Source organism: Hyphomonas sp. L-53-1-40, assembly GCF_000682775.1.
Lineage (GTDB): Bacteria > Pseudomonadota > Alphaproteobacteria > Caulobacterales > Hyphomonadaceae > Hyphomonas.
On the sequence record NZ_AWFI01000003.1, the window covers coordinates 1 to 57,671 of the forward strand.

The 57,671-nt window shown below is 59.7% G+C and carries 52 protein-coding genes and 1 pseudogene (1 of these 53 running past the window's edge); 24 read left to right on the forward strand and 29 right to left on the reverse strand.

Annotated features, from left to right (window positions below; all coding sequences use genetic code 11):
• Positions 1–54: 54 nt before the first annotated feature.
• The 8 genes from fusA to rplJ form a co-directional block, all read right to left on the reverse strand.
• Positions 55–2,202 carry an elongation factor G gene (gene fusA / locus L53_RS04540; RefSeq protein ID WP_034812521.1) on the reverse strand — a complete coding sequence of 716 codons (2,148 nt, stop codon included), beginning with the start codon at positions 2,200–2,202 and terminating at the stop codon, positions 55–57.
• A gap of 90 nt (positions 2,203–2,292) precedes the next feature.
• Positions 2,293–2,763, reverse strand: coding sequence for a 30S ribosomal protein S7 (gene rpsG, locus L53_RS04545; protein WP_034812523.1), 471 nt, complete (start codon positions 2,761–2,763; stop codon positions 2,293–2,295).
• Between the two features lie 12 nt (positions 2,764–2,775).
• Positions 2,776–3,147 carry a 30S ribosomal protein S12 gene (gene rpsL / locus L53_RS04550; protein ID WP_027837380.1) on the reverse strand — a complete coding sequence of 124 codons (372 nt, stop codon included), beginning with the start codon at positions 3,145–3,147 and terminating at the stop codon, positions 2,776–2,778.
• A 256-nt stretch (positions 3,148–3,403) separates the two neighbouring features.
• A complete protein-coding gene (locus L53_RS04555; RefSeq protein WP_034812526.1) occupies positions 3,404–3,661 on the reverse strand; it encodes a hypothetical protein in 258 nt (85 codons plus the stop codon).
• Between the two features lie 110 nt (positions 3,662–3,771).
• On the reverse strand, positions 3,772–7,992 hold the full coding sequence (gene rpoC / locus L53_RS04560) for a DNA-directed RNA polymerase subunit beta' (protein ID WP_034812527.1): 4,221 nt from the start codon (positions 7,990–7,992) through the stop codon (positions 3,772–3,774).
• A gap of 94 nt (positions 7,993–8,086) precedes the next feature.
• Positions 8,087–12,220, reverse strand: a complete 4,134-nt coding sequence (rpoB, locus tag L53_RS04565) for a DNA-directed RNA polymerase subunit beta (RefSeq protein ID WP_034812529.1) — start codon at positions 12,218–12,220, stop codon at positions 8,087–8,089.
• A 153-nt stretch (positions 12,221–12,373) separates the two neighbouring features.
• Positions 12,374–12,754, reverse strand: a complete 381-nt coding sequence (gene rplL / locus L53_RS04570) for a 50S ribosomal protein L7/L12 (RefSeq protein WP_034812531.1) — start codon at positions 12,752–12,754, stop codon at positions 12,374–12,376.
• Between the two features lie 58 nt (positions 12,755–12,812).
• Positions 12,813–13,328, reverse strand: a complete 516-nt coding sequence (gene rplJ / locus L53_RS04575) for a 50S ribosomal protein L10 (protein WP_034812533.1) — start codon at positions 13,326–13,328, stop codon at positions 12,813–12,815.
• A gap of 561 nt (positions 13,329–13,889) precedes the next feature.
• Between rplJ and L53_RS04580 the strand changes: the two genes are divergently transcribed.
• The 3 genes from L53_RS04580 to L53_RS04590 all read left to right on the forward strand — a co-directional run bounded on the left by L53_RS04580 (position 13,890) and on the right by L53_RS04590 (position 17,294).
• Positions 13,890–14,582: a hypothetical protein gene (locus L53_RS04580; RefSeq protein ID WP_034812536.1), complete on the forward strand. Its 693-nt coding sequence runs from the start codon at positions 13,890–13,892 to the stop codon at positions 14,580–14,582.
• Between the two features lie 133 nt (positions 14,583–14,715).
• Positions 14,716–15,138 (forward strand): hypothetical protein, encoded by a 423-nt coding sequence (locus L53_RS04585; protein WP_034812538.1) that lies wholly within the window; start codon positions 14,716–14,718, stop codon positions 15,136–15,138.
• Between the two features lie 68 nt (positions 15,139–15,206).
• Positions 15,207–17,294, forward strand: coding sequence for a TonB-dependent siderophore receptor (locus L53_RS04590; RefSeq protein ID WP_034812540.1), 2,088 nt, complete (start codon positions 15,207–15,209; stop codon positions 17,292–17,294).
• Between the two features lie 389 nt (positions 17,295–17,683).
• On the opposite strand, the gene rplA is transcribed toward L53_RS04590, so the two are convergent.
• The 6 genes from rplA to L53_RS04620 form a co-directional block, all read right to left on the reverse strand.
• Positions 17,684–18,385, reverse strand: coding sequence for a 50S ribosomal protein L1 (gene rplA, locus L53_RS04595; RefSeq protein ID WP_034812544.1), 702 nt, complete (start codon positions 18,383–18,385; stop codon positions 17,684–17,686).
• A gap of 5 nt (positions 18,386–18,390) precedes the next feature.
• Complete coding sequence (gene rplK / locus L53_RS04600) at positions 18,391–18,837, reverse strand: 50S ribosomal protein L11 (RefSeq protein WP_034812546.1); 447 nt, start codon at positions 18,835–18,837, stop codon at positions 18,391–18,393.
• A 232-nt stretch (positions 18,838–19,069) separates the two neighbouring features.
• Positions 19,070–19,279: a cold-shock protein gene (locus L53_RS04605; protein WP_034812549.1), complete on the reverse strand. Its 210-nt coding sequence runs from the start codon at positions 19,277–19,279 to the stop codon at positions 19,070–19,072.
• Positions 19,280–19,535: 256 nt separating this feature from the next.
• Positions 19,536–20,387, reverse strand: coding sequence for a M48 family metallopeptidase (locus L53_RS04610; RefSeq protein ID WP_051607589.1), 852 nt, complete (start codon positions 20,385–20,387; stop codon positions 19,536–19,538).
• Between the two features lie 124 nt (positions 20,388–20,511).
• On the reverse strand, positions 20,512–22,239 hold the full coding sequence (locus tag L53_RS16230) for a hypothetical protein (RefSeq protein ID WP_051607590.1): 1,728 nt from the start codon (positions 22,237–22,239) through the stop codon (positions 20,512–20,514).
• Complete coding sequence (locus tag L53_RS04620) at positions 22,236–23,690, reverse strand: OmpA family protein (protein ID WP_034812551.1); 1,455 nt, start codon at positions 23,688–23,690, stop codon at positions 22,236–22,238. The genes L53_RS16230 and L53_RS04620 overlap by 4 nt, the downstream gene beginning before the upstream one ends.
• Positions 23,691–23,800: 110 nt before the next feature.
• On the opposite strand from L53_RS04620, the gene L53_RS04625 reads away from it, so the two are divergent.
• Together L53_RS04625 and L53_RS04630 are read left to right on the forward strand one after the other, a co-directional pair.
• Positions 23,801–24,613 (forward strand): RNA methyltransferase, encoded by an 813-nt coding sequence (locus L53_RS04625; protein WP_034812554.1) that lies wholly within the window; start codon positions 23,801–23,803, stop codon positions 24,611–24,613.
• Positions 24,610–25,503 carry a class I SAM-dependent methyltransferase gene (locus L53_RS04630; RefSeq protein ID WP_034812557.1) on the forward strand — a complete coding sequence of 298 codons (894 nt, stop codon included), beginning with the start codon at positions 24,610–24,612 and terminating at the stop codon, positions 25,501–25,503. Before L53_RS04625 ends, L53_RS04630 begins: the two co-directional genes overlap by 4 nt.
• A gap of 124 nt (positions 25,504–25,627) precedes the next feature.
• Here L53_RS04630 and L53_RS04635 read toward each other — a convergent pair whose 3' ends face one another.
• The 4 genes from L53_RS04635 to L53_RS17525 all read right to left on the reverse strand — a co-directional run bounded on the left by L53_RS04635 (position 25,628) and on the right by L53_RS17525 (position 31,917).
• Positions 25,628–28,837, reverse strand: a complete 3,210-nt coding sequence (locus L53_RS04635; RefSeq protein WP_198019741.1) for a TonB-dependent receptor domain-containing protein — start codon at positions 28,835–28,837, stop codon at positions 25,628–25,630.
• A 337-nt stretch (positions 28,838–29,174) separates the two neighbouring features.
• Positions 29,175–30,293 carry a DUF3667 domain-containing protein gene (locus tag L53_RS04640; protein WP_034812559.1) on the reverse strand — a complete coding sequence of 373 codons (1,119 nt, stop codon included), beginning with the start codon at positions 30,291–30,293 and terminating at the stop codon, positions 29,175–29,177.
• Positions 30,294–30,317: 24 nt separating this feature from the next.
• Complete coding sequence (locus L53_RS17520; RefSeq protein ID WP_255341998.1) at positions 30,318–30,842, reverse strand: hypothetical protein; 525 nt, start codon at positions 30,840–30,842, stop codon at positions 30,318–30,320.
• Positions 30,799–31,917 carry a peptide ABC transporter substrate-binding protein gene (locus tag L53_RS17525; protein WP_255341999.1) on the reverse strand — a complete coding sequence of 373 codons (1,119 nt, stop codon included), beginning with the start codon at positions 31,915–31,917 and terminating at the stop codon, positions 30,799–30,801. The genes L53_RS17520 and L53_RS17525 overlap by 44 nt, the downstream gene beginning before the upstream one ends.
• Positions 31,918–32,030: 113 nt before the next feature.
• Between L53_RS17525 and L53_RS04650 the strand changes: the two genes are divergently transcribed.
• Positions 32,031–32,528, forward strand: a complete 498-nt coding sequence (locus L53_RS04650; RefSeq protein WP_156947823.1) for a hypothetical protein — start codon at positions 32,031–32,033, stop codon at positions 32,526–32,528.
• A gap of 316 nt (positions 32,529–32,844) precedes the next feature.
• The gene (locus tag L53_RS04655; RefSeq protein ID WP_051607592.1) at positions 32,845–33,687 is read left to right on the forward strand and encodes a mechanosensitive ion channel family protein; all 843 of its coding nucleotides are present in this window, start codon (positions 32,845–32,847) and stop codon (positions 33,685–33,687) included.
• A gap of 3 nt (positions 33,688–33,690) precedes the next feature.
• Here the strand turns inward: L53_RS04655 and L53_RS04660 are convergent, their stop codons facing one another.
• The 3 genes from L53_RS04660 to L53_RS04675 form a co-directional block, all read right to left on the reverse strand.
• Positions 33,691–34,362, reverse strand: coding sequence for an SDR family oxidoreductase (locus tag L53_RS04660; protein WP_034812565.1), 672 nt, complete (start codon positions 34,360–34,362; stop codon positions 33,691–33,693).
• Positions 34,363–34,418: 56 nt separating this feature from the next.
• Complete coding sequence (locus L53_RS04665; protein ID WP_034812568.1) at positions 34,419–34,700, reverse strand: hypothetical protein; 282 nt, start codon at positions 34,698–34,700, stop codon at positions 34,419–34,421.
• Between the two features lie 272 nt (positions 34,701–34,972).
• Positions 34,973–35,395 carry a hypothetical protein gene (locus L53_RS04675; protein WP_034812575.1) on the reverse strand — a complete coding sequence of 141 codons (423 nt, stop codon included), beginning with the start codon at positions 35,393–35,395 and terminating at the stop codon, positions 34,973–34,975.
• 194 nt (positions 35,396–35,589) lie between these two features.
• Between L53_RS04675 and L53_RS04680 the strand changes: the two genes are divergently transcribed.
• The 5 genes and pseudogenes from L53_RS04680 to L53_RS04700 all read left to right on the forward strand — a co-directional run bounded on the left by L53_RS04680 (position 35,590) and on the right by L53_RS04700 (position 39,744).
• Positions 35,590–36,564: a Gfo/Idh/MocA family protein gene (locus L53_RS04680; RefSeq protein WP_034812578.1), complete on the forward strand. Its 975-nt coding sequence runs from the start codon at positions 35,590–35,592 to the stop codon at positions 36,562–36,564.
• Positions 36,565–36,638: 74 nt separating this feature from the next.
• Positions 36,639–36,845 carry a ParD-like family protein gene (locus L53_RS04685; protein ID WP_034812582.1) on the forward strand — a complete coding sequence of 69 codons (207 nt, stop codon included), beginning with the start codon at positions 36,639–36,641 and terminating at the stop codon, positions 36,843–36,845.
• 1 nt (position 36,846) lies between these two features.
• The gene (gene map, locus L53_RS04690; RefSeq protein WP_034812585.1) at positions 36,847–37,626 is read left to right on the forward strand and encodes a type I methionyl aminopeptidase; all 780 of its coding nucleotides are present in this window, start codon (positions 36,847–36,849) and stop codon (positions 37,624–37,626) included.
• 81 nt (positions 37,627–37,707) lie between these two features.
• On the forward strand, positions 37,708–38,214 hold the full coding sequence (locus tag L53_RS04695; protein ID WP_034812587.1) for an HdeD family acid-resistance protein: 507 nt from the start codon (positions 37,708–37,710) through the stop codon (positions 38,212–38,214).
• A gap of 178 nt (positions 38,215–38,392) precedes the next feature.
• A pseudogene (locus tag L53_RS04700) lies at positions 38,393–39,744 on the forward strand (tryptophanase).
• Here L53_RS04700 and L53_RS04705 read toward each other — a convergent pair.
• Entirely contained in the window at positions 39,741–41,411 is a 1,671-nt protein-coding gene (locus L53_RS04705; RefSeq protein ID WP_034812590.1) for a DUF4332 domain-containing protein, read from the reverse strand. The pseudogene L53_RS04700 and the gene L53_RS04705 sit on opposite strands and share 4 nt — an antisense overlap.
• Before the next feature lie 106 nt (positions 41,412–41,517).
• Positions 41,518–42,858, reverse strand: coding sequence for an acyl-CoA dehydrogenase family protein (locus L53_RS04710; RefSeq protein WP_034812591.1), 1,341 nt, complete (start codon positions 42,856–42,858; stop codon positions 41,518–41,520).
• A 204-nt stretch (positions 42,859–43,062) separates the two neighbouring features.
• Between L53_RS04710 and L53_RS04715 the strand changes: the two genes are divergently transcribed.
• The 3 genes from L53_RS04715 (at position 43,063) to L53_RS04725 (ending at position 44,563) form a co-directional block, all read left to right on the forward strand.
• Positions 43,063–43,413 carry a UrcA family protein gene (locus L53_RS04715; protein WP_034812594.1) on the forward strand — a complete coding sequence of 117 codons (351 nt, stop codon included), beginning with the start codon at positions 43,063–43,065 and terminating at the stop codon, positions 43,411–43,413.
• 118 nt (positions 43,414–43,531) lie between these two features.
• Complete coding sequence (locus L53_RS04720) at positions 43,532–43,825, forward strand: hypothetical protein (RefSeq protein ID WP_034812597.1); 294 nt, start codon at positions 43,532–43,534, stop codon at positions 43,823–43,825.
• Between the two features lie 126 nt (positions 43,826–43,951).
• Positions 43,952–44,563, forward strand: coding sequence for an exopolysaccharide biosynthesis protein (locus L53_RS04725; protein ID WP_034812599.1), 612 nt, complete (start codon positions 43,952–43,954; stop codon positions 44,561–44,563).
• Between the two features lie 11 nt (positions 44,564–44,574).
• On the opposite strand, the gene L53_RS04730 is transcribed toward L53_RS04725, so the two are convergent.
• Positions 44,575–44,973, reverse strand: coding sequence for a VOC family protein (locus L53_RS04730; RefSeq protein ID WP_034812601.1), 399 nt, complete (start codon positions 44,971–44,973; stop codon positions 44,575–44,577).
• A gap of 27 nt (positions 44,974–45,000) precedes the next feature.
• A complete protein-coding gene (locus tag L53_RS04735; RefSeq protein WP_034812679.1) occupies positions 45,001–45,387 on the reverse strand; it encodes a DUF302 domain-containing protein in 387 nt (128 codons plus the stop codon).
• 123 nt (positions 45,388–45,510) lie between these two features.
• Here L53_RS04735 and L53_RS04740 point away from each other — a divergent pair, with 123 nt between their 5' ends.
• A complete protein-coding gene (locus L53_RS04740; protein WP_034812681.1) occupies positions 45,511–45,936 on the forward strand; it encodes an NUDIX domain-containing protein in 426 nt (141 codons plus the stop codon).
• A 71-nt stretch (positions 45,937–46,007) separates the two neighbouring features.
• The gene (locus tag L53_RS04745) at positions 46,008–46,628 is read left to right on the forward strand and encodes an ElyC/SanA/YdcF family protein (RefSeq protein WP_198019742.1); all 621 of its coding nucleotides are present in this window, start codon (positions 46,008–46,010) and stop codon (positions 46,626–46,628) included.
• Here L53_RS04745 and L53_RS04750 read toward each other — a convergent pair.
• Complete coding sequence (locus L53_RS04750) at positions 46,625–47,605, reverse strand: M48 family metallopeptidase (protein ID WP_034812608.1); 981 nt, start codon at positions 47,603–47,605, stop codon at positions 46,625–46,627. The genes L53_RS04745 and L53_RS04750 overlap by 4 nt on opposite strands.
• A 109-nt stretch (positions 47,606–47,714) precedes the next feature.
• Here L53_RS04750 and L53_RS04755 point away from each other — a divergent pair, with 109 nt between their 5' ends.
• From L53_RS04755 to L53_RS04785, 7 genes are all read left to right on the forward strand, one after another.
• Positions 47,715–48,449: an MBL fold metallo-hydrolase gene (locus tag L53_RS04755; RefSeq protein WP_034812611.1), complete on the forward strand. Its 735-nt coding sequence runs from the start codon at positions 47,715–47,717 to the stop codon at positions 48,447–48,449.
• A 100-nt stretch (positions 48,450–48,549) separates the two neighbouring features.
• The gene (locus L53_RS04760; RefSeq protein WP_034812615.1) at positions 48,550–48,888 is read left to right on the forward strand and encodes a glycine zipper domain-containing protein; all 339 of its coding nucleotides are present in this window, start codon (positions 48,550–48,552) and stop codon (positions 48,886–48,888) included.
• A gap of 170 nt (positions 48,889–49,058) precedes the next feature.
• Positions 49,059–49,520: a nuclear transport factor 2 family protein gene (locus L53_RS16950; protein WP_156947824.1), complete on the forward strand. Its 462-nt coding sequence runs from the start codon at positions 49,059–49,061 to the stop codon at positions 49,518–49,520.
• A 126-nt stretch (positions 49,521–49,646) separates the two neighbouring features.
• Positions 49,647–52,919 (forward strand): carbamoyl-phosphate synthase large subunit, encoded by a 3,273-nt coding sequence (carB, locus tag L53_RS04770; protein ID WP_034812618.1) that lies wholly within the window; start codon positions 49,647–49,649, stop codon positions 52,917–52,919.
• Between the two features lie 67 nt (positions 52,920–52,986).
• Positions 52,987–53,460, forward strand: a complete 474-nt coding sequence (greA, locus tag L53_RS04775; protein WP_034812620.1) for a transcription elongation factor GreA — start codon at positions 52,987–52,989, stop codon at positions 53,458–53,460.
• A complete protein-coding gene (locus tag L53_RS04780; protein WP_051607593.1) occupies positions 53,461–54,540 on the forward strand; it encodes a mitochondrial fission ELM1 family protein in 1,080 nt (359 codons plus the stop codon). It abuts the gene before it with no gap.
• Between the two features lie 33 nt (positions 54,541–54,573).
• Positions 54,574–55,449, forward strand: a complete 876-nt coding sequence (locus tag L53_RS04785; RefSeq protein ID WP_034812622.1) for a DMT family transporter — start codon at positions 54,574–54,576, stop codon at positions 55,447–55,449.
• On the opposite strand, the gene L53_RS04790 is transcribed toward L53_RS04785, so the two are convergent.
• From L53_RS04790 to L53_RS04800, 3 genes are all read right to left on the reverse strand, one after another.
• Positions 55,395–55,946, reverse strand: coding sequence for a chloramphenicol phosphotransferase CPT family protein (locus L53_RS04790; protein ID WP_034812685.1), 552 nt, complete (start codon positions 55,944–55,946; stop codon positions 55,395–55,397). The genes L53_RS04785 and L53_RS04790 overlap by 55 nt on opposite strands.
• 4 nt (positions 55,947–55,950) lie before the next feature.
• Complete coding sequence (gene mnmA, locus L53_RS04795) at positions 55,951–57,135, reverse strand: tRNA 2-thiouridine(34) synthase MnmA (RefSeq protein ID WP_034812624.1); 1,185 nt, start codon at positions 57,133–57,135, stop codon at positions 55,951–55,953.
• An 83-nt stretch (positions 57,136–57,218) separates the two neighbouring features.
• A protein-coding gene (locus L53_RS04800; protein ID WP_051607595.1) for a protein-glutamate O-methyltransferase CheR crosses the window boundary here: on the reverse strand, positions 57,219–57,671 show its 3' portion. It continues 390 nt past the right edge of the window; only the last 453 of its 843 coding nucleotides appear in the window; its start codon lies off the right edge, out of view; the stop codon is at positions 57,219–57,221.

Genomic DNA, 57,671 nt, shown 5'->3' on the forward strand with positions numbered 1-57,671 from the left:
CCCATCGGGCCTCTCCTTTATTCAAATACCGAGCCGGGAACCGGCCTCAATTGTTTACGAACCAGCGACGTCCGAGATGATCTTCTGCGCTTCAGCACGCGGCACTTCATCATAGTGATTGAAGAGCATCGTGAACTGGGCGCGGCCCTGCGACATGCCGCGAAGGTCGGACACATAACCGAACATGTTGACCAGAGGGACAAAGGCCTTGACCACAACGGCGTTGCCGCGCGGCTCGGAACCCTGGATCTGGCCACGGCGAGAGTTCAGGTCGCCGATCACATCGCCCATATAGTCTTCCGGAGTGACAACTTCCACTGCCATGACCGGTTCCATCAGGCGCGGATCACCCTGCCCCTTCAGTTCGCGGAACGCAGCGCGGGCTGCGATCTCGAATGCGAGGACCGAGGAGTCGACATCGTGGAACGCGCCATCTGTCAGCGTGGCTTTGAAATCCGTCACCGGATAGCCAGCCAGCAGGCCGTTTTCCTTGGCACTTTCCAGGCCTTTTTCGACGCCCGGAATGTATTCCTTCGGAACAGCACCACCGACAATCTTGCTTTCGAAGATGAAGCCCGAACCCGATTCCAGCGGTTCAAAGTCCAGCTTGACGCGCGCGAACTGACCGGTACCGCCGGACTGTTTCTTGTGCGTGTAGTCGATCTGGGCAGCGCGGCCGATCTTCTCACGGTAAGCCACCTGTGGCTGACCGATATTGGCTTCAACCTTGAATTCGCGCTTCAGACGGTCGATCAGGATGTCGAGGTGAAGCTCGCCCATGCCTTTCATGATCGTCTGGCCGGATTCGAAATCGGTCTCGACACGGAAGGACGGATCTTCTGCAGCAAGGCGCTGCAGGCCAACCGACATCTTTTCCTGGTCAGCCTTGGTTTTCGGCTCAACCGCAATCTCGATCACCGGATCCGGGAAGGTCATGGTTTCCAGAACGACTGGCTTGTTAGGATCACACACCGTGTCACCCGTGGTCGTTTCCTTCAGGCCGGCAAGCGCAACAATGTCACCAGCATAGGCTTCGGTGATCTCGTCCTGCTTGTTGGAGTGCATCATGACCATACGGCCGACGCGCTCTTTCTTGCCCTTGGTCGAGTTCATGAAGCTGTCGCCCTTGGACAGCGTACCGGAATAGATACGCGTGAAGGTCAGCGTGCCCATGTAAGGGTCGTTCATGATCTTGAAGGCAAGACCCGAGAATGGCTGCGAATCATCTGCGCGGCGCTCGATATTGCGGACTTCGTCTTCGTCGCCCGGGGCAAAGCCCATATAGGCTGGCACGTCGAGCGGGCCCGGCAGATAGTCGATGACAGCGTTCAGCATCGGCTGCACGCCTTTGTTCTTGAACGCGGAACCCGCCATGACCGGCACGAACGACATGGACAGCGTGCCCTTGCGGATCAGCGACCGCAGGGTGGCTTCGTCAGGCTCGTTGCCTTCCAGATAGGCTTCCATGGCCGCGTCGTCCATTTCGACGGCGATCTCGATGAGCTCAGCGCGCATCTGTTCGGCTTTTTCCTTCAGGCTGTCGCGAATTTCGCGCACGACCCAGCTTGCGCCGAGGTCTTCACCTTCCCAGACCCATTCCTTCATGGTGACCAGGTCGACATGGCCTTCCAGCTCGGTCTCAGCGCCGATTGGCAGCTGGATCGGAGCCGGGATCGCACCAGTGCGATCCTTGATCATGTGAACACAGTTGAAGAAGTCTGCGCCGATCTTGTCCATCTTGTTGACGAACACGATCCGCGGAACCTTGTAGCGGTCAGCCTGACGCCAGACCGTTTCGGTCTGCGGCTCAACACCGGCGTTTGCGTCGAGCACGCAAACTGCGCCGTCGAGCACGGCCAGGGAGCGTTCAACTTCGATCGTGAAGTCAACGTGTCCGGGCGTATCGATGATGTTGAAGCGGAACTTGGCTTCGTCAGCCGTGTCGCCATAAATGCCGGTTGGGTTTACGCCGTCCTCGGTGCGGAACCAGAACGTCGTGGTCGCAGCCGACGTGATCGTGATGCCACGCTCCTGCTCCTGCTCCATCCAGTCCATCGTGGCAGCGCCATCGTGGACTTCACCGATCTTGTGAGATTTGCCGGTGTAATAGAGGATGCGTTCAGTCGTGGTCGTTTTACCAGCATCGATGTGAGCCATGATGCCGAAGTTACGATAACGATCCAGCGTATATTCGCGGGCCATGAGATATACCTTCGTGTCTGGTTTCCGGGAGGAAGTTCGGAGCGATTTTCGGGCGCGTTACCCGCAATCGCTCCGCAGTTCCAGTGCTGATTACCAGCGGTAGTGTGAAAACGCCTTGTTGGCGTCTGCCATGCGGTGGGTGTCTTCCCGCTTCTTCACGGCATTGCCGCGGCCCTGAGAGGCATCCATCAGTTCGCCAGCAAGGCGCTCACGCATGGTGTTCTCATTGCGGCCAGCGGCAGCAGCGGCCAACCAGCGAATGGCGAGAGCCTGACGGCGCTCGGTGCGGACTTCAACCGGAACCTGGTAGGTGGCACCACCGACGCGGCGCGAACGCACTTCGACGGACGGAGCAACAGCTTCCAGGGCTTCATGGAAAACTTCAACCGGGTTCTTCTTGGCGCGGCCTTCGACCAGGTCGAACGCACCATAGACGATACGTTCGGCAACGGACTTCTTACCGTCGCGCATGATCTGGTTCATGAACTTCGAGACAATGATGTCCTTGAACTTCGGATCAGGAAGGACTTGGCGCTTCTCAGCAGAGTGACGACGAGACATGCTTCGGCTTCCTTATTTAGGCTTCTTCGCACCATAGTGCGAACGACGTTGCTTACGGTCTTTGACGGGTTGGGTATCCAGGGCACCACGCACGATGTGATAGCGCACGCCCGGAAGGTCTTTCACGCGGCCGCCGCGGATCAGCACAACAGAGTGCTCCTGCAGGTTGTGGCCTTCGCCCGGAATGTAGCACAGCGATTCGAAGCCGGACGTCAGGCGCACCTTGGCCACTTTACGAAGCGCGGAGTTCGGCTTCTTTGGCGTGGTTGTGTAGACGCGCGTACAAACGCCGCGACGCTGTGGGCAAGCCTTGAGGGCCGGTGTCTTGGTACGCGTCGGCTTTGGCTGACGCGGTTTGCGAATAAGCTGTTGAATCGTTGGCATTCGGGCCTTCTGTCTCTTTTGATCTCAGTGGCCCGATGGGCCGGTAACGAATGATGCCCCGAATGCCGAGAATGGCTTCCGGGACGGACGAAAACTTGGGGGCCAGATTGACCGAAACCGCCTGTTCCGGTGCGGCAGTCAGCCTTTTCAAGCCTTCTACCTCTCTGACGATTGGTGGCGTTTAAGCCTCTCAGGGGCTGGCGTCAAGGGCGGCGTGCTGTCTGGCTACAGCTGTTTCGGTCCCGTCACGGTCTGCCTAAAACGGCAATCCGATCTGCTGGACGCATGCAGCCTCTTCGATGCTCCCCTGCCCGGCCCGCAACCGGGCTTCCAATGCGGCCAGTTCAGGGTCTGTCACATCGCCTTCCGCAGAGGCAAAATCACCGAATCTGAGCAGCTCACGACAGTCCGCCCGGGCCCAACCATCCAGTGCCAGGAAACTGATCAGCCCGATTGCCAGCGCCGCGCAGGCGGCGCCCATCAAATCCTTGCGATCAAAATGCAGGCTGCGCATGGCATTCCCCGTTCAGGCTTTCTGTCTGGTTCGGACCTCGGCCCGGAACGCAGGAAAGCCTGCCAAGACTGGCAGGCTTTCCCGAATGGTACAAGCTGGGTGAGTCGCGCCTATTCGGCGGACGTTTCCGGCTCTGGTGCCGGCAGCGCGGCCGTCGTCTCCAGCGCTTCCTGCTCCTTGGCCGCCGCAGCAGCACGCTTGGCACGAAGCTTCTGGTCGCGATCGCCTGCAACGCGGCGGAACTGGCGGATACCACCGCCCGTACCCGCTGGGATCAGGCTGCCCACGATGATGTTCTCCTTGAGACCTTCCAGCGTGTCGATCTTGCCCATGAGGGCCGCCTCGGTGAGGACGCGGGTCGTCTCCTGGAACGAAGCTGCCGACAGGAAGCTGCGGGTCTGCAGGGAGGCCTTGGTGATACCAAGCAGGAGCGGGTTGGCTTTCGCCTCGACCTGGTCCTTCTTGCGGGACTTGCGCACCGCTTCATTGGCCTGTTCGAACTCGATCACGTCGACATGCTCGCCCTTGATCAGTGCTGTGGAGCCCGGATCAGTGATCTCGACCTTCTGCAGCATCTGACGCACGATCACTTCGATGTGCTTGTCGTTGATCGGCACGCCCTGCAGGCGATAGACCTTCTGCACTTCGTCGATCAGGTAATTGGCGAGCGCCTCAACACCCAGCGTCAGCAGGATGTCCTGCGGGGCCGGGTTACCGTCCATCAGGTATTCACCGCGCTTGATGAAGTCCCCGTCCTGAACGGCAAGGTGCTTGCCTTTCGGCACCAGGTAATCGATCTGCTCGCGATCTTCCTCCAGCGGAACGATCGAGACGCGACGCTTGTTCTTGTAGTCGCGACCATAGACGACCTTGCCGTCCACTTCCGCGATGATGGCGTGGTCCTTCGGACGACGCGCTTCGAACAATTCGGCCACACGCGGCAGACCACCGGTGATGTCCTTCGTCTTCGCACCACCGGTCGTGACACGTGCAATCGTGTCACCGGCAGAGATCGTGTCACCGTCGGCAACCGACAGGATCGCGCCCACGGACAGCAGGTAGACCGCATCGGAACCGTTTGGCAGCTTCACCGGTTCGCCATCCTTGCCGATGATCTGAACCGAAGGCTTGATGTCTGCCGACTTGATAGCCGAACGCCAGTCAATGATGACGCGCGAGGAGATGCCCGTCGCTTCATCGGTTTCTTCACGGACGGACACGCCGTCGATCACGTCGACCAGTTTGATCTGGCCTGTGACTTCCGAAACGATCGGCTGGGCAAACGGATCCCAGTCAGCCATCAGCGTACCGGCAGGCACTTTCTGGCCATCGGTGACCATCAGGCGCGTACCATATGCCGGGCGGAAAGACTGACGGGTGCGGCCATCGCCGTCCACCAGTTCGACCTGCATGCGGCGACCGACCACAATCAGCGACTTGTCCTTGCGGGCAACGATCTCGGCATCCTTGAAGCGGATCGTGCCTTCAAAGCTCGATTCCACCGAGGACTGGTCTGCCACTTGGGCCGCACCACCAATGTGGAACGTCCGCATGGTCAGCTGGGTACCCGGCTCACCGATGGACTGGGCCGCGATGACACCAACGGCTTCGCCGCGGTTGACCACGGTGCCGCGTGCAAGGTCACGACCATAGCACTGGACACAAATGCCGTTCTTGGCTTCGCAGGTCAGGGCCGAACGGGCCTTGATCATGTCGACGCCAGCTTTCTCGATCGTGTCGGCCAGGTCTTCGTCGATATAGGTGTTGGCCGGAACGACCAGTTCACCGTCGACATTCTTCACATCAATTGCCGTGACACGGCCCAGGATGCGCTCTGCCAGGGAGACGACCACGTCGGCGCCTTCCAGAACAGCAGAGATGTCGATGCCGTTTTCCGTACCGCAATCATCTTCGTTGATGATGCAGTCCTGGGCCACGTCAACGAGACGGCGGGTCAGGTAACCTGAGTTCGCCGTTTTTAGAGCCGTATCGGCCAGACCCTTACGGGCACCGTGCGTCGAGTTGAAGTATTCAAGGACGGTCAGGCCTTCCTTGAAGTTCGAGATGATCGGCGTCTCGATGATTTCACCCGATGGCTTGGCCATCAGGCCGCGCATACCGGCCAGCTGTTTCATCTGGTTCTTCGAACCACGTGCACCGGAGTCGGCCATCATGTAGATCGAGTTGACCTGAGCCTTCCGGTCGCCCTTCGCAGCCTGTGCCTCAGCGGCCGAATCCATCATGGCGTCTGCCACTTTGTCGGTACAGGTCGACCAGGCGTCGACCACCTTGTTGTACTTCTCACCACGCGTGATGAGACCATCAGCATACTGGCGTTCGTACTCGGAGACCTGCTCCTTCGTGGCGTCGACCAGTTTCTGCTTGGCGGCCGGGATGACCATGTCATCCTTGCCGAACGAGATGCCGGCCTTGCAGGCTTCGCGGAAGCCCAGCTCCATCATCTTGTCACAGAAGATCACCGTCGCCTTCTGGCCACACAGGCGATAGACCTCGTCGATGATCTTGGAGATCGTCTTCTTGGTCATCGTCGTGTTGACGAGGTCAGGCTGGATGCCTTTGAAGCGCGGCAGGATGTTGGCGATCATGAAGCGACCCGCGGTCGTGTCGATCACACGGCGCCATGGATTGCCCTCATCATCAACGCCTTCATACATGGCCTTGATCTTGGAGTGCAGGCTGATGTGGCCGTTATCGATGGCCTGTTCGATCTCTGCCACGTCGGTGAACATCATGCCTTCACCCACTTCGCCATCGCGGTCCAGCGACAGGTAGTAGAGGCCGAGGACGATATCCTGGGACGGAACAATGATCGGCTTGCCGTTGGCAGGCGACAGGATGTTGTTGGTCGACATCATCAGGACGCGGGCTTCCAGCTGGGCCTCAAGGCTCAGCGGCACGTGCACGGCCATCTGGTCACCATCGAAGTCAGCGTTGAACGCGGCACAGACCAGCGGGTGAAGCTGGATGGCCTTGCCCTCGATCAGTTTCGGCTCAAACGCCTGAATGCCGAGACGGTGCAGCGTAGGCGCGCGGTTCAGCAGAACCGGGTGCTCACGGATGACCTCGTCCAGGATATCCCAGACTTCCGGCTTTTCCTTTTCAACCAGCTTCTTGGCCGCCTTGACGGTGCCAGCGAGGCCCTTGGCGTCGAGACGCGCATAGATGAACGGCTTGAACAGTTCCAGCGCCATCTTCTTCGGCAGGCCACACTCGTGCAGCTTCAGGCTTGGGCCAACCACGATAACCGAACGGCCGGAATAGTCGACGCGCTTGCCGAGCAGGTTCTGACGGAAGCGGCCCTGCTTGCCTTTCAGCATGTCGGACAGCGACTTCAGCGGGCGCTTGTTGGTACCCGTGATCGTGCGGCCGCGACGGCCATTGTCGAACAGGGCGTCAACGGATTCCTGCAACATCCGCTTTTCGTTCCGGATGATGATGTCCGGCGCGCGAAGTTCCATCAGGCGCTTCAGGCGGTTGTTCCGGTTGATCACACGGCGATAGAGGTCATTGAGGTCGGAGGTCGCAAAGCGGCCGCCATCCAGCGGGACCAGCGGGCGCAGATCCGGTGGAATGACCGGGATCACGTGCAGGATCATCCATTCCGGCTTGGCGCGCGATGTCAGGAAGGCATCGACGACTTTCAGCCGCTTGGACAGTTTCTTGGTTTTCAGTTCGGACGTGGACTCAGCCAGCTCTTCGCGAAGCGTCTCTGCCAGAACCGGCAGGTCCAGTGCCTGCAGCAATTCGCGGATGGCTTCGGCACCGATCATGGCGGTGAACGCGTCCTCGCCAAGCTCGTCCTGCTTGTCCATGTATTCTTCTTCGGTGAGCAGCTGACGCGGCTCCAGCTCGGTCAGGCCCGGCTCGATGACGATATAGCTTTCGAAGTAGAGCACGCGCTCCACATCTTTCAGCGCCATGTCGAGCAGCGCGGAGATGCGGGACGGCAGCGACTTCAGGAACCAGATGTGCGCAACCGGCGCAGCCAGATCGATATGGCCCATCCGCTCGCGGCGCACGCGCGCCAGCGTCACTTCAACGCCGCACTTCTCACAGGTGATGCCGCGATACTTGATGCGCTTATACTTGCCGCAAAGGCACTCATAGTCCTTCGTTGGGCCGAAGATACGGGCACAGAACAGGCCGTCCCGCTCCGGCTTGAAGGTCCGGTAGTTGATGGTTTCAGGCTTCTTGATCTCACCTGACGACCAGGACCGGATCTTTTCCGGGCTGGCGATAGAGATACGGATCGCCTCAAAAGTTGGCGACGGGGTATTCGGGTTGAAAATGCTGGCGACGTCCTGGCGCATGGGTGTCTGCTCCTTGGGTGGGCGGTTGTTTCGGGGCTGGCGGGCCCCTGCCCTATGAAATCTCAGTTTCGTCCGGGTCGCCCCGCCGGCAGCTCTACTCGGCGGCGACGGGGGTATCGGCATCGTCGTTGCCCCCACCTTCTTCGATCAATTCGACATTCAGGCCGAGCGACCGCATTTCCTTGACGAGCACGTTGAAGGATTCCGGGATACCGGCCTCGAACGTGTCATCACCGCGAACGATGGCCTCATAGACCTTCGCACGACCGGCCGTGTCATCGGACTTCACGGTCAGCATTTCCTGCAGCGTGTAAGCGGCGCCATAGGCTTCGAGTGCCCAGACTTCCATCTCCCCGAAGCGCTGGCCGCCGAACTGGGCCTTGCCGCCCAGAGGCTGCTGCGTAACAAGCGAGTAAGGTCCGGTCGAACGGGCGTGGATCTTCTCGTCCACCAGGTGGTGCAGTTTGAGAAGATACTTGTAGCCCACGGTGACAGGACGCGAGAACTGAACACCGGTCCGGCCATCGAACATCTTGACCTGACCAGACGAGTCGAGACCCGCCCGTTCCAGCATCGCGTTGATGTCGCTTTCGCGAGCACCATCGAACACTGGCGTGGCCATCGGCACACCGTTGCGAAGGTTTCCGGCGAGCTCTATGATCTCGCTATCTTCTGCCGGCAGCTCCTGCTCTTCGCCATAGGCGGTTTTCAGGGCTTTCTTCAGGCCTTCGACATCATTGTTCTGGTGGAACTCGTCGAGTGCGTTCTGGATGATCCGGCCAAGACCACGGCAGGCCCAGCCTGTGTGGGTCTCGAGGATCTGACCGACGTTCATCCGCGATGGAACGCCCAGCGGGTTCAGAACGATATCGACTGGCGTACCATCTTCCAGGAACGGCATGTCTTCCTGCGGGTTGATCTTGGAGATAACCCCCTTGTTGCCGTGACGGCCAGCCATCTTGTCGCCCGGCTGCAGCTTGCGCTTCACGGCCAGGAACACTTTGACGACCTTCATCACGCCCGGTGGCAAGTCATCGCCGCGCTGGACCTTCTCAACCTTGTCGTTGAAACGGGCTTCCAGCTCGCCGATCGCGCCATCGAACTGATCGCGGAGGGCGTCAAGGTCGGCCTGGGCCTTCTCGGACTTCAGGGCGATGTCCCACATCTGGGTCTCGCTCAGCTCGTCCAGTGCGGCTGCGCTGATCTTGCCCGGTGTGAAGCCTTTTGGTCCGGCCGCTGCTTCCTTGCCCGTCAGCAGGTCGCGCAGACGGTTATAGGTGTTGCGTTCCAGGATGGCCTGTTCGTCTTCTTTGTCTTCCTGCAGCTTCTCGATCTGCTCACGCTCGATCTGGAGGGCACGCTGGTCCTTGTCGATGCCATGACGGTTGAAGATGCGAACATCCACGACCGTACCGGCGTCGCCCGGAGGCACGCGCAGGGATGTATCCCGCACATCAGACGCCTTCTCACCGAAGATGGCGCGGAGGAGTTTCTCTTCTGGCGTCATCGGGCTTTCGCCCTTCGGCGTCACCTTGCCGACGAGAATGTCGCCAGCTTTGACTTCGGCGCCCACGGCCACGATGCCGGCTTCGTCGAGGTTACGGAGCGCTTCCTCGCCGACATTCGGAATGTCGCGGGTGATTTCTTCAGGGCCCAGCTTGGTGTCACGGGCAGCGACTTCGAATTCCTCGATATGGATCGAGGTGAAGACGTCGTCTTTCACGATCCGCTCGGAGATCAGGATGGAGTCTTCGAAGTTGTAGCCATTCCACGGCATGAACGCGACGAGCACGTTGCGACCGAGCGCCAGGTCACCCAGATCCGTCGACGGACCGTCAGCAATGATGTCGCTCTTGGAAACGACGTCGCCCACGCGCACGATCGGACGCTGGTTGATACAGGAGTTCTGGTTCGACCGGCGGAACTTCGCGAGACGATAGATATCAACGCCCGACTTGGAGCCTTCGAGATCTTCGGTGGCGCGAACCACGATCCGCATTGCGTCGACCTGCTCGACCACACCGGAGCGGCGGGCCGTGATGGCCGCGCGGCTGTCGCGGGCCACAACGGCTTCCATGCCGGTGCCGACGAATGGCGCTTCGGACTGAACCAGCGGCACAGCCTGACGTTGCATGTTCGATCCCATGAGCGCGCGGTTGGCGTCATCGTTTTCGAGGTACGGGATCAGCGAGGCAGCCACCGAGACAACCTGTTTCGGCGAGACGTCCATGAACTGGATGTCGTCGCGCGATACCATGGTCGCTTCGCCAGCCACACGGGCGTTGACGAATTCATTCGCCAGCATGCCCTTCTCGTCCACGGTCGCATTGGCCTGCGCGATGGAATAGATGCTCTCTTCCATGGCCGACAGGTAGACCACTTCATCAGTTTGCTTGCCGTTCACGACCTTGCGGTACGGGCTCTCGATGAAGCCGTACTTGTTGACGCGGGCATGAGTGGCCAGTGAGTTGATCAGGCCGATGTTCGGGCCTTCCGGCGTTTCAATCGGACAGATCCGGCCATAATGGGTCGGGTGCACGTCGCGCACTTCAAAGCCGGCACGTTCGCGGGTCAGACCACCTGGGCCAAGCGCTGACAGGCGGCGCTTGTGGGTGATTTCCGACAACGGGTTAGTCTGGTCCATGAACTGCGACAGCTGCGAGGAGCCGAAGAATTCACGCACCGAAGCCACAACCGGTTTCGCATTGATCAGGTCATGCGGCATGACCGTATCAATATCGACAGAGCCCATACGCTCCTTGATCGCGCGCTCCATGCGCACGAGGCCGATGCGGTAATTGTTTTCCATCAGCTCGCCGACCGAACGGACACGACGGTTGCCGAGGTTATCAATGTCGTCGACTTCGCCCTTGCCGTCCTTCAGGTCGAGGATGACCTTCATCACGCCAAGGATGTCGTCATGGCGCAGCACGCGCATGTCGTCAGGAGCGGCCTCATAGCCGGGCACGCCCACATTCAGGCGCATGTTCATTTTCACGCGGCCAACAGCCGAGAGATCATAACGCTCCGGATCGAAGAAGAGCTGGCCGAACAGGGCGTCAGCGGCGTCCTGGGTTGGCGGCTCACCTGGGCGCATCACGCGATAGATGTCCGACAGGGCTTCAAAACGGGTTTCGTTCTTGTCGGCCTTCAGCGTATTGCGCAGCCAAGGGCCACGGCCGGACGCATCAATGTCGAGCACTTCGATCGTGCTGATGCCGTAATCGCGCATTTCCGCGATGATTTCTTCTTCCAACATGTCGCCAGCTTCGCCGAAGATCTCACCGGTTTCGGTGTTCACAACGTCACGCGCCAGGAACTTGCCAACCAGAGCGTCGGACGGCACGAGGATTTCGTCTGTATTGGCTTCCGCGATCCGCTTGGCCTTCAGAGCGGTGATCTTCTTGCCAGCTTCAGCAACGGATTTGCCGGTCTTGGCATCAACCAGATCGTACTCAGGCTTCACACCCTTCCACGCATCGGCGCGGAAACCGGTGATCCAGCCAGCCTTGTCCATGCGATAGATGGAGTTGGTGTAGAACAGGTCGAGGATCTGCTCGGTGTCATAGCCGAGCGCATACAGCATCGTCGTCGCCGGCAGCTTGCGCTTGCGGTCGATACGGATGTTCAACACGTCCTTGGCATCGAACTCGAAGTCGAGCCACGAACCACGGTAAGGAATGATGCGGGCCGCGAACAGCAGCTTGCCGGAGGCGTGGGTCTTGCCCTTGTCATGATCGAAGAACACGCCCGGAGAGCGGTGCATCTGCGAGACGATCACACGCTCTGTGCCGTTCACCACAAACGTACCCTTGTCAGTCATCAACGGGATGTCGCCGAGATAGCATTCCTGCTCTTTGACTTCCTTGACCGAGCGGGCGCCGGTGTCTTCGTCGACATCGAACACGACGAGCTGGAGGCGAACCTTCAGCGGCGCCTGATAGGTCAGGTCGCGCTGGACGCACTCTTCCACGTCGAATTTCGGCGTTTCAAATTCATAAGAGACATATTCCAGCGTCGCGCGCTCGGAAAAGTCGGAGATCGGGAACACAGACTTGAACACGCCGCCCAGGCCATCATCCGTCCGCTTGTCGGCGGGGGTGTGCATCTGGAGGAAGTGTTCGTAGCTTTCGCGCTGAACCTCGATCAGGTTTGGCATTTCGATGGCTTCGGGAATGCGCCCGAAGGATTTGCGGATACGTTTCTTTTCCGTGAAGGAGAGTGCCATCCCAGGATCCCATTTTTTGTGTCGTCAGCCACCGGGCTGACAACTATATCGCCAGAACGCGAGTTCGCGGCGGCCTCAAAATGAAACCGCCGCGCAAGTCTTGATAGGGCAACGCCTCGCGCGAACGCCGCCCGGATTTGAAGTCGCCGGAGCTTACTTGAGCTCGACTGTTGCGCCGGCTTCTTCGAACTTCTTCTTGAGCTCTTCAGCTTCTGCTTTCGGAGCGCCTTCCTTGACAGCTTTTGGAGCAGCTTCAACGAGCTCCTTGGCTTCTTTCAGGCCGAGGGACGGCTGAACTTCGCGGACAAGCTTGATCACGTTGATCTTCTTGTCGCCAGCGGAGGTCAGAACCACGTCGAACTCGTCCTTTTCTTCTGCAGCAGCAGCGCCGCCCGCATCACCAGCAGCGGCTGCAACAGCAACCGGAGCAGCGGCGGAAACGCCCCACTTGTCTTCGAGCAGTTTCGCCAGCTCAGCCGCTTCGAGAACGGTAAGAGCGGAGAGGTCTTCGACAATCTTTTCGAGATCTGCCATTTTTCTAATTCCTGTTTGGTTCGGTGTTTGTAGTCTTTAAAGTGCGAAAACGGGTAGCTTATGCGGCATCCTTGGAGCCGTAGGCCGCCACCACGCGAGCGAGCTGGCCAGCCGGAGCCTGAACGACGCCTGCAACTTTCGTTGCCGGTGCCTGCAGGAGGCCAATAAGCTTGCCACGAAGTTGGTCGAGAGAAGGCAGTTTCGCGAGGCTTTCGACGCCTTTGGCATCGAGAACCTGATCGCCCATCACCGCGCCGAGGATTACGAGTTTGTCGTTTTCCCTGGCAAACTCGTCAGTGGCTTTCGCCGCCGACACCGGATCGGGAGAGTAAGCAATCGCCACAGGACCTGAGAACAGCTCCTGGGCAGCATCGCCGCCTTGTCCGTCTAGAGCGATTTTCGCCAGACGGTTCTTGACCACCTTAAGCTGTGCGCCATCCTTACGGAGCATGCCGCGCAACTTGGTCATTTCCGCAACGGTAAGACCGGTATAGTGCGTCACGACGACAGCACCGGACTCGCCGAAAACCCCTTTGAGGGTTTCGAGAGCCACTGTTTTTCCAGCTTTATCCATAGCGGGTCTCCAGTTTGAGGCGCCCGGACCATCCGGCCGCCCTGGTAATCGCCTTCTGGCCTTGCAGCCTTCCAGCGCCTGCCCAGGGATTGGCCTGCCCGGTTTTTTTAACTCAGGGCGCTAACCCCTTGTATCCGAACCGTTTATACGCCTCACCCCGTCTGCATAGGTGACAGAAGACTGTCTTTATCCCCCTGAAAAGAGGGGCCTATGGTCTAGGACAGGAAAACGGGAGGTCCCCGATGCATATCAGAGAACTCCCGTCAAGAGCGGGTTGTTAACGCTTCTTGTGGAAACTCGCAACCCCCCATTGTGATAAAAAGTCAAGGGCGGGCTGGAAAGCCAATCGCGGCCTGCGGGAACAGCCCGATAATATGCCGGCGGGCAAACCGGGCCCGCATTCGGATCGCTGCAATTCCTTCATCACGAATCAGGATTTCGCGCAAGCGAGCATTGCCTATCCGACGAACTCCCAACCCTCCGTCTCAATCAAATCAATCGCTTGCGAAATAGTTCGCCAATCTCATCCCCCTCCTCCGCGGCTGGGCGATACTGCACAGCATGGAAACGCATCCCGACCCTATCCCCACGGCCGCTGAGCCGGACCGGCTTGAAGCCGTCGCGCTGGAGATCGCCGCGAAGATGGTGGCCGCGCTGACAAGGCTTGCGGGCAACGGCCTCGCGCTGGCCCGGCGCGGCATGCAGGATTTGCCCTTCGTGGAAGACTTGCTGCGCCGCGTGATCTATCTCATGGCCCTGCGGCTGGATGCGCCCGCCCCGGCGCCTGCGGCAATCCCGAAGCGCCCGGCCGCCTCCGCCCCCTCTGCCGAGATGGAACGCGAACCGCGCGCGCCCCGTTTCCGCCTGATCGAACCGGAACAGGATCGCGATCCGCGCCGTCTGCTCACCCCGGCTGAATGCCCGCGCGTAACGCTGATGGATGATGCGGCACGGCCCTACATTCCCCCCATCAATCCGGCCCCCAAGCCCCCGCGCCCAAGGCCTGGTTTCGAAGATCGCTATCTCCTCCGGACCCAGGCCCTCGCCGATGCCCTTGCCAACCTCGACACGTATGCGATGCGCATGGCTCACTGGATAGCCCGGCAAGCATCGGATGGCGCAAAGCGGTTGAGCCCCCTCGCCGCCGCGCCCGCGCCGGAACATGCTGAAATCGCAAAGACGGAGCCAGCCGTGCCGGTCCTGTCCGATCTCTACCTCCTCGTCCTGATGGCGCTCGGCTCCGATACGAGCTGAGCGGCTTCCCCCTGCACAAGCCCTGCGAGCGCCCCGGTCCTGCCGGCGGCGACGCGCCTGCTGCGGGTTCATTCTCCCCCGTGTGCAAGTGTCGCGTTCGCATCATGGAAAGGACGCGCTATAGCCCCGCCCCATGCCTGCCCTGTTCAGACATCTCCGCCTTCTTGCGCTTCTGGTCCTCGTGGCCGGGCTTGGCGTGCGCGGCGCGGTGCCCACAGGCTACATGGTCGACACAGCCGAGAATGGCAGTGTCATTATCCGCATCTGCGGCGATGGCGCAGGCTCGCTGATGCGGCTCAATCCCGGGGCTGGCACGCTGGAAAAGCTGCCCGATAATTTCGATCCGAACGCCCCCGTCGATACCGATGCCTCTGATACCTCGACCTGTCCTTATGCGCTAACCGCAGCCTTTGACCTGCCACACACGCCGCCCGCCTTGCCGGCTCCCATAGAGTTCGGCCTGCCCCGGCTCGGTGCCAGCCTCTATGTCCTGCCGCTCACCCAGCGGCCCATCGACACCCGCCTGCCTGCGCGCGGGCCGCCCATCCTCGCCTGATCTGACTTTCCCGAAAATTCAATCAGACACCGCCTGACCGGCTCCCGGCAGGCGAAGAGGACTTATACATGAAACGCATTCTTTCCGGCGGCACGGCGCTGCTCACCCTCGCCACCTGCCCACTGCTCGCTACTGCCGAGACGCCAGATCCTGCCCTGCAGGATGTGATCATCGTCACCGGCCAGCGCACCACAACCGCGACGGACGCCGCACTCACACCTGAAGCGGCGCCGCTCACCGGCGTGGACATCACCCGCCTGATCGCCCGCACGCCCGGCGCCGCCCGCATCGGCAATGGCGAAATGTCCGGCCAGATGCAGTATCGTGGCCTGTTCGGCCCGCGACTGAACCTGCGCATCGATGGCCACAGCTTCGCCTCCGGCGGCCCGAACCTGATGGATCCGGCGCTGCACTATGCCCCCACACCGCTCGTCGCGGCGGTCCATATTGATCGCGGCATCAGCTCGGTCTCCGAAGGCCCCGGCATTGGGGGAGGCGCGGACGCCGTCTTCAAGCGGACGAACTATTCCAACTCGTCCGATGCCACACTCGGCTACGACCTGACGATTGGCGGCCGCACCGTGAATGACAGCCTCTCCACCGGCGGCATCATCGGCGCGTCCACGGACACATGGCGCGCCAATCTGCTCGGCGCGTATGAAGAGGGTGGCGACACCGAATACAAGGATGGCACCATTGGCGGCTCTGAATTCCAGCGCAGCATACAGGGCCTCTCTACGGGCCTGCGCACGGATCTGGGCGAGTTCAGCCTGGACTGGCGTCGCCACAATACCGGCTTTTCCGGCAACCCGCCCTTCGGCATGGACATCCGCTTTGTGGACACCGACGTGGTCAAGGCCGGCTATGAAAAGAGCTTCGGCGATGTGCTCATCGAGGCATCCGCCAGCTATACTGACGCCGCGCACGGCATGAACACATATGACCTGCGCCCGGCCATGATGCGGCGCGAGGCGCTCGCCTATGCCATCACCCGCAAAGCAGATATCTCGGCCACTTTCCCGGCATTCGGCGGCAGCCTCCAACTCGGCGCGGACACGGCCGAGGAAGACCACAATGTCTCCGTGGTCGAGCCGGAAAATCTCGATAACTATGTCTACTCCCTGCCGGACATCGTCATCGACCGCTACGGCGCCTTTGCCGAATGGACCGGCACGCTCGGCGCATTCAATGCCGAACTCGGCCTGCGCGTCGATGACTATGAGGGCGAAGGCGGCACGGCGACGTTCGGGGCAGATGCCACCATGGGCCAGAAGATGCTGGCCGCTAGCTACAATGCGTCCGACCGCAGTGCGGACGCCACCACGGTCGACATTGCCGCCCGGCTCTGGCGTCCGATCACGGATGATCTGACATGGCGTGTGACGCTGGCTCAGAAATCGCGCGCACCCTTTTATCTGGAATGGTTCCAATGGTTGCCGTCCGGCTCCAGCGCAGGTCTCGCCGATGGCAATGTCTATCTCGGCGACCAGACACTTGATCCGGAAGTCGCCCTGATTGCCGAGGCCGGCTTCGACTATGTGACCGAAACGGCCTATATCCGGCCCACGGTCTATATCCGCCAGATCGACGATTTCATTCAGGGTACGCCCTTTGATGATACGCCGGGCGTGGCCGACTCAATGGAAGAGATGATGGCCGGCATGCATGGCAGCTCTGCCGCCCTGCTCCGCTTCACCAATGTCGACGCGCGCCTCATCGGCTTTGACCTTGATGCGGGCATGGACCTGCCCGGCCCGCTGCGCGCCGATGCCGTCTTCTCCTATGTGCGCGGTGAGCGGCGCGACATTGACGATGATCTCTATCGCATCGCACCACCCAGCCTGACCGCTGGCCTGACCTGGGAAGGGCAGGATTGGTCCGCCACTTTCGAGACCCGCGCCGTGGCCGAACAGGACAAGGTATCGGTGACAAACCTCGAAGCCGAAACACCGGGCTATGTCACGCTCAGCCTGTATGGCGACTGGCAGGTAAAAGATGGCGTGCGCCTGTCGGCGGGCGTGGAAAACCTGCTCGACCAGGTCACCCGCGACCATCTCTCCGGCTATAACCGCAACGCCTATGGCGACGTCACGGTCGGCACCCGCCTCCCCGGCGCTGGCCGCGGCGCCTTCATCCGCCTGTCCTTCGTGGGCTGATGAATACAACGCCTCTTCCCGTTTCAACCGCACCGCATCTCCGGCGCACGCCGGAGTCTCTTGCGGTCGGCATTGCGGCGTAGCGGCGGGAGACCCCGGCATGCGCCGGGGATACGGCAAACAGGAGAAATCACTCTCACCCTGTCATCCCGGATAAATCCTTCGGATTTTCCGGGATGACAAATTGGTGTGTCCGGGAAGCAAAATGGTGGGTCGCGCTCCGCCAACCCGCCCCGCTCAGCATGAGCGCTGATCATGTACGGACTCATCCTGAGCGAAGTCGAAGGATGAACTAGCCGGGGTCGAAGGATTAAGAGGCGAACACGAAAAAGCCCGGCGCATTTCTGCGCCGGGCTTCATTTTGTTCTCTCTCTAATCCGATGTCGGACTTAAGCCGTCTGGTTGACTTCCGCCGTGTCGATCATCACGCCTGCGCCCATTGTGGAGGACAGGGAGATCTTGCGGATGAACTGGCCTTTCGCGCCGGATGGGCGGGCCTTGGACAGCGCTTCGAGGAAGGCTTTGACGTTGGTCTCGATGTCACCTTCGGAGAAGCTGGACTTGCCGATGCCAGCATGGATGATACCGGCCTTCTCGACGCGGAACTCAACCGAGCCGGACTTCGCGTCCTTGACGGCCTGAGCCACGTTCGGCGTGACCGTACCAACTTTCGGGTTCGGCATCAGGCCGCGCGGGCCAAGCACCTTACCGAGACGACCGACAACCGCCATCATGTCCGGAGACGCGATGACGCGGTCAAAGTCCATGAAGCCGCCCTGGATCTTTTCCATCAGGTCCTCAGCGCCGACGAAATCAGCTCCGGCTTCCTTGGCTTCGTCAGCCTTGGCATCCTTTGCGAACACGGCGACGCGAACGTCCTTGCCTGTGCCCGATGGCAGGTTGACCACACCGCGGACCATCTGGTCTGCATATTTCGGGTCAACGCCGAGATTCACGGCGATCTCGACGGTCTCGTCGAATTTCGCTTTCGCATTCGATTTCACCAGAGCAACAGCTTCGGTGATCGTGTAGGCCTTGTCGGCATCCACGGATTCGATGATTGCGCGGGTACGCTTTCCTGGTTTCGCCATGATGCTTACTCCGTCACTTCGATGCCCATTGCGCGGGCGGAACCGGCAATGATTTTCGAGGCTGCGTCGAGGTCGTTTGCGTTCAGGTCTTCCATCTTCATTTCCGCGATCTCGCGAACCTGAGCCATGGTGACCTTGCCGACCGTCTCATAGCCCGGCTTGTTGGCGCCGGAAGCAGGCTTCTTGCCGAGCTTCAGCTTGGCAGCCTTCTTCAGCAGCACAGTGGCCGGTGGAGACTTCACGATGAAGGTGAAGGATTTGTCCTGATAATAGGAGATCACGACGGGAACGGGCAGGCCCTGTTCCATGCTCTGTGTCTTGGCGTTGAACGCCTTACAGAATTCCATGATGTTGATTCCGCGCTGACCGAGCGCCGGGCCGACTGGCGGCGACGGGTTGGCTTGGCCGGCAGGAATCTGGAGCTTGAGGTGCCCCAGGAGTTTCTTAGCCATATTGTCCTCTCGAACGTTTCAGATGGGGCGGTGGTCTTTCGATCCGCCCGGTTACTTTGGAGGTTCGTGGTCTGGCCGGGCTAACGGCCTCCCACGGAAGTGGGGCGTATGGCTGAAATGCCCTGTGGGGTCAAGGGGATCGGGCAGATGGTCGCCGGGCAAATCCCCAAACAAAAAGGCCGCCTCCTTTCGGAGACGGCCAATCTGATACAACTGGAAAAGTCCTAACGGACTATTCAGCGGTGATCGTGTCGACGGCGGTCTTGCCGCTGCGCTTGTCGACGGCGGTCGTGAAGGAAACCTTCTGACCTTCGGACAGGGCGCGCATGCCAGCGCGCTCAAGCGCCGTGGCGTGCACGAACACGTCGGTGCCGCCATCGTCTGGCTGGATGAAGCCGAAGCCTTTTTGGTCGTTGTAGAATTTTACGGTGCCACTTGTCATGAAACACTCCTGAATAGATGCGGTCCTGCAACATGCGGGTCCGCGGGAACACGAATTTTGTATGGGAGGTCTCTGAAGGAGTGGCAGGGCAAGCCCGTTCACTCAATGCCTGATCGTCCGGCGAAAAGTCGAATTCCCCATATAACGGGTATTTCCACCAATACAACCGCGTGTCTCCACCCGCGACTGTTTAAAACAAGCAAAAGCCCGGCAGCACAGGGCAACCGGGCTCTCGAAATTCTGGTCGGCCCACCGACTACATCAGCGCATAACCCCGCGCATTGATGTAACGCTTCAACTCTTCGGCCCGGCGCAGCGGATCCGGGTGGGTGGACATGAACTCGGCCGGGCGCTGGCCTTCCGACTGCGCGGCCATCAATTCCCACAAGCGCACGGATTCGCGGGTGTCATAGCCAGCATTGTGCATGTAATCGACGCCCAGCTTGTCAGCCTCCAGCTCATGCCGGCGGCTATAGGGCAGGATCACGCCGAATTGCATGGCCGCGCCACCGAGAGCGCCGATGGCCGTGCCATACTTGCTGAGCTCTTCTGACTGCGCGACGGCGATCTGACCCGCCATCAGGCCAACTTGCGCTGCGGTCGAGACCGACAGGCGCTCTGCAGCATGGCGGCCGACCACGTGGCCAGTTTCATGGCCCAGCACGGACGACAGCTGGTCGTCATTCTCGGTCAGTTCGGTTATGCCGCGATAAATGCCGACGCGGTTGCCAGGCATCACGAACGCGTTGACGTCATCGGTGTCGAACACCGCCACGTCCCAATTGGCGTTCGGGTCGATATGACCCGCCTTCACTGCGCCATCAGACGTACGCTCCCAGACGCTCAGCACCTGGTTTTTCAGGCGCGAGTTGGAGACGACGGGCGTCTGCGATTTCATGTCGGTCCAGGCCGTGGCGGCCATGCTGGCCACCTGCTCTTCCCCGAACAGGATCAGCTGGCTGGATCCGGTCGCCGGGTTTGTGGTGCAGCTGGAAATGAAGGGGAATACGGTGCCTGCGGCAATGCCGGTAATCAGCGCGCGGCGCGACAGGCGCACCTGCGGTGCTCCGGCCAGAACTTCGCTATCAAATTCAACTAGATCGGCCATCTCATTCTCCCTATCGCCTCGAGCCAGAGGTTACCCCTGCACCCTCAAAAAGCAATCGCACCCCTGCACGATTGGTTCCCAACTTGAACGATTACGGCTGAATAGGCCCTGAATGGGCGGTTGCCTAGGCGTCCTCGTCCACCGTGTCGCCTGCCAGGATCGCCGCTTGCTGCACCCAGCCCTCACGTGTGATCCGACCAGAGAAATTGAGCTCATGATCCACCCATGTGACGTTTTCAGGCGTCCAGGCGGCAATCTGGTCATAGTGCCAGATGCCCATACTGTTCAGCACTTCCTGAATCTTCGGCCCCACTCCGCCAATGATGGTCAAATCATCCGGCGTGTTGGCAACGGGCTTGTCGAGCGCCATCGGCTGTACGCCTGAGGGGCCCTCTTCTGCGGTCTCGTCGGACCCGGAGTCGTCATCCGCCTCTTCCGTGTCCGCTTCGACGAAATCCGCCTCGTCTTCGGGCTCGGACTCACTCTCGGCCACGCCCAGATTGGTGTCGTCCTCTGACGTTTCGTCTTCGTCATCATTCAGTTCGAGGGCTGCCAGGATAGCCCGGCTGGCCTCATCTGCGCGGTCGGTATCAGTGTCTTCTTCTAACCCGTCGGCGGGCACTTCATCATCCGCATCGGCCTCGGCCGGCTCTGCATAGTCTTCCGCCAGCTCGTCCTCGACGGGCGTCAATTCTATATCGTCGAACGCTGTCTCTGCCTCAGCAGGCGCCTCATCGGCGAACCGGTCAACAATCTCGAAAGCAGGTACATCCGGTTCAGCGTCAGGATCAGCGGCCAGCTCGGCTGGTGCTTCCGGCTCCTGTTCAGCCTCAAACTCAATCGCCTCTTCGATGTCATCTTCGGTATCTTCCGCGAGTTCTTCGGCAAAGTCGGCTTCGTCACTTGGCTCGGCTTCAGGCTCGGCAAGCTCAACCTCCGGCTCGTTTTCAGCTTCGCCATCAAAGTCCGGCACGGATTCCAGTTCAGATTCGGGCTCGGTCTCCGGCGAGTCCGGAAGAGGCTCCGGCGTGATGGCTGTTTCGGCCACCGCGTCGGCCTCAATGCCCTCTTCCTCGGCGTCTTGGTCGCCTTCGAAATAGGCAAGGCGGCCTTCCAGAAAACGATTGCGCCAGCGCAGGCGGGCCAGTTCTTCTTCCGCCTCACCATTGCCGTTACGCCCGGTTGGCGTAGCTGCCGGGGCTTTCACCTTGGCGAGTTCATCTTCCAGCGCTTCGACGCGCTGCTTCAGGAAATTCTGTTGCCATTCTGCCTTGGCCGCATCGGCGTCGCTGGTCTCGCCAGTCGCCATCGCAGCAGGCGCAACAGGTGCCGCCTCCGCAGGGGATGCGCCAGCGGCTTCGCTGCCCCCCTCGCCGATCATGGCTTCCAGGTGGCGTACACGGCTTTCGAGGTGGCGGTTGCGCCAGACCAGCGCCGGGTTCGGATCGGTCGCGCCGCCCACAGCAGCAAGCGTGCCCACAGCGCCGGCTCCAGCCGCACCCGCAGCCTTTGCGCCGCTCACCAGCGCCTCGTCGGCTTTCGCCTTCAGCGCTTCCAGTTCGCTCTTGGCGCGGCTCAATTCATCACTCATGCGCTGGAATTTCACATTCTGTTCGGCCTGAGCCTCACGCGCATTCGTATTGCCCACCGGCTGCCCACGCTGGGCCGCATACAGGCTTTCAATCTCTTCCTTGGCCTGTTCGAGTTCGGTCTGGGTAACATCGCGCTCGACCATTGCGCGCCGCATCTTTCCAACCAGCATCATGCCGCGAATGGACCAACCCAGCAGCAAACCGAATACGGCAACCCCTGCCAGCGCCGCCCACATATGTGCCAATAGCCACGCCATCATTCGCTCCGTTCTCGAACCTTGAACCCAATCCGGCGATTCTTCGCCCGACCGTCTTCTGTGTCATTACTCTGCACAGCCTCGTCGGGACCATACCCAATTACAGTCAGCCGCGCAGGGGAAAATCCGGCCGAAACCATATAATCCCGCACAGCCAGCGCCCGTGCCTCGCTGAGGGCAATATTTGCCTCCCGCTCGCCTGTGGAGTCGGTATGGCCGCCCACTTCAAACACCAGATCTCGCGCACACCGCTCAGATACGGTCATGACCTTGTCCAGCGTCAGGCCGCTTTCACGGGTAATGTCTGCCAGGCCCGTCTCGAAATACACCTTGTTGGTCTCCATCACCGCGTCATAGGCCTGCTGGCAGGCTGCAACCGGGTCTGCCTGAAAGTCGATATCGCGAATCTCGTCCACATTTACCTGCACCGTATCGGCGAAGACTGTGACAGGATAAGGGCCGCCAAGATTGGCCATATCCTGCTGGAGGTAGGCAATCGTGGACCCTGACGCCTCGCCCTCGAAACTGAGACCGGTTTCCTCTGGCTCGAACGCCATTTCGCCGGACCGGAACTTGGCAAAATGCGGCAAGCCCACGCGCACGCCGTTCAGCCAGCCCGGATGAGGCTCGCCAGCGACCTCCATCTCGTCACGTACGGTGCGCGCATAATATTGCTTGGCGATGGTCAGGATTTCCTCGCGCTCGGCTTCGCTGGCGACCTTGCCGGACAGCACCAGTTCGCCGTCGCCATGCGCCGCGCTCCACAAGGCCGGGCCGCGCAGAAAAGGCTCTCCCCGGAACGGGGCGGTCACATTTGCGATGTCGGCCGAAACCCGCGCGCGGGTCGCAGTCTCCATAGAGACCCCGCGCAACCGGACGCGCGTGTCATGCAGGCGGGCTTCACCCGTATCGAGTTCAGCCAGGCTGTCCAGTGCGAGCCGGGCCATGCCCTGCCAGTAAGCCCCCGGCGCGCCATTGGCCAGCTGCATACGGTCTTCAACCGCGCCGTCGCCAGCATGCGAACCGGCATAGGCCAGAAGGTCAGCGCGAATGGTACGCGAGGGCACATGCCCCATCAGGATATAGTCGCCTGCACCAGTCTTGATGGCGCGCCAGACATAGGGGATCACCGGCGGCGCAGTGCCCACCCCACTCTCGACCATGGTCACTCCGCCAAGGATGATCCCGCCTGACCCGCTGGATGTCAGCACGGTTTCAGCTGCTGCTTCTATGGCATCCATGGAGGGGGCCTTGCCGGTCAGCTCGGCGCGTTGGCCATGCATGCGCACGCCTGCCCAGTCAAAGCCCTGCTCGGCCAGCGCCGCATTGGCGTTGGCCTCCAGCCGCGCTTGGAGGTTTACAGGCGTGTTCGCTGACTGGTACACGGCCCACCAGCCCGTGCAGATCAAGCCAACAAGGGCCACAAATCCAAAAAGGTAGTCGAGCAGTCTCATAGAGGCCCCGCGACCTCCTCCATTGCTAATCCCCTGATAATCAGGGATGCCCTATTCAGCATGTCCTCGCAAGAGTTACCCCGCAGAGTCAGAGACGCCGAATCCCCAGCATGACCCGCCAGATTGAGACGATCAGCAGCGCATCAAACCCGCTCATCAAGTCCTTGAAAAGTCTTGAAAGAAAGAAAGGCCGCGCCGAAACGGGCCTGTTTCTCGCAGAAGGCGCGCGCCTGATCGGCCAGGGGCTTGCAAACGGTTGGAAGGCGGACTCGCTGATTGTCGCGGCAAGCATGGCAGATCGGCCACACCTCGCGGAATTGATCCGTCAGGCAGAGACCTCCGGCGCGCGGGTCGTGCTGGCCGCCGACAAGCTGATGTCGCGTATCACTCACAAGGATAATGCGCAGAGCGTGGTCGCGGCGTTCCACCAGCGCCATCTCGGCCTTGATGCCCTGCCGCAGGACAGCAATGGGCTGTTTGTCGCCCTTTATGAAGTGCGCGATCCCGGCAATTTGGGCACGATCCTGCGTACGGCCGACTGCGCGGGCATTTCCGGCGTGATCCTGATCGAAACCTGTTGTGATCCTTACAGTTTCGAGGCCGTGCGCGCCTCCATGGGCTCGATCTTCGACATGCCCTTTGCGGCCGCCTCGTTCGACCAGTTCAACGCCTGGCGCAAAGGGCTTGGCCTGACCATGAGCGCCGCGTCGGTCAATGGCACGGCCCGCCATGACCGCACCGATTTCACCTCCGGCGCGGTCATCATCATGGGCAATGAGCAATCCGGCCTGCCGCCCGAAGCCGAAGCCGCCTGCGACCAGCTCTGCCTGATCCCGATGCGCGGCGGCGCGGACAGCCTCAATCTCGCCCAGGCCACCGCCATCATGACCTATGAAGCGTGGCGCCAGAGGGATTTCAAATGAAGACCGAAACCCGCCTCCTGATCGCCAATGACTGGAAAGACTATGCCCTGCTCGACAGTGGCCACTTGCAGAAGCTGGAGCGCTTCGGCAGCCAGACCGTCATCCGGCCCGATCCCCAAGCTTTCTGGGAGCCAGCCCGCCCCTTGGAAAGTTGGCGCGCCGATGCGCAGTTTTCTGCGAAGTCGCAAGATGATGACGGCGCAGGCAATTGGGAAGTGCTATCTCCGAAGGCACTCGACAGCTGGCCGATGCAATGGAATGGCCTGACCTTCGAGGCCCGCCGCGCAGCCTTTCGCCATATGGGCGTTTTTCAGGAACATTCGGTTCACTGGCGCTTCGCGCAGGAGAAGATCCGCGCAGCCGGCCGTCCAATCAAGGTGCTCAACCTGTTCGGCTATACCGGTATGATGTCGCTCGCCTGCGCCGCAGCCGGTGCCGAAGTGGTCCATCTGGATGCCAGCCCGAAATCAAACGGGTACGGCAAGGACAATCAGGCGATGAGCGGCCTGCAGGATCGGTCCATTCGCTGGATCGCCGATGACGCCATGAAATTTACCGCTCGCGAGGTCCGGCGTGGCAACGAATATGACGCCATCATCCTGGACCCCCCGAAATTCGGACGTGGCCCGAAGAATGAAACCTGGCGGTTTGAAGAAAACTTGCCCGAATTGCTGGACGTCGTGAAGCAGCTGCTGAGTGACCGGCCCCTGTTTGTGATCCTGACGGCATATGCCGTGCGACTGTCTTACCTGGCCCTGTCACAGGCGCTAGCTGATCGGCTCTCCCCGCTGGGCGGTGTAATGGAGACCGGCGAGATGGCCCTGCCCCAGCAAGGTTCAGACCGTCTCCTGCCAACGGCCATCTATGCACGCTGGCACGCGGGCGCCTGACCGCACGCCTCTTTCTTCTCAGTCAGACAGAACAGCTCTGGGCCCGGCTCATGGGAAGCGCAAAGCGCTGATACCAAACCCGTTGAAAACAAAAAAACGGCGGCTCCGAAGAGCGTCGTCAGACTTAGAAGTCGAACGTCGCACCCATGAAGATATAGCGACCAAAGGCGTCGTACACTTGTGGGTAGGTGTTACCGTTACCCGGTGCCGTACCAACCACGGAGGAGAGCGGTGGCTCTTCGTCCGTCAGGTTGTTCACGCCAAGGCGCAGGGACATGTAGTCCGTTGCGTTCCAGGAGCCGGACAGGTCGAGATAGTTCTGGGCATCCAGAGTACCGTTGATGGTGCCATCGTCACCACCTTCGATTTCGACCTCGGCGAAGTAACGCCATGTACCGGTGACGCTGAACACGCCGTCGGCATCAGACCAGGTCATGGAAGCCTTGTGACGATACTCAGGTGACGAACCGTTCGCAACTTCCGTACCACCACCGGAGGCACAGCTGCCGCCGTAGTAGCCAACACAGTCAAAGATGTCTGCGCCGGTGGACGTTGGCAGAGGCTTTGTCTCCAGGGATTCGAGCAGTGTACCGACATAATCGAAGTCGATACCGCCGCGGGAATCCAGGTCCAGAGCGTAGCTGGCCAGAAGGTCGAAACCAGAGGTCGAAAGCTCACCTGTGTTGATGTTCGTGGCGACGATGTAGCCCGTGGAGTTAGCCCACAGCGTTCCGCCGTTACCGCGATTGACCAGCGAACAGAAGAACTCGTCGCCAGTTTCAAGACAGGAGTCCAGAGCCAGTTCCTGTGGAACCGTACCGACGAGGTCTTCGACAGTGATGTCGAAATAGTCGAGCGAGACGGTCAGGCCTGGAATGGCCGATGGCGTTGCCACGAAACCAATCGTGTACGTGTCAGCAGTTTCCGGCTCGAGGTCCGGGTTACCACCTGTCAGCGTATTGAACTGGCCAGCCGGGTTATCAGCGATGTTCCGGTACTGGTCAGGTGTGACGCCGGTGTTCGCACACTGAGCGAGCGTAGCCGTTGGAGCTGCACCTGCACATGGATCGTAGATGCCGTTCGAACCTTGAGTCAGATCAAACAGGCCGATCGACTGAGCGGAGAACAGTTCGAAGATGTTCGCCGCCCGGACAGCGCGCTGGAAGGAACCGCGGAAGCGGATGTCTTCAACCGGAGCATACTCGACACCAATCTTGTAAGCGTCGGAAGACACGGAGTCATAGTTCGAACGACGATAAGCGAGGTCGACGCCGAGGGACTCAATACCTTCATAGCCCTGGATCAGCGGGGCATTGATTTCCGCGAAGTAGTCATAGACTTCCTGCGATCCTTCAATACCTGTCGTTGGTCCACCCTGACCAGCACCGTCGCCGGAAAGGAAGTTGCTATCTGGATTGGAATCCAGCGTATCGCGACGATACTCAACACCAAAGGCAACCTTGATGCCTTCTTCCGCCATCGACGACTGAATGCCGTAATCTGCCAGATCAGCATACGTTTTCGCCGTCACAACTGTTTGTGTAACGTCACCGTCACGGAACAGAGGCTGGCTGATGTAGGCGACCGACGCATCGGAAGGACCGTTGGCACCGAAGATGTCGTATGGTGCGCAAGCTGCATCATCGTTGGACGGATCTTCATCAGCATTGATTCCGCAGACAATGTTGCCTTCGCCATCAAGCTGGGCATCAAGCGCATAACCGATCTTACGGATGGAAAGATCGTTGTTGTAGATCTCGGAACGGTGATTGTTCGCATAGATCATGCTGACATCGTAGCCCCAAGGAGAATCACCCAGGGTGCCTTGCATGCCGATCACACCACGATAGGTCGTGTGGCGGATGTCGTTGAAGCGGTTGCCGCCTTCAACGTTACGACGCAGGAGCAGGATGTCTGCAATGCCGTCTGGACCCAGAGCAGCCTGGTCAGGATCACCATCAAAGCGAGCAACAAAGTCGTCCTGATCAGCCAGTACGTTGCCCATGGCATCCGTATACTCGCCTTCTTCGTTGGTGTAGCGATCAATTGCACCGTCTGCGATTTCACCACAGAGATAGTCGACCTGCTGGGCCGACAGGAACGGGTTGCTACAGCGGATGCCACCGGCATCGCCAGCAATACCGTAACCGAACACACCGGAAGGTGCGATCTGCGACTTGGTACGGTTATCCATGAACATCAGTTCGGTATACACATTCATGTATTCGTTGACGTCATAGTTTGCGAACGCGCCGAAAGAGTAACGCTCGTTCGGGCGCTGGTAGTGGTTGTAGGGGTTATAGTTGAACGTGTCGGAAGTGAAGTTCCGCGGTCCAATTGCATCCTGGCCATCCAGCACGCGGGCCCAACCGGTTTGTGTCTGCGCATCCGGATTGACACCACCAGGGATTGTGTAGCCGGAAGCGACGTCAAGAATGTTGGCAAACTGGTTGGTTGAAGAACCTGCACAGGTGAAATCGTTGCCGCCATTCGTGGTAGACAGGGCACACTGCGAGTAGTCGCGGTTTGCCTGAAGGATTTCCTTGGTGTTCTGGAAGCTGACAAAGGCGGACATGTGGCCACGGCCATTGTCAAACTTGCCACCCACAGCAGCCGTGATGTCGAAGGTTTCGCCGTCTGACGTGCTGCCTTCAGGAACCGTGAACTGGCTTGGGTTATCAGCAGCGAAGCCGGACAGGATGTCCTGGATGTAGCTGTTGGAATTGTCGTGCTGGTAGAACGAGTAGTTACTGTCGATCCGAAGACCTTCGAACTCGGTGTCGAGCACGAAGTTGACGACGCCAGCAACAGCGTCCGAACCGTAGGTTGCCGAAGCACCACCGGTCAGGACGTCAACCTTCTTCACCATCGCAGATGGGATGAAGTTGATGTCTGGGGCAGCCGTGTTCAGCGAGCCGTACGGCAGGCGGCGACCGTTCAAAAGGGTCAGCGTGCGGGAAGCACCGAGGCCACGCAGGTTGACTGAAGATGTACCGGTCGAACCGTTGGCAAGGTTGGACCCTTGTGCACCAAATGCCTGTGGCAGCGAGTTGATCATGTCTTCCGCACGGACCACACCGCGCACGTCGAAGTCGGCTGAGCCGAGGGATGTGACCGGGCTGGTCTCAACCAGGTTGCCGCTTTGCGGGATCAGCGAGCCCGTGACGACGATGGTCTGTTGTACGGATGCTTCTTCCCCGTCCGCCTCTGCTACAGCAATTACGTCTTCATCTGCGTCTTGGGCGTACGCTGGCAGCGCAGCAGCTGCAGCAAGTGCAGCGCCGGCAAATACCGACGACGCCAATAGGCGCTTCTTCAAGTTAAGTTCGCTCACTTGAACCTCCGAAAGGATTGTCAAAAAATGTGTCCACATCATGCAGACAAACCTGGCCCCCTAGACCAAGTCTTACCGAGCAGTAAGGATTGAGCACCCTGCATAGTCAATTGGATGCAGCGGCGCTCACAAGCAAAATGACACCAGTGTGACAGAATCGCATCACCTATTTGGCCGGTTTGGGGCAATATTGTTCCAGATACGCCTGATAAATCCGAAAAAATGCCCTGACCGAGTTTTGCGCCGGCCTCCACTTTGCTTGATTTTCAGGCAAGCCACATGAATTCGAGCCGAGCCTCATCGCGCGTCTGACCGCATTTCGGGCAATCCGCCACGATCAGACGAGCATGAAGCTGACAATGACGAGGGAAACGCCCAGCGACACACCCACAATCAGGATTGAGAACAACAGGATCAGGGTTCGCAAGGCCGCCATGAATCGCCCGGTCTGATATGTCACGCGCAATTGGCGATAGAGGTAGGCAATGCCGATCAGCACACCACCCCAGATTAGCTCGCCAAGCCAAGCTCCGTTGAGGGCAGCGAGCACGATCAAAAAGGTCGCCATCAGATAGATGAACGTCTGCACATGCAGCGCGGTGATCACATGGTCATAGATGTACCGGCTGCGGTGCCACGCATACAGAATGGTCAGCATGAAGGCCAGGATAGGCAGGAACATCAGGCTGAACCTCGGCGCCCATTCCCGAATGCGTGCACCATAGCGATCCTGATTCTCGTACACGGTCGCCGCATGGTCGGCGGCGCGCCATGCCTGCTCGCGCTCAGCAGGGGTCGCATCCTCGCTCAGTCTTGAAGTGACCTCATCATAAAGCGCGTCGCGATTGATGCGCCCATCATCCGTCATGATACGCTGGAATGTGATGCCGTGCTCCGCCTGCAGCAATTCCAGCTGGACCAGCTGGCGCTCATCCGGCGTCAGGTCGGGATCTTCTGTCTGGGCCCGTAATTCCTCTAGCCGCTCTTCGGTTACAACCGGAAGAGGCTCACCATCCTCCCCTATCCCGGCATCGATCCCATTTTCCAGGAGGCGGTCGATCTTGAGAGAATTGTACCAGCCCATCTGATCGCCGAGCGTGAACAGGGTCAGGAAGAAGATCACAGACGCCATCAGGAACATGCGGAAAGGCGGCACATAGCGCGCGCGCTTTCCATCCAGATAGTTCCGGGTCATCCGTCCGGGGCGGAACAACAACATCGGCAAGGACCGCCACAAGCGGCCATCCAGCGCGAACACGTCCGCGAGACTGCTCGCCACCAGATCCCAGACCGGGCGATGGAAGTCTGACGCCAATTGGCCGCACGTTGTGCAGAACCGATCCTCGACGATGGTCTCGCAATTGGCGCAAGGCAAACCGGACTTTACCGGATGATGGTCTCCGGTCGACAAGCCACTTGCCGACCCGAGACCTGCGGCCTCCATTTCATGTTCCATTTCGAGACCCCCGTCTGTTTACCCCTACTCGGCGCTGAGCCCCTCCCGGCACAGAAAGCGCGAGCGGTGCTGATCCTTCGCATTCTCTTCCCAGCCAGTCAGCTCCGGATCGACCATATTCTTGGTCACCTGAAACCACATCGGCGTAATCGGATACTCTTCGAGCATCAGTGCTTCGGCGTCTGCGAAGACTTCTGCCCGCACTTGCAGGTCCAACTGCTGGTTCGATTGGCTTAGGAGCGCATCATACTCCGGATTGGCATAGTCGCCATAGTTTTGCTGGCCCGTATTGGAATCGAGCAAGTAGAGAAAGTTGATGGGATCATCGAAATCCGCGACCCATGCCGCATCAGCGACCGAGAAGTTTCCGGTCCGCAGACGTGAATAGAGCACTTTCGTATCCTGCTTCACAATGGTCGGGTTAACCCAAGGGGCGATGTCGCTCCAATTGGACTGAGCGACCGGCGCCACCTTTGGATTGTCGTCCGTCGAGCGGTGAATGAATTCAAATTCGAGTGGATTGTCCGGGCCGAACCCTGCCGCCTCCAACAGGCTGCGCGCCTCGGTTCCAATCCATGGATGGCCGGCTGACATCGTAATTATCGATGCCCGGAGGCACGAAGGAATACGCTGGCAGATAGCCCTGTGTCAGCACGTTGCGAACCATGAACTCCCGGTCGAGCGCCATTGAAAGGGCCTTGCGCACGCGCACATCGTCGAACGGCTCAACAGTGGTGTTGAAAGTCCAATAGGTCGAGATGAGAGAAGGTGTCGTGCGCAGCCAGCCAGGGAATTTCGCATCCAATTCAGTATAGCGAGACCCGTCAAAGGCATTATTGATGTCCAGTTCGCCTGCGGAAATCTTGTTCTCGACGGCCGACAAATCTTCCAGTTCCAGATACACGACCCGATCAAAACACGCCTCCGGCGCGCCAAACCCGGTCGGGTTCTTGTCGGCGACCAATTGGTCACCCGTGCGCCAGTAGACCAGCTTGTAGGGACCGTTGACGACAATGTTTTCCGGCTGGATCCAGGCATCACCATGCGCTTCGATGGCCCAGCTCGGCAACGGATAGGTCGTGTAATGGCTCAGCAGGCCGAGCAGATAAGGCGCCGGGTATTCCAAAGTGATTTCCAGCGTCTTGTCGTCAATGGCTTTCACGCCCAGCTCCTCGGGCGGCAATTCCTGTGAACTCACCTTTTGCGCATTCTTGATCAACCAGAGGAGTGACGCGTATTGCGACGCTGTCTCCGGATCCTGGATTCGGCGCAGGCTGTAGACGAAGTCGCCTGCAGTGACGGGCGTGCCGTCAGACCAGACGTGATCACCCAACGCGAAAGTCCAGACCAGACCGTCTTCACTGACTTCATAACTGTCGGCCATACCCAGCACCGGGCGACCATCCGGGCCATCCGTGGTCAGGCCGACGATCATGTCGCCAATGATGATATTCTCCCACTGCGCGGATGATTTGTTGGGGTCCAGCGTGTCCACCTTGGCCGAAATTCCCCGACGCAGGGTCGGCACATCCGAGGCTGCGGAATCCCCACCACCCCCGCAGGCGGCCAGTGTCAGGGCAAGTGCGGCAGCCAGGCCAGTTGTCATCAAGGCGTTCAACTTCATGGGTTTTGTGTCTCCAACGTCTTTTCCGCGATCGCGCGATTTGCAACACTGCTGCCAGACCATTACGGTTTTGCAAAGCCTTCCTGCTGGAAGTCGCACATGAGGTAACAGGAATGACCCGAATTTGGTGCATTGCAGGGATGATTTTTGCGCTCGGCGCAACAGCCACTGCACAAGATGTCTCAACAGACGACGTCTATGCCTGCACATCCGTCGCCGAGGATGCAGAGCGCCTTGCCTGCTACGATGCGGCTGTTGGGCGACTGCAAGCGGCCGAAGCGGCGGGCGACGTCACCACCGTGACCCGGCAGGAAGTCGAACAGGTCCGCCAGGATTCCTTCGGCTTCTCCATTCCGTCCCTGCCCTCTCTGACGCTCGGCAAATCTGACGACCAGGGCCTCAAGGAAATGACGCTTCCTGTGAAGGCCGTGCGCGGCAAGCGTGGAAATCTGGTGATCACGCTGGAAAATGGACAGATCTGGCGGCAGACCGATTCCAAGGCGTTACGCAATAATGACCAGACCGAAGCCGAGATCTATGAAGCGGCACTCGGCAGCTACAAGATGAAACTGGATGGCGGCATCGCATTCCGGGTCGAACGCGTAAAATAATACGGGAATCCTTGCCGCAAACTTCAGCAAACACTGACCGAACCGCGCGCAAGCCAGCAATGGCTTGACCTATTCCGGGCACGTGGCTTGCTGAATCGATGAAACCTTTCTCAGGCTGAGACGTAGTCCCGTCGAGCGACTGGAAGGGAATCTGCGTATCCGGACGAAGATCACTGCCCACAGGAATACGCGCTGGCTGAAGCGCTTTCGCCCGCCCCTTCTGTTTGCGCTGGCTGGCGCGGCGCTGGTCTTTGCGACACCCTACCTTCCTCAGTACATCCCTGACGGCTTTGTTTCAGGCGACCGGCTCGAGCGAATGGCAGGGATCAGTTCAGGCGTATTGTTCATCATCGCCTTTGGCTGGCTGGTCGGCACCATTGTCGATGCCTTGATCAAACGCCGTCTGGCTGGCCTGCACCTCGATGCAGAAGACAATCTGGAAGCGCGCAAATCGGCCACGCGGCTGGATGTCGTGCGTCGCGTCTGGATCGTCATTGCCGGCATCGTCACCCTCGCCGCTGCGCTCACCGTCATTCCTGGCGTGAAGCAGATTGGCGTCAGCCTGTTTGCATCAGCCGGAATCGCGGGCATCGCCATCGGCCTGGCGGCCCGTCCCGTACTCAGCAACCTGATCGCTGGACTGCAGATCGCCTTCACCCAGCCGATCCGGCTGGACGATGCCGTGGTCGTCGAAGGCGAATGGGGCTGGATCGAGGAAATCGGCCTGTTCTATGTCGTCATCAAGATCTGGGACTGGCGACGGCTTGTCGTGCCGCTCTCCTATTTCATTGAAAAGCCATTCCAGAACTGGACCCGCAAGAGTGCGTCCATCATCGGCAGCGTTTTCTGGACGGTAGACTATCACGCACCCATCGCGCAGATGCGTGAGAAGCTGGAAGAGATCTGTAAATCCACCCCGCTATGGAATGGCGACGTGGTGAATTTGCAGGTGACCGAGGCCTCGGGCAATTCCGTGACGGTGCGCGGGCTCGCCTCGGCCAGCACATCCCCGAAGGCCTGGGATTTGCGCTGCCTGATCCGTGAGCAGATGATCGAATGGCTTCAGGCCGAGCATCCCGAAGCCCTGCCCCGGTTGCGCGCTGATACGGATGTGCAATTGCCAGAGGATTTCGCCGGCTTTGCGCCCCAGCAGGGCTAGTCGCTACCAGGGATGGGTCTTGCCTTCAAAGTCCAGGAAGCGCAGCTCGCTTGATGGCTCTGCCGTGGTGATGACCGTGTAGAGACCAGCAGCACTCTGAGCCGGATTGACTGGCGCCTGCTTGCCGCCCATGTCAGTGTTCACCCAGCCCGGATGCAGCGCGAGCAGGGTCACCCCCTTCTCCGCAAGTTCGGGCGCGGCGGCACGCAGGGCCATGTTCAGACCCGCCTTGGACGTGCGATAAATCAGTCCGAAAGACGCCTGCGTGTTCTCGATGGATCCCATCATGCTGGACAGGCTGGCCGCCATCTTCACATCGCTGGCCGCAATATTGTCCAGGAACGTATCGATCATTCGGATCGGCGCAATCGTGTTCACCGCCAGCATGTTGGCGAACGCGTCATAATCGAGATCCTTGAACGCAGCGAAACTGCCAATGCCGGCATTGTTGATCAGATAGTCGATGGGCTGGTCGCCGACCGCTTCCTTCAATGCCGCCACCGAAGATGCATCGGTCACTTCTAGCGGATAAACTTTGGCGCCCGTCGCGTTCAGTTCGTTTGAGGTCTCAGGGTCGCGCGCCGTGGCAATCACGTCATGACCTTGAGCGAGAAACTTGCGGACAAGCTCCAGACCGATCCCACGATTTGCACCGGTGATAAGCGTGGTAGTCATAGAAACTCTCCGTCTGGGTATTTGGGAACGCGTCGGCAAACGCTGCGACAGGGCCGCTACGTCTCTGGCAAAATCCGATAGACCGCAGTTGCTTTCATCAGGGGGTTGTCGCCTTGGCAGGCCATGCCGCCGGTAAACAGGATCGTGCGAGTTTGCCGGTCAACCTTGGGCTCAAATGAGACATCACCGCCTTGAGCCGCCTCAGACGACACATCGATCGTAACCGAAACCATTTCCACCGGATTGGGAGCGCAGATCGCCTCGGCATCGGCACGTATCGCCGCCATCAGGTCCAGCGCCAGTCGCTCGTCCGGTTTCAGAGTGGTTACGTCTTGCATGTGGTAGAAGCCCTCAATCACTGGCCTTGCACATAGACAGGCCCGATCCAAAAGAAAAGGGCCAAGCCGGTTGGGGGGAAGAGAGGGAGAACCGACTTGGCCCCATATTGGGAACGTCTTGAGGCAACTGACAGTGTCAGAGGGGTGTCTGCCTGCAAGATACAAGGTTTACGCTCTTCAGTTGGCTTGGTTCCGCGGAAAACGAAAAAAGTTTCGCGCATGAAAAAGCCGCCCTCGCGGCGGCTCATCCAAAGCTTTTCTTTCGAGCCAGATCAGGCGGCTTGGGCCGCAGCTGCGACCGCGTCGAGGTCCGACCCGATGAGGTCACCCAGATGGCCAAAGCCGACCAGGGCGTGGTGCTCGTCCATATAAGTGGAAATACTCGGCAATAGCAGGCCGATGGCCTTGTGGTCCAAACCCAGCTTGTGGAGTTCGGAAATCATGGATTGCGCGACAATGCGCTTGCCGCCGGGCGTCTGTTCGATCAAGCGCGCAATCTCACCAACCGGGGCGCCTATCGTGCTGCCTGTGCGGGCCGACAGGGCGCGTGCGCCCGGAATGGTCTTGAACATCGCCGTGGCAAAGGGGGAATCCTGACGCTCCGCTGCGTTCAGGACAATGCCGAGGGCTTGTCGGGACGCGTCCTCCGAGAGGCCATTATGCCGGGCGAGGTGTGCTGTAAGATCGTTCAACATGTGCGATGGCACTCCTGGGATTAACGGCTTCGGAATTATCATTAACCCTCATTGTGCTTACCGCTTGGTTACCGGGCGCATTGCTGTGCAAGGCAAATGCGACCAAGAGCGTTAAGATGCATTAGGGCCGGGTAAACAAACCACCCCAAATCATTTACCTTTGCCCCCTCATCCGTACGTCCCAAGGAGTTTTCATGATCCGTATCGGCATACTCGGCGCCGCCAAGATTGGCCCCAAGGCCATCATCGAGCCCGCTGCAAAACGTGATGATTGCGAAATCGTCGCCGTGGCAGCGCGCGACGCGGACAAGGCACGCACCTATGCCGAAGCGAACGGCATCGCGCATGTTGAGACCGATTACGACGCGCTGGTGCACCGCAAGGATGTCGACCTGATCTACAACGCCCTGCCCCCGCATCGCCATGCCGATCTGACCATCGCCGCGCTGGAAGCTGGCAAGGCGGTATTGTGCGAGAAGCCCTTCGCCATGAACGCCGCCGAAGCCACGCGCATGGTCGACGCCGCCAACCGGGCCGGCAAGCCACTGATCGAGGCGTTTCATTATCGCTTCCACCCGGCTTTCCTGCGCGTTCTGGAAATCGTGCGCAGCGGAGACCTCGGCGCGATCAAGACCATGGAGGCGGTGTTCAATGTGTCGATCCCGTATCGCGAGGGCGAGTTGCGCCATACGCTGGAACTCGGTGGAGGCGCATTAATGGATCTGGGCTGCTACTCGGTCCACATGATCCGCACCCTTGCGGACGCAGAACCCGATGTGCTGTCGGCCAGTGCGCAGTGCGACCGGCCCGGTGTTGATATCGGCACCAAGGCACATCTCGGTTTTTCAAGCGGCGCGTCAGCAATTGTGGAATGCAGTATGGCCGAAGATGTGGACCGCGATATCAGGCTCGAAATCGTCTGCCAGGATGGCTGTGTCTCCTTGCTCAACCCGGTACACCCGCATCGCGGCCACCAGATCACCATCCGGCAAGGCGGCCACGAGCGCACCGAGACGACCGACGGCATGATCACCTATGAGCACCAATTGGCCCATGTCATGGACGTGATGGCCGGACGCGCCGTGCCGCTGACCGGTGGCGCCGACGCGGTTGGCAACATGGCCGCGATCGACGCAATCTACACAGCGGCAGGCCTCTCGCCCCGATAAAGCATCAAGGTTCGCTTGACGCACACATATACAAAACGTATACGTTTTGTATATGTTTCATATCGAGGGCAAATATGGGTATCGTGAAGATCGACAATGACCTGCATGAGGAAGTCCGGCGGGCGAGCGGGGTCATGTGTCGATCCATCAATGCGCAAGCCGAATTCTGGATTAAAATCGGCCGGCTCGCCGAAGCCAATCCAACGCTCTCTTTTAATGACATTGTGAAGATGCAGCTCGAAGCGGCCGATGCGCCCTTGGCCGACCTGAAGGTCGCCTGACATGGTAAAGACGCCGAACGAGATCGCGCTGATGCGCATCTCTGGCAAACTGCTGGCATCCGTTTTCGAAATGCTGGACCAGCAGGACCTGGCTGGCATGTCGACGCTACAGGTCAATGATCTGGTCGACCGCTTCATCACCGAAGATCTTGGCGCACGCCCCGCGAGCAAAGGGCAGTATGGCTTCAAATTCGTCCTGAACTGCTCAATCAATCATGTCGTGTGTCATGGCGTGCCCAGTTCGGATGAGATCATCCGGGATGGCGATATCATCAATCTTGATATCACCCTCGAAAAGAACGGCTTCATCACGGATTCGAGCAAGACCTACATGGTCGGAAATGTCTCAGCCACCGCCAAGCGAATTGTTCGGATCGCGGAGACAGCCATGTGGAAAGGCATTGGACAGGTACGTCCCGGCGCGCACCTTGGCGATATCGGTTTCGCAATTGAGCGCCATGCCAAGAAAAATGGCTGTTCTGTCGTACGGGAATATTGTGGGCACGGCATTGGCCGCGAAATGCATGAGGATCCACAGGTTCTCAATTTCGGAAAGCCGGGCACCGGCCTGAAGCTGAGCGAAGGCATGGTCTTTACCATCGAACCCATGATCAATCTGGGCACGCGCCAGGTTTCGACAGAGGCTGATGGGTGGACGGTGGTGACAAATGACGGAAAGCTCTCCGCCCAATTCGAGCATACGGTTGCGGTGACGAAAACCGGTGTTGAAGTCCTGACCTTGCGGCCCGGCGAGACGCCCATGCAGGCGCGCCGCGCGTAGTCAATACGGCACAGTCCGGTACAAGCGCATGGCAGGACATGATAGGCTGGACTGGTCTGAATTTGACCGGGAACTGATCACATGAAAATCGCAGGCATCGTCTTTGTTATTCTCGGGGCGCTGGCAATTCTCTTCCCGTATATTGCCGGGCTCTCCTACAATTTCATTCTCGCCTATCTGATCATCTTTGCGGGCGCCGCGCATCTCTGGTGGGCCTGGCGCCCGAGCCTGGAAGGGCGCACGCAGCATTTGCTGCTGGGCCTGCTTTTCCTTGCTGGCGGGATCAGTCTGCTGGTCTTCCCGTGGATCGGGCTCATCTCCTTCACCATTATCCTTGGCGTGTCCTTCGTGATCCAGGGCGGGGTCCAGCTTGCCCTCGCCTCCAACAGCCCGCGTCTGCGCGGCAACAGCAAGACCATGCTGATCGTGGCAGGCCTTGCCGGCATCATCGCAGGCGCGCTGATCCTGATCGGCCTGCCCAGCACAGCGGCCTGGGCCATCGGCATATTGGCCGGGATCAACATGCTGTTCTTCGGCGTGGCCCTGCTGGCAATGGACAAGGCCCTGTCGGACGTGTTTGACGATTGACGAGCGCCCTGCGCGGCATCTTGCATGGTGGGCTGGCTACGTGATATTCGACCCATCTCACAACAGGCGCTGAGCGCGGTCGCGTGACGAAGACGAGACAACCGCGGCGCAGGATAAGTCCTGTGTGTGCGCCGCTGTCGGCACCCCCCAGGACATTCAGAGCCAGGAGTGCTGACAGATGAAGACCATTATCGAACCCTTCCGTATCAAATCGGTCGAGCCGATCCGCATGACCACGCGTGACGAGCGCGAGCGCCTGCTGAAAGACGCGGGATACAATCTGTTCAAGCTGCACTCGGATGACGTGCTGATCGACCTGCTGACCGATAGTGGCACCTCGGCCATGAGCGCGGCGCAATGGGGCGCGGTGATGACCGGCGATGAGAGCTATGCCGGTGCGCCGAGCTTTTACCGGTTCGAAGCGGCCGTGAAGGATCTGATGGATTTCAAGCACATCATTCCGGCCCACCAGGGCCGCGCGGCAGAACACCTCCTCTTCTCGCTGATTGCCAAACGCGGTCATGTCATTCCGTCAAATACACATTTCGACACGACCCGCGGCAATATCGAAGCGGCAGGCGCTGAGGCTCTGGACCTGCCTATTGCCGAAGGCAAGATCCCCTCCCTCGACCATCCGTTCAAAGGGAACATAGACCTCGACGCCCTCGCCCAGCTGATGAGCGAACGCGGCGACGCGGTGCCCGGCGTGATGATGACGATCACGAACAATGCAGGCGGCGGCCAGCCGGTCAGCCTCGCCAATATTCGCGGCGCTGCCGAGATCGCCCATGCACATGGCAAGCCCTTCTTCATCGATGGCTGCCGGTTCGCCGAGAATGCCTGGTTCATCAAGCTGCGCGAGGACGGCCAGCAAGACCGCTCGATCAAGGAGATCGTGCGTGACACGTTTGACGTGGCCGACGGCATGACGATGAGCGCCAAGAAGGATGCCTTCGCCAATATTGGCGGCTGGCTGGCGCTGAATGATGACGCGCTCGCCGAACAGGCCCGCACGCGCCTGATCCAGACTGAAGGCTTCCCGACCTATGGCGGCCTTGCGGGCCGTGATCTCGACGCGATCGCTCAGGGGCTGACCGAGATCGTGAATGAGGACTATCTCCGCTACCGCGTACGTACCAATGCCTATATTGCCGAGCGGCTGGACGCGCTGAGCGTGCCGGTGATGAAGCCGGCGGGCGGCCATGCGGTGTTCGTGGATGCGCGGGAGTGGCTGTCACATATCCCGCCGGCCATGCGCTGGCTTGTGCGCTCTATCAGGAAGGCGGCATTCGGGGCTGCGAGATCGGGACGGTCATGTTCGGCCGCAAGCCGGACGGCACCGAAGAGGCCGCCCGGATGGACCTTGTCCGTCTTGCCATGCCGCGCCGCGTCTACACCCAGTCGCATGCGGACTATATCGTCGAAGTGTTCGAGGAACTCGCCAAGCGCAAGGATGACATTCGCGGCCTGAAGATCGTGAAAGAACCGCCCATGATGCGCCACTTCACGGCGGAGTTTGCGCCGCTCTAGCTGCCCGTCTTCGCCATATCGATCCACTGTTCGACTTCCTCTTCGGCGAGGTAGTCATCATCGCGGATCACGCGGTCACCTTGAGGAGTCTGCAGGAACTCACTCGCCAACATGAACAGGGTGCGCGCAGGCGCGTCGGCCAGTTCCTTGCGGTTGCGGATGCCGGCGCCGACCAGGATCTGGGCGTCGTGCACACGCAGGCCGGGCACTTCCATCATCAAGATGGTCTGGTCCTTCCAGTCGTTCAGCGTGTCGATATCGATATAGGCCACATCGACGAGGAAGACGGTTTCCTCCGTATCGCAATCCAGCAGGTCGCCCACTGTAGTGATACCCGCGCGCGACAGGCGTTTGGCCGTTTTCTTGCCGATGCTTGGCGCTTCGACCACCGGGGATTCTCGGGTGATGCGGCTGCGGCGGGCGATGTCACCGGACTCCTCGCCAAGATCATCGGTGACAGGCGCAGGAGCTGCAGCTTCGGGCTCCGGCTCGAACAGGACCTCTTCGGCCTTTGGGGGAGCCTTTTTCTTCGGCGGAGGGGCTTCCTCGGCCAGCGGCGCTTCTGCTTCGGCCGGGTCAAGTGCTTCGTCGGTTGGCGCCGCTTCGATTACAGCCTCCTCGACCGTATCCTCTTCAATGACGGTCGCCTCAGCGGCGATCTCGGCCTCATCCTCGATCAGTGCGGTCAGCAAGCGCTCCTCGACCGCCTTGTTCTTCGAACCTATAGGGCCAAGCTCCTGTTTGTTCAGCTCTTTCAGCGGAACGCGCAAAACTTGTTTTGCGTGAAGCTTGCGGATTTCCTTGTCGTCATCCGGCAGGGTACGGATAACTTTTCCGGTTTTCTGGAATTCCTTGTACATTCGCGTCACGGTGCGCTTGTCAGCAGCATCTGACAGTTTCGCCGTCACCCAGCGCACGGGGATATCCAGCGTCTCAATGTAACCCTGAAGGGTCAGATTGGTCTTGGGCGGACTGACGGCAGCCTCCGCAATGCCGCGCGAGAGGATCGCGCCGAATCCGGCCGTGGCATAGGCGACCAGTTCCACGATCGCATCGAACATGGTCTCGTCCAGCCCGGCGGGCGGGTCCTTCACGCCGACTTCGAGGTCGTAATGGTCGATGAAGGTCTGGTAGTGGGGATGCGACAGACGCGCGCCGTTGCGGACCATGTCGGCGATGAAACCTGCGCCATCCGGCACCGGCACATCCGGATAGCCAAGCGTCTCGATGCGGCCATCGATCTTGTCGCGGGATTTGGCGATGCTCCACTCCACCGCGCGGTGCATCGTGCCCTCTTCCTCGGTCTGGCCGGTATGGAAGGGCTGGATCGGATCAGCGTAGTAATGGCTGAGTACGCCGAACGCATAGGCGGCCTTGCTCCATTGCTTGCGACGGAGATGGTCGACGGCCGTCGCATACCATTCCATCGCCTTGCCCGGCGCGCCGCCCCACTCCCCTTCGGAAATGTGCAGGACATGATTGCGGAAATCCTTGAACTTGGAATCCGGCGCCTTGGCCCCTTCGAGCAGGTGCTCGTGGTGAACCAGGAACAGGTCCTTCCACTTGTCGGCCTCCTCAGAGGCAATGAGCGACAGCGCGTCCATCGCGATGTAATGGTGCGTGGAGCGGCACCGATGGCCGCGAATTACTCGTTCGAGCAGAGACATGCCCGTCTCCCTTCCCGCCTGATTCAATCTGGATCAGCCGAGAAATGCCTAATGATAGTTACGCTATCATTAACCATTCGCGCGGGAGGGGAAGTTTCTGCTGCGCCTACCGCACCGCAAAATCGGTGGGCTCGGTGCTCTTGCCCTTGGCATCCTTTTCGCCCTTGGCCTGGCCGTGCTTGTTGGGGCCCATGAAGCCGAAGAGGTGGCCGCCTACCTTGCGCATCTGGATCTCCTCCGAGCCTTCGGTGATGCGATAGCGGCGATGGTGGCGATAGATATGCTCGAAGGGTTTGTGGCGCGAATAGCCCATCCCGCCATGCACCTGCATCGCCCGGTCGGCGGCATTGCAGCAGAGCCGGTTTGCCCGGTAGTTGCACATGGAGACCTTGTCGGAGAGATGGATCGCGACGTCCGGCTTGGACATCTGGTCCATTTCCCAGGCCGTCTTGAAGATCAGCAGGCGCAGCATCTCGGCCTCGGTGGCGAGCTCCACAAGCGGGAACTGGATCGCCTGGTTGGTCGCAAGCGGCTTGCCGAACGGTTTGCGCTCACGGGCATATTGCACGCTCTCATTGATGCAATACATCGCGGCGCCCACCGAACTCGCGGCTTGGCGAATACGGTTCTCATGCACGAAATGCTGGGCCAGGGCGAGGCCCCCTTCCGGCGGGCCGAACACGGCATCTTCAGGCACCCAGACATCCTTGATGGTCAGGCGCGGATGGTCGGTCGGCATGTTGAAGGTCCACATGTATTCTTCAATGATGACGCCGGGATCACGCGCCGGTACGAGAAGACAGGTGATGCCCTTGGCGTCGCCATCTTCACCACTTGTGCGGCAGAACATCATGATGTGCGTGGCCACATGCATGCCGGTGATCCACATCTTCTCGCCATTGATCAGCCAGCCATCCTTGCCGTCGCGCTTCTGGCGCACCGCACGGGTTTCCATATGGGTCGCATCGGACCCATGATCAGGTTCGGTCAGGCCGAAACAAGCGAGAAACTTCCCGTTCAAAGCGTCTTCGGCAAGATGCTTCTGATCCGGCCGGGCGAAGTCGCGCAGCATCAGGATCTGGGGGAAATTGCCGACTATGGAATGTTCATTCTGGAGGTCATTGTGCAGGCCGAGGCCCTGTTTGGCGAAATGCTCGCGGATAATTGCCATGCCGAGGTTCGAGCCGTCCTGCCCTCCGAACTCCTTCGGCAACGCATAGCGCAGGTGTCCGGCCTTGTCGGCACGGCGCTTGGCTTCGCGCAGCAAATCTTCCCATTCGGGCCGCGGCAGGCCCTCATTTTCGAAATCAGTCCGGGCCCATTCGCGCCGATGGTCGAAGAAGCGGATATTGTCGTCCTGCTGTTCGAGCGGCCTGATCTCGTCCTCGATGAACTGGTCGAGCACGGTCAGATAATCGGCGATGTCCTGCGGGATATTGAAATCCATGATGCTTTGTCCTCCTGGGCGGTCGCCTCGGCGGCGATCTCATTTCCACCGTCGAGACTACCGCACTGAAACCGCGCGGCAATTTATGCCGCCACGGCAGGATTGAAACAAAAATATAATCATTGAACAATTGACTTTTCATTCAATGATCATATTCTGTCTTTACGGTCACCACCGACCGCAACTGCAAGAAGGTTTCCTCCCATGCCGTCTTCCCGCCTCTCTCTTATCGTTGTCGCTGCCGGTCTTGCCGGCCTCACCTATGCCGCCCCTGCCATGGCAGATCCTGCCCAGACTGTGTCAGCAGAAATCCAGTATGATAACAGCGCATTGCACTCTCGTGCCGGGGCCGGAGTTGTTCTGGATTCCCTGCAAATGCAGGCAGATTCCATCTGCCGCTACGATGCCCCTGTCTCACAGGCACCCCGTGTCGATGATTCGTGCGTCTCGCAGGTTATCGCGCAAGCTGTGAACAAGATTGACCACCCGAAGCTGACCGAAGCCTATGTGTCGCGTTCTGGCCTGAACAGGCGCATTCTGGCTGACGCGAACTAGTCACCAAGGCCAGAAAGGCTGAATGATTGACGTTTTCGTCAGTAATCGCTATTGAGTGCGAACGGACGCTTAGGGTCCGACACTGTTTTGAAGTCCACCCACCGAAAGGTATCCTCCCATGATCCGTTCCGCTCTCACCGCCGCAGCCTTCCTCGCGCTCAGCGCGCCAGCTTTCGCCACCACATTCACCTTTGAAACAGCCGCCCCCGTCGAAGAGGGTCAGGTCGTAGCCATCGGTACCGTCTGGCTTTGCGAAGGCACTGTCTGCAAAGGCGACCTCGACCGCAAGAAAGCCTCTGTTCGCGATTGCAAGAAGATTGCGAAAAAGGCCGGCGAAATCATCTCCTACGGAAACTCCAATTCCGAGTTGGAAGCCGACGATATTGAAGCGTGCAAGAAGTCCGCACGCTAACGCACTTTCCTGAATAGCAGACCTCTCCTCGGGCCGCTCTGGTGTCATGCCAGGCGGCTCTTTTTTATGCGGGGAGCGAACCCTGGCCGACTTGATGCGTTACCGTGAGTAACCAAGAGGAAGGCCATGCCTGCATCACAGAGCGACCCGCTGGAAAACGTACTTGAGACCGCCATCGAGGAAGGTGGCGAAGGCACAATTTCGGTTGGGGATCTGCTCAACATGTTCGGGCACCGATCCTTTGGTCCTATCATCACATTACTGGGCCTTCTGGTCGTCTTGCCACCGCTTGGCGGAATACCCGGCCTACCAGCGGTGATTGGGGTTATCATCCTGCTTTTCAGCATTCAGATCCTGTTCGGTGCCGACCATATCTGGATGCCGTCCTTCGTTGAAAAGCGATCCATAGAAACCTCAAAACTCAAAGAAGCCGAAGACAAGGTGAAACCCTGGCTGGAGCGCATTGATCGCATGATCACCGAGCGGCTCGCTTGGGCAACGGGAAGTGTGGCTACCTATCTGGCCGCTGTCGCGGTCTCCCTGCTCGCCATGCTGATGATCCCGCTGGAACTCGTGCCGTTCGCCGTCGCAGCGCCAGGTGTTGCGATTGTTCTGTTCGGTTTAGCACTCGTCGCCAAGGATGGTGCGCTGATGCTGGCCGGCTTCGCGGCAACAGCTGCAGCCCTTACCATCACAGTCATGTTTGTCCCGTGGGGACAGGTGGCTGGCTGGTTCTGAGATTTACCGCTTCAGGTCGCGGGTTGCGCCTCAATGGGCTGCCAAAGTTCGACCTTGCGGCCATCAGGATCCACGATCCAGGCGAACTTTCCATAACTTTCCGTCATGGGCTCGCCTTCCAATTCAACACCCACAGCCTTGATTTGCTCAATCATGGCGTCGAGGTCATCGACCATCAAATTCATCATGAAGTCGCTGTCTGAAGGTTTGAAATAGTCGCTTTCCGCCTTGAATGGCGCCCAGATCGTACGTGCCCCTTGCGGGAATTTTGCAGCAGCGTCCGCTTGGGAGAAACTCGCGCCCCCATATTCGTCAATCTGCACACCGAGTACCCGCGTATACCACGCCCGCGTCGCATCCACGTCTTTGCAAAGAAAGAACAGTCCACCCAACCCAATCACTTTTGCCATGTTTTTCCCCTCACCTGTTCTAATCGGCTAGATCGCCTCAAGTGCCTCCGCCAGCATGTCACGCACCTGCCCGGCCACGGCATGGAGTTCCGCGTTCGCGATCGCTTGCATGGACGCGACCGGGTCAATCGCACTGATCTCGATGCCGTCGTCGACTTCACGCAGGATGACATTGCAAGGCAGCATCGCGCCGACCCTGGGCTCCATCTTGATTGCCTCGTAGGCCATGTCCGGGTTGCACGCGCCAAGAATGCGGTACCCCGCCATGTCGGCATCCAACTTCTTCTTCATCGTCGCCTGGACATCAATCTCGGTGAGAACCCCAAACCCCTTGGCGGACAGCGCTGCGCGTGTGCGCTTGTCGGCTTCTTCGAGCGTGATGCCATCCAGTGTGCGGGTGATTGTGTAGGCCATGCCGAACATCTCCAGTAGCGCCTCAAAGGCTAGTTGAATTGTGAAGAAACGCAATGCGGTCCGGCGGGCCACGGTTCCAATTTCGCCCTGCCAATCGCGCCACGGCCCTGTAAACTCGAAAGCATGACTGATTCTAACTCCCTTCCCGGCGCCGGTTGCGGCGCAGCCATTCGCGATGCGCACGGTCGCCTACTGCTTATCCAACGTCTCAAGCAACCCGAAGCGGGAGCATGGGGCCTACCCGGCGGCAAGATCGATTTTGGCGAACGCGCCGAGGACACCGCCCGACGCGAAATCGAAGAAGAACTCGGTGTCACCATTGAACTGACCGGCCTCGCCTGCATTGCCGAGACCATCGACAAGGGCGATGGCAAGCACTGGGTTGCGCCGGTCTATTCGGCGCGCATCGTGTCCGGCGAACCACGTGTCATGGAACCGAAAAAACATGGCGGATGCGGCTGGTTTGCGCTGGATGACCTGCCAGACCAGATCACCACGCCTGTGAAAGATTATCTCGCTTCTCTGGAGCCGGCTGGCCCCACCGGCTGAAACTGCAAATATGTAGTCATTGTTGCGGCTCGGCTCTAGCAGGCCGGGGCCAGTTGGTGATTATAGCGGCTGTGATTCGACGCATCCGAACCTTGCTGATCTGGCTGGTCCTCGTGGACCTCGCCGCGACGCTTCTTTTCTGGGGCGTCACCCGGCTTTCAGACCAAACTGGCAAATTGGCGGGGGGACGCGGGATCATCTTCTATACCGACAATGTGTCCGATGCCTCTGCGCGCGTCGACAAGGGCGTCGCCCTGCTGAAAGCGGGCAAACTGGACCAGTTGAAAGTGGTGGGGGGTCATCGCCCCCAGGAAGGCCGTCTCGGCAGCCAGGAAATGGCCCTGCTCGCGGCGCGCCGGTCCGGCCAGGCCGCGAAGGTCAGCGCGGATGTCGAGAGCCGCGATACAATTTCCGGCTTGGAAAACCTCGCCAACACCACCAGCGCCTCGGAGAGCGGGAAGATCGTCTTCATTTCCAATTGCATGCATGTCCTGCGCGCCAAGGCCATCTATGCCAGCCATCCGGGCAAGCAGGCCAAGGCGCTCGCCGCCTGTCCCAATGGTGGGTACAATCCGCTGGATATCTGGCGACGTGCACACTACGAGGCAGGCGCGTGGGCGCTGTTCCTGATGCCGGAGAGCTGGCGCGACGCGATCATTGACCGCCTGCGCGGCGACGAGGACAGCGCCTAGCCCAGCGGGTCGCAGCGACGCTCATATTCCGCAACCGCCTCCGGCATCCATTTCCGGAAATTTTCGGCACGTGTCTCGGATGCCGGATGTGTCGACATCCACTCCGGTGGACGCTGGCCACCGCCAATCTGGCCCATCCGCTCCCAAAGATCTGGCGCTTCGCGGGGGTCGTAACAGGCGCGCACCAGCAGATCGAGCCCGATCTTGTCGGCTTCCGTCTCGTGCTTGCGCGAATAGGCGAGCATGCCACCCTGGGCCGCGATGCCGAAAGCCTGCATGATGGCGCGTTGTTGGGAGGCGTCCATGTCGCCAAGGCCAACGCCAACAGCGATTTGCCCGAACTGGACGATACGTTGCTGGCTGACCCGCTCAGCGCCATGATGGGCCAGGGCATGGCCAATCTCATGCCCCATCACCACAGCCAACTTGTCGAGATCGCTAATATCCTCGGCGTCGACCTTGCCATCATAGTTTCCTGTGATGTCGAGAATGCCAGTATAGATAGCAACATACCCACCCGGCAGGCAGAAAGCATTCGGTGTGTCAGAGTCGACCACATAATAGGTCCAGTCAAACTGGTCGGCCACCGGGGTAAAGGAAGCGCCTTGGCGCAAGAGATCCTGTTCCAGCTCGACTGCGGCGCGCTGGAGGCGTGCGCCGATCTCTCGAACGGCCTGAGTGTATTCAGCCTCTGTGCCGTCGCAATTGTTGCCATCTGCGCACAGGACTTCATTCCCCTGCTGCTGCTCCTGATTCAGTATCTGGACATAGGATTGCTGACCCAGCTCCACCTCTTTTTCGATCGAGACTGTGTTGAGCTGTTTGCGGCCCGAGAACGGCACTTCGGTCTGATTGGCTTGCCAATAAAGGAACAGCAGGAACAAGCCGACAAGGATCAGGCTGAACCGGCTGCGCAGGAGGCCACCAATCCCGCTGCTGCGGGTCTTGTGGCCATAGGCGTGTCGCGGCAGGCGCATGGGCAATCTCCGTCAAATCTGCTTGGTAAACCGTTTAAACCAAGACCCGTCGCAAGGGAAAGCACGCTTACACCTTCACGCGGAGCCATCCGGACGCTATTTCTGAGGCATGACAGACCAAGCTCCCCAGCCAAAGCTCGAAATCCGCATCATTCCCGTGACGCCGCTGCAACAGAACACGTCAATGATCTGGTCCACAGACACAATGGAAGGTGTCTTCATCGACCCAGGCGGCGAAGTCGACAAATTGATGGGCGCAGCAGAGCAGTTCGGTGTGAAAATCATCGGCGTCTGGCTGACCCACGGCCATCTGGATCATGCTGGCGCGGCCACCGAAGTGTCGGAGCGCACGGGCTGCCCGATCATTGGGCCCCACGAGGACGATCAGTGGCTGCTGGATGAACTGGAAGCCCAAGGCGCCAAATACGGCATCACTGATGGCCGCAATGTGACCCCGGACAAGTATCTTCATGATGGCGACGAGTTGGAGCTGTCTGGTACAAAATTCGGCGTCGCACACTGTCCAGGCCATACGCCGGGCCATGTTGTGATCTATCAGAAAGAAGGCGCGCTCGCTTTCGTTGGCGACGTCCTGTTCAAGGGCTCAATCGGCCGGACCGATTTCCCGCGCGGGAACCATCAGCAGCTGATCGATTCGATCACCGGCAAGCTCTGGCCGCTCGGCGATGAAATGCGGTTCGTACCGGGTCATGGTCCTCTGTCCACGTTTGGCCAGGAGCGTCAAAGCAATCCGTTCGTGGCGGATTCGATCACCGGGTACCAGGGCGCCGCGAAGCAGGATGCCAGCTCGACCGACCAGAAACTTGCCAAGCGCTGGAGCTGAGCGGCAAACGGCATTACCATCCCGTAAGCCTCTGAATTCCAACGGAACCAAGCCATCAAGGAGACGTTTCTGACCCGTACACAACGGAAAGGAATGTCCCATGACCGCTTATCTGAAACTCGCCGCGATTGGTGCCAGCGCCTTCGCTCTGGCTGCCTGCACTCAAACCGGCACCACGGAACGCAACGCTGCCTATGGCGCTGCTGCTGGCGCAGCCGCAGGTGCCGTGATCGGCAATAATGTCGGCGATGGCGACGCACAACGCGGGGCCGCGATTGGCGCCGTTCTGGGCGGTACTGCTGGCGCAGCAAAGGGCTGCACGGAGTCGGAAGACTGCGACATGCCTGGCGTCAAAGATCAGGCTGACGAAAAAGATGCGGATGGCGATGGTCGCGCTGACATCTATGACCGCTATCCCTATGACAGCTCGCGCTGGTAAGCAGCCGAGGCACTAAAGTGATGGTGAGCCCCGCATCCATTGGATGCGGGGCTTTGTCTTTCGCGGCACAGTTTCGCCGCCAAATCACCCCGGTCTCTCCCCGTCCAAAATCGGAACGCCCTGCGCGACAACGCGTTTCCCTTTTACCTATGTTAGACAGGAGAGACTTCATGGGACGGGTAACGCCCCTTAACAAAACTGCTTCAGACGACCCGTGGATTGCGCCAGATGATCGCGCGATCCGTGAAAGGATCCGCGCCTGGTACAGCTGTTGGCCGCAAGGCCATGCCGACCGAGAAGCCATACCCCTCACAGGCTCTGGGTGTATCCGCCTGCTTAGTGATTTTGGCAGCGACGTCGCGATAAGCCAAAACCTTGCCCAGTATCGTCAGCTGTGGCAGCCGGTTTTGGAAGACACGTTCAAGCGCTGGCATATCAGCATCGTATCCGCAATCAATTTGCGCCGCACCCAAGGCATGGCCGCCGCAAACTTCTTCACCGAGCTGAGCGGCATCACCCATGAAGACGGGGTGATGAACCAGACGCAGGCAGTTTCTCAGATCTGGGAGAAAATCACAGGTGGTTGGCACCTGGTTCATGAGCATTCGACTGTCCATAATGGAGCGCTCTGAGCTTGCAGCCTGATCGCCTCGCGACAGTCAATTGCAGCTAATAACGGAAACCCACCCCTTTAGTCTTGCCCCCGCCCCCGACTCCCAGCTATGGAGCAGCCGTTTGGCCGGTAGGAGAAAAGCAACATGCCGAAGCGCACGGATATCCGCTCTATCCTGGTTATTGGTGCCGGTCCGATCATCATCGGGCAGGCTTGCGAATTCGACTATTCCGGCGTGCAGGCGATCAAAGCGCTGAAAAGCGAAGGCTACCGGGTGATCCTGGTCAATTCGAACCCGGCAACGATCATGACCGATCCGGAGCTCGCTGACGCAACCTATATCGAGCCCATCCTGCCGGAAGTTGTCGAAAAGATTATCGAGGCGGAAAAGCCGGATGCCCTGCTCCCGACCATGGGTGGCCAGACCGCACTCAATTGCGCGCTGGACCTCCACTATGCCGGCATCCTCGAAAAGCATGGCGTGGAGCTGATCGGCGCAAAGGCCGAAGCCATCGAGATGGCCGAAGACCGCAAGCTGTTCCGCGAAGCGATGGATCGGCTCGGTCTCGAAAATCCCCGCGCCGCCATCATCGCGTCTCCGAAGAATGAAGACGGCAAATATGATCGGATCGAAGGCCTGAAGCGCGCCATGGCCGCGCTGGACGAAGTTGGCCTGCCCGCCATCATCCGCCCGGCCTTCACGCTCGGCGGCACCGGTGGCGGCGTTGCGTACAATGTCGAAGAGTATGAAGAAATTTGCCGGTCCGGTCTTGCTGCCTCCCCCATGGCGCAGATCCTGGTCGATGAAAGCCTGCTGGGCTGGAAAGAATACGAGATGGAAGTGGTCCGCGACACAGCGGACAATGCCATCATTATCTGTGCCATCGAGAATATAGACCCGATGGGCGTCCATACTGGCGACTCCATCACGGTCGCGCCGGCGCTGACGCTGACCGACAAGGAATACCAGGTCATGCGGAACGCCTCGATCGCGGTGCTCCGCGAGATTGGCGTAGAGACGGGCGGATCTAACGTCCAGTTCGCGGTCAACCCCGCGGATGGCCGCCTCGTCGTGATTGAGATGAACCCGCGTGTGTCGCGCTCCTCTGCGCTTGCCTCGAAAGCCACCGGTTTCCCGATTGCCAAGATCGCCGCAAAACTGGCCGTGGGATACACGCTCGATGAACTTGACAATGACATCACAGGTGTCACCCCTGCCTCGTTCGAACCGACAATTGACTATGTTGTCACCAAGATACCGCGCTTTGCCTTCGAGAAGTACAAGGGCGCCGACCCCGTACTGACCACGGCGATGAAATCCGTCGGCGAAGCCATGGCGATTGGTCGCTCATTCCAGGAAAGTCTGCAGAAGGCCCTGTGCTCATTGGAGACCGGCCTGTCCGGGCTTGATGATATCGCATTCGACACAGAAGCTGATTTGCGCACGGCGCTCGGCGTGCCGACACAGGACCGCTTGCGCGTAGTGGCGCAAGCCCTGCGTCAGGGTCTATCCGTGGACGAAGTTCATCAAATCACCTCTATCGACAAATGGTTCCTGCGCCAGATCGCGGAACTGATGGAGGTTGAAGCTGGCATCCTGAAGGATGGCCTGCCTGACGACCATGAAGGCATGCTGCGCCTGAAGATGCTCGGCTTCTCTGACAAGCGCCTCGGCAAGCTGGCCGGCAAGGGCGAAGCGGAAATCCGCAATGCACGCCACGGCCTCGGCGTGCGCCCGGTCTACAAACGTATCGATACATGCGCAGCCGAGTTTGCCGCGAAGACCCCCTACCTTTACTCCACCTATGAACAGCCTGTGTTTGGCGCCGACGAAGCGGAATGCGAAGCCCTCCCATCAGACCGCAACAAGGCGATCATCCTTGGGGGCGGCCCCAACCGGATCGGTCAGGGCATCGAGTTTGACTATTGCTGCTGTCATGCCGCATTCGCGATGGATGACATCGGCATCGAGTCCATCATGGTCAATTGCAATCCGGAAACGGTGTCCACGGACTATGACACATCTGACCGGCTCTATTTCGAGCCGTTGACGGAAGAACATGTCCTGGAGATTATCCACAAAGAGCAATCGGCCGGCACGCTGAACGGGGTGATCGTACAATTCGGCGGCCAGACGCCGCTGAAACTCGCCAACACGCTTGACCAGGAAAACGTGCCAATTCTTGGCACCAGCCCGGCCTCCATCGACCTCGCCGAAGACCGTGAGCAATTTGCGGCCCTGCTCGATGATCTCGGCATCCAGCAAGCGCCATCCCGCACGGCCCGCTCTGTCGAAGAAGCCGAAGTCAAAGCCAACGAGATCGGGTATCCGGTCATGCTGCGACCGTCCTTTGTGCTGGGCGGCCGGGCCATGGAAATCGCCCGCAATGATGAAGACCTGCGTAAATTCGCGGCCGAAGCCCTGAGCGTCGCCAAGGATTCCGGTGATGCGTCGCTGTTCATTGACCGGTATTTGTCCGATGCGATTGAAGTGGATGTGGACGCTCTGTGCGATGGCGAGAATGTGCACGTCGCCGGCATCATGGAACATATCGAAGAAGCAGGCGTCCATTCGGGCGATTCTGCCTGTGCCCTGCCGCCCTATACGCTTTCGCCTGCACTGCAGGGGCGCTTGGCCGAGCAAACGATCGCCCTTGCCCGCGCCTTGAAAGTACGCGGCCTGATCAACATTCAATTTGCCGTCAAGGATGATGAAATTTACGTGCTGGAAGCCAATCCCCGCGCCAGCCGGACTGTGCCTTTCGTTGCAAAAGCTGTTGGTGCCCCGATTGCCGGAATTGCGGCGAAGGTAATGGCGGGCATGAGCCTAACAGAATTCGACCTGACCCAAGCCAATCCGCGGCGCGTGGCGGTGAAAGAAGCCGTGTTCCCATTCGCCCGTTTCCCCGGTGTGGACCCGCAACTCGGGCCGGAGATGCGCTCGACCGGCGAAGTCATGGGTTGGGATGATGATTTCGGCATGGCCTTCTTGAAAAGCCAGCTTGGCGTCGGAGTCCATCTTCCAGACTCAGGAACGGTATTCGTGTCTCTGCGGGATTCCGACAAGAAGACCATCGTTCCAGCGATTCGAAAGCTTACGGAGTTCGGATTTTCGATCCTCGCCACCGCCGGGACCGCAGCCTTTCTGGAGGGTGAAGGCCTGAAAGTGAGCCGGATCAACAAGGTTCTGGAAGGCCAGCCGCACATTCTGGACGCCATGATCAATGGCAATGTACAATTGGTGTTCAATACGACCGAAGGTGCAGCATCGCTTGCAGATTCAGCATCCATTCGCCGGACGGCCGTAAACCGGAAGATTCCGTATTTCACAACTCTGGCCTCCTCAATTGCCTCGGTACAGGCCATTGAAAGCATGAAAGACCGGGAAATCTCGGTGCGCGCCTTGCAATCGGCCTGATCAGCCCCACTTGACGCCATTACCAATTAAGACAACGATTTTGCCGCCAACAATAGAGGTGACACAGATGGAACGCATTCCCATGACCGCTGAAGGCCATGCTGCGCTTCAGTCAGAACTTAAGACGCTGAAATCCATTGAGCGCCCGAATATTATCGCGGCGATCGCGGAAGCGCGCGCGCATGGTGATCTGTCCGAAAACGCTGAATATCACGCTGCCAAGGAGAAGCAGAGCTTCATCGAAGGCCGCATCGCCGAGATCGATGACAAGCTTGCCCGCGCGGACGTGATCGACGTCTCCAAGCTGGGTGGCAGCAAGGTGCGCTTTGGCGCGACTGTGACTCTGATTGATGTCGATACGGAAGAAGAGAGCACGTACAAGATCGTTGGCGAAGACGAAGCCAATGTGAAGGACGGCAAGATCTCCGTCACCTCGCCAATTGCTCGTGCAATGATCGGCAAGGAAGAAGGCGACGAAGCCGAAGTGGCCGCCCCATCCGGAGCGCGCGCTTACGAAGTTGCCAAGGTCGAGTACCTGTAAATGGCAGAGGCGGGGTCGCTCGGACCATCCGTCTGGGCGGTCTCGGACGGCCGCGCAGGCAATGCTGCTCAGGTTCGCGCAGTGCTGCAGGCACTGGGTGATACGCGGCGATGGATTCAGATTGCTCACATTAATGGTGAATCGCACCGCTCCGAACCTCTGACGCTGAGCCCACGCTTGCCGTGGACCCTGTTGCCTGCGGACAAATGGCCGTCTCCCCTGGCTTCACTGCCGAAGAATCAGCGCGACCTGCTATCGCCTCCGTGGCCAACGATCTGGATTGCTGCGGGCCGTCGTTCAGCTGCCCTGACTCGTGCCGTGCGGGAACTGTCCGGCGGAAAAACGCTGACAGTCCAAATCCTCGACCCAAGGATTCCCTCAGAAAACTTCGACCTTCTGGTCACGCCGGCGCATGACGAGACAAACGGCCCGAATGTCATTCAGACGATCGGTTCGCCATCCTATTTTGCCCCTGATCTGATCGAAGATGCGGGCCAATCCTTTGCCGATCTGGCCGACGAGCGCAACAAGAGCGCGATCGTCATTCTGGGGGGGAACTCCCGCACACATACATTTACCGATTCTGCTGCCGAGCGTCTTGAATCCCAGCTTCGCATCCTGGCGGGGCAAGGCTGGCGTCTGCGGATCACAACATCGCGCCGCACGCCTGTGCCGATTGTATCCAGGTTCCGTTCGATGGCGGATGAAGTCGGAGCCCGATTCTGGGCCGGCCCGGAAGATGGCGACAATCCCTATCTCGCATGGCTGGTTTTTTCCGATTGCGCCATCGTGACAGAGGACAGTGCCAACATGTTGTCCGATGCGGCCTGGCATGATTTGCCAATCCACATCGCGCGTCTGGAAGGTCGCTCCAAGAAATTCGACAGCTTGCACCAGAGCCTGATCGATCATGGCGCGGCTCGCTGGTTCGGAGGCACATTGGAAACATGGAGCTATCCGGCCCTGCGGGAAGCGGACCGGGTCGCCGATGCGATTGTCGAGAAGCTGCTGGCCCGCCATCCGCAGCCTGACATGGGCGGCGATGACACCAAGGTCGCCCCGCCGGACTGGGTGGAATGAGCCTGATACGGCTCCCCGCATGACCAGCACCCCGTGAAGCTGTTCGCGCTCACCCTTCTGACCATGCTCGCCTTTGCGGCCAATTCGGTGCTCAACCGGCTGGCGCTGGCGGGCGGACTCATCGACCCGGCAAGCTTCGCCATCATTCGCCTGTTCAGCGGCGCACTCATCCTCGGCCTGATCGTTCTTTTGAGGTCGGCGGCCCGCCCTGCCCTCCTGTCGCCAAGGCGATGGTCCAGCGTAGCGGCCCTGCTCGCCTACATGCTCGGCTTTTCCTTCGCCTATCTTTCTCTCGATACGGGCGTCGGGGCGCTGATCCTGTTCGGCGGGGTACAGATTACCATGTTCGCTGGCGCCTTGGTGGCGAAGGAGCATGTCCCCGCCCTGAAATGGGTCGGCGCACTGGTAGCGGCAGGGGGGCTCGCCTGGTTCCTGTGGCCGACGCAGGATACGCGGATCGACCCGGCCGGCGCTGCGCTGATGGGCATCGCTGCGCTCGGCTGGGGCATCTATTCGCTGATGGGACGCGGCGCAAAGAACGCCACCACTGAGACAGCGGCAAATTTTGCGATAGCCGCCCCCTTCAGCCTGCTCGCCCTGTTTGCCACCACGCCACAGGTAGTGCCTCTGGGCATCCTGCTCGCCTGCCTGTCAGGCATGGTCATGTCGGGCCTCGGCTATGCGCTCTGGTACGCCATCCTGCCCCGTCTCGCCTCGTCCACAGCAGCTGTCGCCCAACTCAGTGTGCCCGTCCTCGCCGCGCTGGGCGGGATTGCGTTGCTCGACGAGGAGTTGACATTACGCTTTGTCATGGCAGCTTTGGTCGTGCTGGGAGGCATCGGCCTGTCGGTCGTCTACAAACCCAGACGGTCCAGCAGGGATCTCGCCAGAACATCGGGCGACTCCTGACTCGTATCCACCTCAAGATCATACTCAGCGCCGACGTGAACACGAGAAAATTGCCATCGCGCTTGCCCAATATCCCGGTCCCCGCGCGCAACCTCCCGTGCCTCTGCCACCTCGAGCGCAGAATGAACGCCTACAAAGACCGGCTGATGGTTGTTCAGCAGGCGTCGGTATTCCTGTTGCTCTCCATCCCCCATCCAGACATCATCGACAATCAGGTCAAGTCCGGCCTCAGCCATAGCCGCCACTGACCGGCGCATGCCATCCATGAGGCGCTTTCCAAAGGGGCCCGTTTCCACGCTCACCTCGGGAGGAGTTAATCCCTCGACGGGAAGGAAGACAAAGCCGTCCGCATGGTCCTTCAGCCACCCAGGCTGCATATTGAGAAAGTCATCCATCTGAACATGCAGGAATGGGCGTAACGCAGCCTCCTGAATTGCGCGAGCAAGAGAGGTCTTTCCAGCGCTCGTTGTTCCATTCAGGATGACTACGAGCGCCATGACGTCAGGCCGCCACGACACGCTCATCGGCCGGGATCGGCTTCAGGATGAAGCCGCCGCCGAGAATGCGGGTGCTGCCTTCCGCGTCGTAGAGCACGGCGGCCTGACCGCGCGCGACGCCCTCTTCCGGATCATCGAACCAGATCACGGGAACGCCATCACTCCACCCCAAACGGGCCGGCACGGGCGGCCGCGTGGACCGTACACGGACGAGCACGGGCACCCCTGCATCAGCAGCCGCCTGGAGCGATCCTTCGCCCAGCCAATTGAGTTCTTCCAGCAACAGGCCGGACGTCATCAAGGCTTCACGCGGGCCAACAATGACCCGGCGGTTGGGCGCGTCGATCTTGACCACATAGAGCGGGTCACCCGTCGCAACCCCAAGCCCCCGGCGCTGGCCGATCGTGTAGTGGATCACGCCATTGTGCTGACCGAGCACGCGACCATCAAGATGTTCAATGTCTCCGCCCCGTCCGGCACCAGGACGCAACTTTTCCACAACCGTGGCATAGGAGCCTTCCGGCACGAAACAGATGTCCTGACTGTCCGGCTTGGAAGCCACCGGCAGATTGAACTGATCAGCCAGTTCGCGCACCTGCGTCTTCGGCAGGTCGCCGAGCGGAAAGCGCAGATAGTCCAGCTGCTCTGCCGTCGTTGCGAACAGGAAGTAAGACTGATCACGGCTCGCATCTGCGGCACGGTGAAGCTCCGGCCCATCGTCACCATCCGTGCGGCGGATGTAATGCCCTGTGGCAAGACAATCTGCCCCAAGATCACGGGCGGTTTTCAACAGGTCCGAAAACTTAACCGTCTGGTTACAGCGAATGCACGGAATCGGTGTCGAACCGGCCAGATAGGTATCGGCGAAGTCTTCCATCACCTGCTCGCGGAACTTGGACTCGTAGTCGAGTACATAGTGCGGAATGCCGATCTGGTCGGACACATTGCGGGCATCATGGATGTCCTGTCCGGCGCAGCAGGCGCCCTTCTTCTCGATGGCAGCACCATGATCGTAAAGCTGCAGCGTGATGCCAATCACGTCATAGCCTTGTGCTTTGAGCATCGCGGCCACGACAGAGCTGTCGACCCCACCCGACATGGCGGCGACGACGCGCGTTTCCGCGGGCGGTTTGGCAAATCCAAGAGAGTTCACACGGCCATCCCAGGCCGGCGGCAATTCATAAGTCATGTCTCACTCCAACCGGGTTAAAGGCCCGGAGCAGTTTCAGGAATGGGCGCATATAGCGCGAGACGCGCCAAATTGCGAGGGGGTCAGGCTGCAGATGCTTCAGCGTTGGCCGTTCCAGCAGCAACCCAACCGCCCCGGAAGTGGCGAGCCGGCTCCAACTTGTCGGTCAGGCCGATGACACTTTCGCCACCACCGAGCAGAATCATGCCGCCGGGCATCATTTGTTTCGAGACGCTTTCAATCACCTTGGTACGGGACGCGCGCGCCATTCCGGACAATACATTCCGACAGAGGATAACATCGAAGTTTCCGAGCCCGTCTGCCCGCTCGAGCAGATTGTGCTGGCGAAAGCTGACTCGCGAACGCAAGGCTTCAGACGCTTCCCACTGGCCGGTTTCGAGACGGGTGAAGTGCTTTACGAGTCGGTGGATCGACAGCCCTTTCTGAACTTCGTAATGCCCGTAGCGCGCCACACGAGCGGTCTCGGTGGAGACCTTGCAGATATCAGTCGAAAGAATATCGATCTTTGCGCCGCG

Excerpts from the sequence above, each read along its gene's own strand:
- L53_RS04715 (WP_034812594.1), top strand. The coding sequence starts at position 43,063 with ATGCCGTCTTCCCGCCTCTCTCTTATCGTTGTCGCTGCCGGTCTTGCC.
- L53_RS04660 (WP_034812565.1), bottom strand. The coding sequence starts at position 34,362 with ATGACTACCACGCTTATCACCGGTGCAAATCGTGGGATCGGTCTGGAG.
- L53_RS04735 (WP_034812679.1), bottom strand. The coding sequence starts at position 45,387 with ATGGCCTACACAATCACCCGCACACTGGATGGCATCACGCTCGAAGAA.
- rpoB (WP_034812529.1), bottom strand. The coding sequence starts at position 12,220 with ATGGCACTCTCCTTCACGGAAAAGAAACGTATCCGCAAATCCTTCGGG.
- rplJ (WP_034812533.1), bottom strand. The coding sequence starts at position 13,328 with ATGGATAAAGCTGGAAAAACAGTGGCTCTCGAAACCCTCAAAGGGGTT.
- fusA (WP_034812521.1), bottom strand. The coding sequence starts at position 2,202 with ATGGCCCGCGAATATACGCTGGATCGTTATCGTAACTTCGGCATCATG.
- map (WP_034812585.1), top strand. The coding sequence starts at position 36,847 with ATGGTAAAGACGCCGAACGAGATCGCGCTGATGCGCATCTCTGGCAAA.
- rplA (WP_034812544.1), bottom strand. The coding sequence starts at position 18,385 with ATGGCGAAACCAGGAAAGCGTACCCGCGCAATCATCGAATCCGTGGAT.
- carB (WP_034812618.1), top strand. The coding sequence starts at position 49,647 with ATGCCGAAGCGCACGGATATCCGCTCTATCCTGGTTATTGGTGCCGGT.
- L53_RS04705 (WP_034812590.1), bottom strand. The coding sequence starts at position 41,411 with ATGTCTCTGCTCGAACGAGTAATTCGCGGCCATCGGTGCCGCTCCACG.
- L53_RS04780 (WP_051607593.1), top strand. The coding sequence starts at position 53,461 with ATGGCAGAGGCGGGGTCGCTCGGACCATCCGTCTGGGCGGTCTCGGAC.
- L53_RS04610 (WP_051607589.1), bottom strand. The coding sequence starts at position 20,387 with ATGGCCGATCTAGTTGAATTTGATAGCGAAGTTCTGGCCGGAGCACCG.
- L53_RS04750 (WP_034812608.1), bottom strand. The coding sequence starts at position 47,605 with ATGCGCCTGCCGCGACACGCCTATGGCCACAAGACCCGCAGCAGCGGG.
- rpsL (WP_027837380.1), bottom strand. The coding sequence starts at position 3,147 with ATGCCAACGATTCAACAGCTTATTCGCAAACCGCGTCAGCCAAAGCCG.
- L53_RS04710 (WP_034812591.1), bottom strand. The coding sequence starts at position 42,858 with ATGGATTTCAATATCCCGCAGGACATCGCCGATTATCTGACCGTGCTC.
- L53_RS04760 (WP_034812615.1), top strand. The coding sequence starts at position 48,550 with ATGACCGCTTATCTGAAACTCGCCGCGATTGGTGCCAGCGCCTTCGCT.
- L53_RS04675 (WP_034812575.1), bottom strand. The coding sequence starts at position 35,395 with ATGTTGAACGATCTTACAGCACACCTCGCCCGGCATAATGGCCTCTCG.
- L53_RS04685 (WP_034812582.1), top strand. The coding sequence starts at position 36,639 with ATGGGTATCGTGAAGATCGACAATGACCTGCATGAGGAAGTCCGGCGG.
- L53_RS04680 (WP_034812578.1), top strand. The coding sequence starts at position 35,590 with ATGATCCGTATCGGCATACTCGGCGCCGCCAAGATTGGCCCCAAGGCC.
- L53_RS04665 (WP_034812568.1), bottom strand. The coding sequence starts at position 34,700 with ATGCAAGACGTAACCACTCTGAAACCGGACGAGCGACTGGCGCTGGAC.
- L53_RS04585 (WP_034812538.1), top strand. The coding sequence starts at position 14,716 with ATGCCTGCCCTGTTCAGACATCTCCGCCTTCTTGCGCTTCTGGTCCTC.
- L53_RS04590 (WP_034812540.1), top strand. The coding sequence starts at position 15,207 with ATGAAACGCATTCTTTCCGGCGGCACGGCGCTGCTCACCCTCGCCACC.
- rpsG (WP_034812523.1), bottom strand. The coding sequence starts at position 2,763 with ATGTCTCGTCGTCACTCTGCTGAGAAGCGCCAAGTCCTTCCTGATCCG.
- L53_RS04650 (WP_156947823.1), top strand. The coding sequence starts at position 32,031 with ATGACCCGAATTTGGTGCATTGCAGGGATGATTTTTGCGCTCGGCGCA.
- greA (WP_034812620.1), top strand. The coding sequence starts at position 52,987 with ATGGAACGCATTCCCATGACCGCTGAAGGCCATGCTGCGCTTCAGTCA.
- L53_RS04625 (WP_034812554.1), top strand. The coding sequence starts at position 23,801 with ATGACCCGCCAGATTGAGACGATCAGCAGCGCATCAAACCCGCTCATC.
- L53_RS04640 (WP_034812559.1), bottom strand. The coding sequence starts at position 30,293 with ATGGAACATGAAATGGAGGCCGCAGGTCTCGGGTCGGCAAGTGGCTTG.
- L53_RS04720 (WP_034812597.1), top strand. The coding sequence starts at position 43,532 with ATGATCCGTTCCGCTCTCACCGCCGCAGCCTTCCTCGCGCTCAGCGCG.
- L53_RS04555 (WP_034812526.1), bottom strand. The coding sequence starts at position 3,661 with ATGCGCAGCCTGCATTTTGATCGCAAGGATTTGATGGGCGCCGCCTGC.
- L53_RS17525 (WP_255341999.1), bottom strand. The coding sequence starts at position 31,917 with ATGAAGTTGAACGCCTTGATGACAACTGGCCTGGCTGCCGCACTTGCC.
- L53_RS04725 (WP_034812599.1), top strand. The coding sequence starts at position 43,952 with ATGCCTGCATCACAGAGCGACCCGCTGGAAAACGTACTTGAGACCGCC.
- rplK (WP_034812546.1), bottom strand. The coding sequence starts at position 18,837 with ATGGCTAAGAAACTCCTGGGGCACCTCAAGCTCCAGATTCCTGCCGGC.
- L53_RS04695 (WP_034812587.1), top strand. The coding sequence starts at position 37,708 with ATGAAAATCGCAGGCATCGTCTTTGTTATTCTCGGGGCGCTGGCAATT.
- L53_RS04790 (WP_034812685.1), bottom strand. The coding sequence starts at position 55,946 with ATGGCGCTCGTAGTCATCCTGAATGGAACAACGAGCGCTGGAAAGACC.
- L53_RS16230 (WP_051607590.1), bottom strand. The coding sequence starts at position 22,239 with ATGATGGCGTGGCTATTGGCACATATGTGGGCGGCGCTGGCAGGGGTT.
- L53_RS04630 (WP_034812557.1), top strand. The coding sequence starts at position 24,610 with ATGAAGACCGAAACCCGCCTCCTGATCGCCAATGACTGGAAAGACTAT.
- rplL (WP_034812531.1), bottom strand. The coding sequence starts at position 12,754 with ATGGCAGATCTCGAAAAGATTGTCGAAGACCTCTCCGCTCTTACCGTT.
- L53_RS04755 (WP_034812611.1), top strand. The coding sequence starts at position 47,715 with ATGACAGACCAAGCTCCCCAGCCAAAGCTCGAAATCCGCATCATTCCC.
- L53_RS04730 (WP_034812601.1), bottom strand. The coding sequence starts at position 44,973 with ATGGCAAAAGTGATTGGGTTGGGTGGACTGTTCTTTCTTTGCAAAGAC.
- rpoC (WP_034812527.1), bottom strand. The coding sequence starts at position 7,992 with ATGCGCCAGGACGTCGCCAGCATTTTCAACCCGAATACCCCGTCGCCA.
- L53_RS04655 (WP_051607592.1), top strand. The coding sequence starts at position 32,845 with ATGGCAGGGATCAGTTCAGGCGTATTGTTCATCATCGCCTTTGGCTGG.
- L53_RS04620 (WP_034812551.1), bottom strand. The coding sequence starts at position 23,690 with ATGAGACTGCTCGACTACCTTTTTGGATTTGTGGCCCTTGTTGGCTTG.
- mnmA (WP_034812624.1), bottom strand. The coding sequence starts at position 57,135 with ATGACTTATGAATTGCCGCCGGCCTGGGATGGCCGTGTGAACTCTCTT.
- L53_RS04580 (WP_034812536.1), top strand. The coding sequence starts at position 13,890 with ATGGAAACGCATCCCGACCCTATCCCCACGGCCGCTGAGCCGGACCGG.
- L53_RS04605 (WP_034812549.1), bottom strand. The coding sequence starts at position 19,279 with ATGACAAGTGGCACCGTAAAATTCTACAACGACCAAAAAGGCTTCGGC.
- L53_RS16950 (WP_156947824.1), top strand. The coding sequence starts at position 49,059 with ATGGGACGGGTAACGCCCCTTAACAAAACTGCTTCAGACGACCCGTGG.
- L53_RS04740 (WP_034812681.1), top strand. The coding sequence starts at position 45,511 with ATGACTGATTCTAACTCCCTTCCCGGCGCCGGTTGCGGCGCAGCCATT.